This is a genomic window from Chitinophaga sp. 22308 (genome assembly GCF_052045305.1).
Taxonomy (GTDB): domain Bacteria; phylum Bacteroidota; class Bacteroidia; order Chitinophagales; family Chitinophagaceae; genus Chitinophaga; species Chitinophaga varians_A.
On the sequence record NZ_JBQEOP010000003.1, the window covers coordinates 235,514 to 293,184 of the forward strand.

The 57,671-nt window shown below is 50.0% G+C and carries 42 protein-coding genes (1 of these 42 cut by a window edge); 16 read left to right on the forward strand and 26 right to left on the reverse strand.

The window, feature by feature from the left end:
- Window positions 1-196 precede the first annotated feature (196 nt).
- The 8 genes from aspS to ACTJJS_RS12700 all read right to left on the reverse strand — a co-directional run bounded on the left by aspS (window position 197) and on the right by ACTJJS_RS12700 (window position 15,510).
- Window positions 197-1,945 carry an aspartate--tRNA ligase gene (gene aspS / locus ACTJJS_RS12665; RefSeq protein ID WP_440663936.1) on the reverse strand — a complete coding sequence of 583 codons (1,749 nt, stop codon included), beginning with the start codon at window positions 1,943-1,945 and terminating at the stop codon, window positions 197-199.
- Between the two features lie 129 nt (window positions 1,946-2,074).
- Window positions 2,075-3,124 carry an NAD(P)/FAD-dependent oxidoreductase gene (locus ACTJJS_RS12670; protein ID WP_440663937.1) on the reverse strand — a complete coding sequence of 350 codons (1,050 nt, stop codon included), beginning with the start codon at window positions 3,122-3,124 and terminating at the stop codon, window positions 2,075-2,077.
- Between the two features lie 94 nt (window positions 3,125-3,218).
- Entirely contained in the window at window positions 3,219-9,191 is a 5,973-nt protein-coding gene (locus ACTJJS_RS12675; RefSeq protein ID WP_440663938.1) for an alpha-2-macroglobulin family protein, read from the reverse strand.
- Window positions 9,192-9,388: 197 nt separating this feature from the next.
- Window positions 9,389-10,276 carry a succinate--CoA ligase subunit alpha gene (gene sucD / locus ACTJJS_RS12680; protein WP_168871299.1) on the reverse strand — a complete coding sequence of 296 codons (888 nt, stop codon included), beginning with the start codon at window positions 10,274-10,276 and terminating at the stop codon, window positions 9,389-9,391.
- A gap of 122 nt (window positions 10,277-10,398) precedes the next feature.
- Complete coding sequence (locus ACTJJS_RS12685) at window positions 10,399-11,223, reverse strand: ABC transporter ATP-binding protein (RefSeq protein WP_440663939.1); 825 nt, start codon at window positions 11,221-11,223, stop codon at window positions 10,399-10,401.
- Window positions 11,224-11,225: 2 nt separating this feature from the next.
- Entirely contained in the window at window positions 11,226-11,969 is a 744-nt protein-coding gene (locus ACTJJS_RS12690; protein WP_168871297.1) for an MlaE family ABC transporter permease, read from the reverse strand.
- Window positions 11,970-12,031: 62 nt separating this feature from the next.
- Window positions 12,032-13,063, reverse strand: coding sequence for a hypothetical protein (locus ACTJJS_RS12695; protein WP_440663940.1), 1,032 nt, complete (start codon window positions 13,061-13,063; stop codon window positions 12,032-12,034).
- A gap of 122 nt (window positions 13,064-13,185) precedes the next feature.
- Window positions 13,186-15,510, reverse strand: a complete 2,325-nt coding sequence (locus ACTJJS_RS12700; protein ID WP_440663941.1) for an NADP-dependent malic enzyme — start codon at window positions 15,508-15,510, stop codon at window positions 13,186-13,188.
- 147 nt (window positions 15,511-15,657) lie between these two features.
- On the opposite strand from ACTJJS_RS12700, the gene ACTJJS_RS12705 reads away from it, so the two are divergent.
- The gene (locus ACTJJS_RS12705; RefSeq protein ID WP_168871294.1) at window positions 15,658-16,098 is read left to right on the forward strand and encodes a DUF4293 domain-containing protein; all 441 of its coding nucleotides are present in this window, start codon (window positions 15,658-15,660) and stop codon (window positions 16,096-16,098) included.
- 84 nt (window positions 16,099-16,182) lie between these two features.
- On the opposite strand, the gene uvrA is transcribed toward ACTJJS_RS12705, so the two are convergent.
- Window positions 16,183-18,999, reverse strand: a complete 2,817-nt coding sequence (gene uvrA, locus ACTJJS_RS12710) for an excinuclease ABC subunit UvrA (RefSeq protein ID WP_247654883.1) — start codon at window positions 18,997-18,999, stop codon at window positions 16,183-16,185.
- A 315-nt stretch (window positions 19,000-19,314) separates the two neighbouring features.
- On the opposite strand from uvrA, the gene ACTJJS_RS12715 reads away from it, so the two are divergent.
- Window positions 19,315-19,896: an RNA polymerase sigma factor gene (locus tag ACTJJS_RS12715; protein WP_410493898.1), complete on the forward strand. Its 582-nt coding sequence runs from the start codon at window positions 19,315-19,317 to the stop codon at window positions 19,894-19,896.
- A 75-nt stretch (window positions 19,897-19,971) separates the two neighbouring features.
- Here ACTJJS_RS12715 and ACTJJS_RS12720 read toward each other — a convergent pair whose 3' ends face one another.
- On the reverse strand, window positions 19,972-21,168 hold the full coding sequence (locus ACTJJS_RS12720) for a thiolase family protein (protein WP_440663942.1): 1,197 nt from the start codon (window positions 21,166-21,168) through the stop codon (window positions 19,972-19,974).
- A gap of 304 nt (window positions 21,169-21,472) precedes the next feature.
- Here ACTJJS_RS12720 and rlmN point away from each other — a divergent pair, with 304 nt between their 5' ends.
- The 3 genes from rlmN to ACTJJS_RS12735 are packed head-to-tail and all read left to right on the forward strand — an operon-like array spanning window position 21,473 to window position 24,893.
- The gene (gene rlmN, locus ACTJJS_RS12725; protein ID WP_168871292.1) at window positions 21,473-22,516 is read left to right on the forward strand and encodes a 23S rRNA (adenine(2503)-C(2))-methyltransferase RlmN; all 1,044 of its coding nucleotides are present in this window, start codon (window positions 21,473-21,475) and stop codon (window positions 22,514-22,516) included.
- 58 nt (window positions 22,517-22,574) lie between these two features.
- A complete protein-coding gene (locus ACTJJS_RS12730) occupies window positions 22,575-24,170 on the forward strand; it encodes a pseudouridine synthase (protein WP_440663943.1) in 1,596 nt (531 codons plus the stop codon).
- 3 nt (window positions 24,171-24,173) lie between these two features.
- Window positions 24,174-24,893, forward strand: coding sequence for an RluA family pseudouridine synthase (locus tag ACTJJS_RS12735; RefSeq protein ID WP_440663944.1), 720 nt, complete (start codon window positions 24,174-24,176; stop codon window positions 24,891-24,893).
- A gap of 338 nt (window positions 24,894-25,231) precedes the next feature.
- Here ACTJJS_RS12735 and ACTJJS_RS12740 read toward each other — a convergent pair whose 3' ends face one another.
- A complete protein-coding gene (locus tag ACTJJS_RS12740) occupies window positions 25,232-25,867 on the reverse strand; it encodes a peroxiredoxin (RefSeq protein WP_168871290.1) in 636 nt (211 codons plus the stop codon).
- A 462-nt stretch (window positions 25,868-26,329) separates the two neighbouring features.
- Window positions 26,330-26,932, reverse strand: a complete 603-nt coding sequence (locus ACTJJS_RS12745; RefSeq protein WP_440663945.1) for a hypothetical protein — start codon at window positions 26,930-26,932, stop codon at window positions 26,330-26,332.
- A gap of 142 nt (window positions 26,933-27,074) precedes the next feature.
- Between ACTJJS_RS12745 and ACTJJS_RS12750 the strand changes: the two genes are divergently transcribed.
- Window positions 27,075-28,079, forward strand: a complete 1,005-nt coding sequence (locus ACTJJS_RS12750; RefSeq protein WP_168871288.1) for a helix-turn-helix transcriptional regulator — start codon at window positions 27,075-27,077, stop codon at window positions 28,077-28,079.
- Between the two features lie 44 nt (window positions 28,080-28,123).
- Here ACTJJS_RS12750 and ACTJJS_RS12755 read toward each other — a convergent pair whose 3' ends face one another.
- Window positions 28,124-28,861 carry a LolA family protein gene (locus ACTJJS_RS12755; protein WP_440663946.1) on the reverse strand — a complete coding sequence of 246 codons (738 nt, stop codon included), beginning with the start codon at window positions 28,859-28,861 and terminating at the stop codon, window positions 28,124-28,126.
- 108 nt (window positions 28,862-28,969) lie between these two features.
- Here ACTJJS_RS12755 and ade point away from each other — a divergent pair, with 108 nt between their 5' ends.
- The gene (gene ade, locus ACTJJS_RS12760) at window positions 28,970-30,604 is read left to right on the forward strand and encodes an adenine deaminase (RefSeq protein WP_440663947.1); all 1,635 of its coding nucleotides are present in this window, start codon (window positions 28,970-28,972) and stop codon (window positions 30,602-30,604) included.
- Window positions 30,605-30,875: 271 nt separating this feature from the next.
- Here the strand turns inward: ade and ACTJJS_RS12765 are convergent, their stop codons facing one another.
- Window positions 30,876-31,967: an anhydro-N-acetylmuramic acid kinase gene (locus tag ACTJJS_RS12765; protein WP_168871285.1), complete on the reverse strand. Its 1,092-nt coding sequence runs from the start codon at window positions 31,965-31,967 to the stop codon at window positions 30,876-30,878.
- Window positions 31,968-32,076: 109 nt separating this feature from the next.
- Here ACTJJS_RS12765 and ACTJJS_RS12770 point away from each other — a divergent pair, with 109 nt between their 5' ends.
- From ACTJJS_RS12770 to ACTJJS_RS12790, 5 genes are all read left to right on the forward strand, one after another.
- Window positions 32,077-33,990, forward strand: coding sequence for a YfbK domain-containing protein (locus ACTJJS_RS12770; protein ID WP_440663948.1), 1,914 nt, complete (start codon window positions 32,077-32,079; stop codon window positions 33,988-33,990).
- Between the two features lie 47 nt (window positions 33,991-34,037).
- The gene (upp, locus tag ACTJJS_RS12775; protein WP_440663949.1) at window positions 34,038-34,691 is read left to right on the forward strand and encodes a uracil phosphoribosyltransferase; all 654 of its coding nucleotides are present in this window, start codon (window positions 34,038-34,040) and stop codon (window positions 34,689-34,691) included.
- 243 nt (window positions 34,692-34,934) lie between these two features.
- Complete coding sequence (locus ACTJJS_RS12780) at window positions 34,935-35,951, forward strand: PorP/SprF family type IX secretion system membrane protein (RefSeq protein WP_168871282.1); 1,017 nt, start codon at window positions 34,935-34,937, stop codon at window positions 35,949-35,951.
- 193 nt (window positions 35,952-36,144) lie between these two features.
- A complete protein-coding gene (locus ACTJJS_RS12785) occupies window positions 36,145-36,909 on the forward strand; it encodes an EI24 domain-containing protein (protein WP_168871547.1) in 765 nt (254 codons plus the stop codon).
- A gap of 1 nt (window position 36,910) precedes the next feature.
- Window positions 36,911-37,624, forward strand: coding sequence for an SAM-dependent methyltransferase (locus ACTJJS_RS12790; protein WP_440663950.1), 714 nt, complete (start codon window positions 36,911-36,913; stop codon window positions 37,622-37,624).
- Between the two features lie 97 nt (window positions 37,625-37,721).
- Here ACTJJS_RS12790 and ACTJJS_RS12795 read toward each other — a convergent pair whose 3' ends face one another.
- Together ACTJJS_RS12795 and ACTJJS_RS12800 are read right to left on the reverse strand one after the other, a co-directional pair.
- Window positions 37,722-38,111 carry a hypothetical protein gene (locus tag ACTJJS_RS12795; protein ID WP_440663951.1) on the reverse strand — a complete coding sequence of 130 codons (390 nt, stop codon included), beginning with the start codon at window positions 38,109-38,111 and terminating at the stop codon, window positions 37,722-37,724.
- 25 nt (window positions 38,112-38,136) lie between these two features.
- On the reverse strand, window positions 38,137-39,510 hold the full coding sequence (locus ACTJJS_RS12800; RefSeq protein ID WP_440663952.1) for a M20/M25/M40 family metallo-hydrolase: 1,374 nt from the start codon (window positions 39,508-39,510) through the stop codon (window positions 38,137-38,139).
- A gap of 188 nt (window positions 39,511-39,698) precedes the next feature.
- Between ACTJJS_RS12800 and bshA the strand changes: the two genes are divergently transcribed.
- A complete protein-coding gene (bshA, locus tag ACTJJS_RS12805; protein WP_168871278.1) occupies window positions 39,699-40,838 on the forward strand; it encodes an N-acetyl-alpha-D-glucosaminyl L-malate synthase BshA in 1,140 nt (379 codons plus the stop codon).
- Here the strand turns inward: bshA and ACTJJS_RS12810 are convergent.
- From ACTJJS_RS12810 to porU, 8 genes are all read right to left on the reverse strand, one after another.
- Window positions 40,835-42,217 carry a murein hydrolase activator EnvC family protein gene (locus tag ACTJJS_RS12810; RefSeq protein WP_440663953.1) on the reverse strand — a complete coding sequence of 461 codons (1,383 nt, stop codon included), beginning with the start codon at window positions 42,215-42,217 and terminating at the stop codon, window positions 40,835-40,837. The two genes, bshA and ACTJJS_RS12810, sit on opposite strands and share 4 nt — an antisense overlap.
- A gap of 116 nt (window positions 42,218-42,333) precedes the next feature.
- Window positions 42,334-43,785 (reverse strand): murein hydrolase activator EnvC family protein, encoded by a 1,452-nt coding sequence (locus ACTJJS_RS12815; protein ID WP_440663954.1) that lies wholly within the window; start codon window positions 43,783-43,785, stop codon window positions 42,334-42,336.
- 106 nt (window positions 43,786-43,891) lie between these two features.
- Window positions 43,892-44,722 carry a DUF4292 domain-containing protein gene (locus ACTJJS_RS12820; protein WP_168871275.1) on the reverse strand — a complete coding sequence of 277 codons (831 nt, stop codon included), beginning with the start codon at window positions 44,720-44,722 and terminating at the stop codon, window positions 43,892-43,894.
- A 65-nt stretch (window positions 44,723-44,787) separates the two neighbouring features.
- Window positions 44,788-46,518 (reverse strand): tetratricopeptide repeat protein, encoded by a 1,731-nt coding sequence (locus ACTJJS_RS12825; protein ID WP_440663956.1) that lies wholly within the window; start codon window positions 46,516-46,518, stop codon window positions 44,788-44,790.
- 3 nt (window positions 46,519-46,521) lie between these two features.
- Window positions 46,522-46,965: a dUTP diphosphatase gene (gene dut / locus ACTJJS_RS12830; protein WP_168807657.1), complete on the reverse strand. Its 444-nt coding sequence runs from the start codon at window positions 46,963-46,965 to the stop codon at window positions 46,522-46,524.
- 20 nt (window positions 46,966-46,985) lie between these two features.
- A complete protein-coding gene (ispF, locus tag ACTJJS_RS12835; RefSeq protein ID WP_168871273.1) occupies window positions 46,986-47,474 on the reverse strand; it encodes a 2-C-methyl-D-erythritol 2,4-cyclodiphosphate synthase in 489 nt (162 codons plus the stop codon).
- A 132-nt stretch (window positions 47,475-47,606) separates the two neighbouring features.
- The gene (porV, locus tag ACTJJS_RS12840) at window positions 47,607-48,782 is read right to left on the reverse strand and encodes a type IX secretion system outer membrane channel protein PorV (protein WP_168871272.1); all 1,176 of its coding nucleotides are present in this window, start codon (window positions 48,780-48,782) and stop codon (window positions 47,607-47,609) included.
- Window positions 48,783-48,893: 111 nt separating this feature from the next.
- Window positions 48,894-52,292, reverse strand: coding sequence for a type IX secretion system sortase PorU (porU, locus tag ACTJJS_RS12845; protein WP_440663957.1), 3,399 nt, complete (start codon window positions 52,290-52,292; stop codon window positions 48,894-48,896).
- 226 nt (window positions 52,293-52,518) lie between these two features.
- Between porU and ACTJJS_RS12850 the strand changes: the two genes are divergently transcribed.
- Entirely contained in the window at window positions 52,519-54,069 is a 1,551-nt protein-coding gene (locus ACTJJS_RS12850) for an SUMF1/EgtB/PvdO family nonheme iron enzyme (protein ID WP_168871270.1), read from the forward strand.
- 64 nt (window positions 54,070-54,133) lie between these two features.
- Here ACTJJS_RS12850 and bcp read toward each other — a convergent pair whose 3' ends face one another.
- Together bcp and ACTJJS_RS12860 are read right to left on the reverse strand one after the other, a co-directional pair.
- On the reverse strand, window positions 54,134-54,595 hold the full coding sequence (bcp, locus tag ACTJJS_RS12855; RefSeq protein ID WP_440663958.1) for a thioredoxin-dependent thiol peroxidase: 462 nt from the start codon (window positions 54,593-54,595) through the stop codon (window positions 54,134-54,136).
- Between the two features lie 25 nt (window positions 54,596-54,620).
- Window positions 54,621-56,315, reverse strand: a complete 1,695-nt coding sequence (locus tag ACTJJS_RS12860) for a peptidoglycan DD-metalloendopeptidase family protein (protein WP_440663959.1) — start codon at window positions 56,313-56,315, stop codon at window positions 54,621-54,623.
- Window positions 56,316-56,399: 84 nt separating this feature from the next.
- Between ACTJJS_RS12860 and gldA the strand changes: the two genes are divergently transcribed.
- Entirely contained in the window at window positions 56,400-57,347 is a 948-nt protein-coding gene (gene gldA, locus ACTJJS_RS12865) for a gliding motility-associated ABC transporter ATP-binding subunit GldA (RefSeq protein ID WP_440663960.1), read from the forward strand.
- Between the two features lie 26 nt (window positions 57,348-57,373).
- Window positions 57,374-57,671, forward strand: partial view of a phosphopyruvate hydratase gene (eno, locus tag ACTJJS_RS12870; RefSeq protein ID WP_168871266.1) — the start only. Its footprint extends 992 nt past the window's final position; 298 of the gene's 1,290 nt are visible here — the first part of the coding sequence; the start codon lies at window positions 57,374-57,376; its stop codon lies off the right edge, out of view.

Sequence of the window (57,671 nt, forward strand, 5' to 3'; positions counted from 1 at the left end):
ATCACACCGCAATATTACTTTAAAAAATTAAATAATACGTTCTTTCTTCTACTAACCTTATCTTCGTCGTTAATTTCTTGTTAAAAAAATGTTCCTCTATATTAGCATCAATCCCCTTTGATGCGGCAAAAGCGCCATATCAAAGGGGATTTTTTCGCTTGAAGTTCCCTATTGTGCAAAGATTGTGCCGGCAATCCTATTTTACCAGGCTGATCTTTAATTCATCAAGCTGGGCTTGACTTATCTCGGCCGGAGCGTCCATCATGACATCACGTCCGTGATTGTTTTTCGGGAAGGCGATGAAGTCACGGATGCTTTCACTGCCGCCCAAAAGCGAGCACAAGCGATCAAATCCGAAAGCGATACCACCATGGGGCGGCGCGCCATATTCAAAAGCTCCCAGCAGGAAGCCAAATTTGCGTTCTGCTTCTTCAGGTGACATTCCCAGCGCAGCGAACATCTTCTGTTGCAGATCGCGCTGGAAAATACGGATAGAGCCTCCTCCTACTTCAGTGCCATTCAATACAATGTCATATGCGTTTGCCTTGATGTTAGCATATTGTGACATATCGTCCATCAGGGCAATCTGTTCCGGTTTCGGAGCGGTGAACGGATGGTGACGGGCCACCCAGCGATTTTCTTCTTCCGCGTATTCAAACAGCGGGAAGTCTATCACCCACAACGGTTTATATACGTTTTTATTGCGGAAGCCCAGGCGCTCGCCCATTTCCAGGCGCAGCTCGCTCATTGCCTTGCGGGTACGCTCTTCCCTGCCGGCCAGCACCAGGATAAGGTCTCCGGGTTTTGCCTGACATTTTTGCGCCCACAGTTGCAGTTGCTGTTCATCGAAAAACTTGTCAACCGAGCTCTTCAGGGTACCGTCTGTATTATATTTAACATAGATGAGGCCGCTCATGCCGATCTGAGGTCTTTTCACCCATTCTGTCAGTTCATCGAGCTGTTTACGGGTATATTCGGAGCAACCAGGCGCTGCAATAGCCACCACCAGTTCTGCTTCATCGAATACTTTAAAGCCCTTCTGTTTTACGGTATCGTTGAGGTTAGCCAGCTTCATCTCGAAGCGGATATCTGGTTTATCATTGCCATAATATTCCATGGCGTCGTCCCATGTCATACGGGGAAAATCACCTTCCAGTTCAATGCCTTTCACTTCTTTGAAGATATATTTGGTCATACCTTCAAAAATGTTCAGCACATCTTCCTGTTCTACAAAGCTCATTTCACAGTCGATCTGGGTAAATTCCGGCTGGCGGTCTGCCCGGAGGTCTTCATCGCGGAAACATTTTACGATCTGGTAGTACCGATCATAACCACTCACCATCAACAATTGTTTAAAAGTCTGCGGTGATTGAGGCAAACCGTAGAACTGGTTAGGGTTCATACGGCTGGGCACCACGAAGTCGCGGGCGCCTTCCGGTGTGGAATTAATCAGGAAAGGCGTTTCGATATCGATGAAGTTCCTGGTATGCAGATAGTTGCGCGCAGCACGGCCTACTGCATAACGCAGTTCGAGATTTTGTTTTACCGCATTGCGGCGGAGATCGAGATAGCGGAATTTCATACGCAGCTCATCTCCCCCGTCAGTATCGTCAGTGATCGTGAAAGGCGGTGTTTTGGCCGCATTCAGGATTTTATATTCGCTCACCGTGATTTCGATATCGCCGGTGGGGATATTTTTATTTTTGCTGGTACGCTCTGTCACTGTACCAGTGATCTGTACAACGAACTCACGGCCCAATGGCTGTGCATCCAGTTTATCATTCAGGCTTTCGTTGAATAACAGCTGAGTGATACCATAACGGTCCCGCAGATCAAAAAAGTTGATGCTGCCAAATTTTCTGACTGTTTGTATCCATCCGGCCAGCGTCACCTCCTGGCCTACCTGCTCCATTCTTAACTCCCCGCAAGTGTGCGTCCTGTACATGCGTAAAAAATTGATTTTAAATGTTTTATGGTTGAACCTCCGGATGTGCTGCCAGCTGTTCCGAGACCACTGTCCAGTTGCTCAGCCATTCCTGTAAGGGGGGCAAAGATACGGCATGATACGGGCATTTCACCCCCTGCCGGTGTTAAAATATCTGTTTATGTCTACTTCCGGCATCAGCAGGGCATTTCCAGCCAATACTTCCGCGAAATGCGCCGCCATAAAGGGTGCCAGCGAACAACCCTTGGTACCCAGGCCGTTAAAGACGCCTACAGCGGGCATCTCCGGATGCAGCCCTATCATAGGCCGGCGGTCATTGCCGGAAGGGCGTACCGCCGCCTGTTGATACTCTATGCTATAAGGCACTTTCAGCAGTTGCTGCAGGCTCCTTTCCAGCACCTCGCGCTGTTTGCCGGTAGGCAGATCATCCACATAATCCCACACAAAGGAAGATCCCGCCCAGAACAATTCCGGCCCGTACGGGACCAATGTGATGCTTTTTTTGATGATATCTTCTGTATGCAGACCGGGAATCCGCACCCACAGCACTTCTCCCTTGTTGGGCAGAAATGTCAGCCGGTCAAACCACGGATTCCGGGCCGTTGCCACGCCATCACAGAAAATGATTTTCTGCGCGGCGATATCCCCGTAACGTACGCCCGTTGGCGTTACCTCCAGCTCAGACAGGTCCAGGTGCGCTTCCTGCAAAGCACCCATATTGTTCAGAAACTGCCGCCAGGCAGGCAGCAACACCCGCAGGTTCACGGTCGCCCCTTTCACAATGGCCGCTCCGTAAGGCTGGTCCAGTATATCTTCATACTCCGGCTTACCAGGCAACGCTGTATAGGGGCCGCCGGCAGCCTTCTTCATAAAGGCATCATATAACTGCTGCGATGGAAACACATTCCAGAGACGGCGCTCTGTCAACACCTGCACCTGCAACAGTTCCGACATCTTATGGTAACTGTCGCGGGCAAACGGGTAAATGGTGTCATACATCCATGCCGGCTCAAACCTCCGTCCCGACACCGGGTTAATAATACCCGCCGCCACCCGTGACGCGCTGTTGGATTTTGCATCATCGACCACCAGCACCTTTTTGCCGGCCTGCCATAAAGACCAGCTCAACATGGTACCGGCAATCCCCTGTCCTACTATAATATAATCTACGCTTGTCATACTGTTCCTCTAAACGCCTAAAAGTAACGATAAAAGCGAAAAGCCCGTCCGGTATGATACCAGACGGGCTTTTCAACCATATGTGCCTTTATGGCTATTCGGTGACTTTTACATTGATGCCTTCGCTGTGAGCGCTGAACTCCGGCGCATACATGCACTGTGCCGTGCTGATGCCATTGGAGAACTTACCCTGGTGTGTTACAAACAATGCATACTCAAACACGTAAGTACCTTTTGGCAGATAACTAAAGAAGAAATCCGTAGAAGCGTCTTTTGTGCTTTCGTAGTAGCTGAGGCCACCCTGCCATTTGGCGCCGCTTAACACGTTCTGTGGCTCAAAGCAGGCTGCACGCATGTCTTTCAGGTGAATGTATTGCATAGACCTGTCAGCACGCAGCACAATCCGCACTTTTACCTTGTCACCCACTTTCAATTCATTGCCATCGGTAATTTTAGTCAGCACGGGGCCTTTATCGGAATTCACTTCTTTATACAGTTCCTTTTCCAGTACCAGCGGTGTTTTAGCGGCGGTAATTTTATCCAGCTCTTCAAAATACTGCCAGTAGATGGCTCCCCAGGTAGGTTGGCCCTTGCTGTCTTTCACCGTTACCTTGATATTGCCCATATCTGCTTTTACATCTTTCGCCTCGATCTTCTGTTTGAAGTAACCAGTGCCTGCTTCAGCAGCCTGTTGTTTGCTGCTGATGGTTTCCTGGCCCAACTGTATATCCACCTCAGGGCTGGCAGTTAACCAGTTGCTGCCTTGCAGCAGCATAGCGTAACAGGCGTCAGCGGTGGATTTGGTGGTGCTCCAGTTGTTGGTCTGTTTGTTTTTCAGCAGCCACGTTTTCATATCTGCCACGGCAGCGGCGTCTTTACCGGCCACCTGGAATGTTTCTATCAACAGCGCCTGCGTTTCTATCGGCGCCTGATGCCAGCCATAACCGGCCACTACATCTTTCCAGTACATGCCCATTTCCGGGTTGTTGACAGCATTTTCCTTCAGTGATTTCAGGATGGCAGCAGGAGTGGCTTTGTCACCTTTTTTGAACTGGCTCAGCGCAATCATGCCTTGTGCATAACGACCCATTTTAGTCCAGTATTGCTGCTGTTGGGCAGCGTAAAAATCGAAGGCCGGCTCCATGCCTTTAGGTACCGCACGTTTAAAGAAACTGCGGGCATACAGGTATTGCACCTGTATTTCATCAATCTGCTGTTTTTTCAGATCAGCCTTGTTTTTGATCAGCGCATTGTAATCCTTGTCCAGCTGCCTGTCCAGGTACGTCATGGCTTTATCGGCGATACTGGCGGCTACCGGGTCATCAGCACCGGTCAGCTGTTGCAGGTGACCGATACCAGCCAGTATGTACTGGGTGATGTAACGATCGGCCCACATACCGTTGAACCAGGCGAAGGAGCCGTCAGGTTGCTGCCTGGCAGCCAGTTGGTTCAATGCTGTTTTTCTTTCTTTCTGCATGCGTTGCAGGTCAAACAGCAACGCGATATTTTTCTTCTGCTGCGCTTCGTTCTTCGCTTCCAGCACCCATGGCGTTTGTTGCAGCAGAACGGATTTCAGTTCTTCATTTTTTTGCAGGTTGCTCAGCAGCGCCGCAGTGTCAGTGGTTTTCCATCTGTCAAAAACCTGCTGAATACCGGGAACTGTTTTGGTAATATGTGTAGCCAGTGCATTGGCGTAGTAGCGGTTAAACACCTGTTCGGAACAATCGTACGGGTACTCCATCAGGTACGGTAACGCCTGTACGGCATACCATGCCGGATTACTGGTATATTCCACGGTAATGCCCTGCTGGCGTAATGTGGAAGAAGCGCCTGATTGCAGCAGTTTGTCAAACTTAAAGGTATGTTTACCGTCACCACGTACCGGCAGCGGCATTGTTTCGGTCACCAGCATGGAGTTGGTCAGCACTGGCAGTGCGCTTTCTTCGCCATCGCTGAAGTTGTTTGCTTTGGCTGTCACGCGGTACAGCAGCGCGCTGGTAAAGTTATGCGGCACCTGCAACTGGAAGGTCACTACTGTACTTTGACCGGCTTTAGCGGTAAAGTGTTGTACCGGGAAAACATTCTGGAACCAGCCGTCTACGGGCTGCATGGTAGCAGCGTCCAGCAGTTCCAGCTGTGCCTGCCCGATCAGCTGTGCGTCGGTTAGGTTGCTTACTTTAGCAGTGAAGTCAATTTTATCACCGGCCCTTACAAAGCGTGGCGCGTTAGGCATCACCATCAGTTGTTTCTGGGTAACGATGCTGGCGCTGATGCTGCCCAGCGCAGCTTCTTTGGTATGGGCCAGGCCCTGGAAGTTCCATTTGGTGAGGGCTTCCGGTATGGTGAATTCAAAAGAGAGTTTACCGTCTTTATCCGTACGCAGTTCCGGCAGGAAGAAAGCTGTTTCCTGGAAGTTTTTGCGGACAGGTACATTGGTTTGCGGCGCTTCCGGAACTAACGCTGCCTCTACCGCATTGGTATCTGCTTCTTTAGCAGTGTCGTAAGCCTGTTCCTTCATGACCGCTCTCTCGCGGGAAGCGGGAGCTGGCGCGGCCATTGCCATTACAGCGCCCGCGGCGCCCGGCACACTGCGTTTGTACATTACTCTGTTCTCATACCCTCCCATTGCCCAGGAGAAGAAGTTGAGCACATCATAACTTTTGTCTTTGGCGACAGCTCCCTGTTTATCTGTCTCAAAATAGTACTGGGAATTCACCATGCCGAAGTTGTCGTGCGCGGAATATACCGGCCGTCCGTTGGACATGATATCAGGATAGATGTCCGGTTTAGTCCAGTAGTGCGGAACAAATGCGTCGAGCGAAGCATCGTACATAGAGGCCAGCATTTCCGCTGCTGCTTTTTCACCTTTGTAGCCGGTTATTTCCACGCTCCATTTTTCCTTTTCTCCCGGCTGCAGTTTATCACGGTGGGTACCGATTTTGATGTTGAGATCTTTGTTATCCCACGGCACCTGGATAGTATGCTGCGTGGCGAATACACGGTTATCTTTCACGAAGACGTAGTACAGTGACATACCGCCTCTTTCTTCTTCGGTGATATTATAGTCGAGCTGTTTAACCCCGTCCAGCGTGATGTTTGACAGTTGCTGCGACTGGCCTACCCGGCCCACGGTTTGTAATATGTTCAGGTCTTTGGCGGAAGTGCCCAGCACAACAGCACCTTTTTTCCCTGGTTCGGTACGTTCTTCCGGCTGATAGCTCCACAGGTAAGCTGGAACTGCCAGTGTTTTGGCGTTTACGTCCACGAGTTCAAAAACTGATTTTTGCACTACCGGCTGACCATTTTTATCATTGGCGCTTACTACCAGTTCATAGTAGCCAGGGGCCAGCTTTTTGCCGTCTATAGCAATGTCGCCGGCAGCGGTGCTGGTGAATTGCTGTTCCCATATGGCGGATTTACGGGGCCATTTGGCCTTTTCATCTTCATCATGGTAGATATCCAGGGGGAAGTCTTTGATGTAGGCGGCTTCGGTCATCACAAACTGGTCCGCCTGTTCCCAGTAACGGGGACGTAAAAGGCGTTTGGTCGGCTCCAGCGGCTGAACTGCAACTTTAACGGAAGCCTGTTCAAAAGCACCGTTCAGGTTGCGGGTGAAGACGTGTACGTTTTTCAGGGCAGACGCCTCTAAGCGTTCTGGAACCTGTATATTGATTTCCAGCGCCTGATAACCCGCATTGACAGATTGCATGGCACTGCGTGTTTCTCCGTTCAGGTCGGTCACATCAGCAGACACCACATACGTGAAGATGGGTTTCTGATCGGCAGGCACGGTCTTGTCCGGCAATGCAGGGAAGCTCACCTTAAAGTGCCCGTTTTCATCGGTGGTCGTTACGCCATGGGCTATTTCGCGGGACGCGCCCATTGGCATATATCCGCGGAAGAGCCATGGATAAGGGAAGCGGGTCCTTCTTTCCACGCGGTATTTTACCGTAGCGCCGTTGATGTTATTACCGGCATATGCCAGCGCCTTACCTTCCGTGGTAACGGTTTCGCCTAAACGATAACTGGATTTAATGGTATCAAATTCTACATAGAATTTAGGACGTTTATATTCCTCTACGCGGAAAGATTGTCCGCCATAGTTCTTGTTGTCACGCATGGAGTAGACGCCATTCAGGCGTCCTTCCGGCAGCACAAACTTACCGGAGAAAGAGCCAAACTCATTGGTGGTCACCACAATTGAATCTACTTTCTCGTTATTGGCATCATATAAAGTAAAGGTGCTTTTCAGGCCTTTCACCACATTGCTGGTGTTTTTACCGGCTTCCTGTTCCAAAGCGATCCCTTTAAAATAAAGCGTTTGTCCCGGGCGGTAGATGCTTCTGTCGGTAAACAGGAAGATCCTCGGTTTGGTGGCGGTATTCTTTTCCTGCCCGTAGTTGTACAGGTATTTGTAGTCGTCCAGGAACAGGACATCGCCCTGCCGCTCCCATTTAAGCCGTACAGAGCTGTTATTGGTGCTTTTCAGGTTCAGTTCAGCAGAACCATTGTTACCGGTAACGGTGGACGCCAACTGCACCCACTTCGCTTTTCCTTCATTGTATTGTTCACCGAAGGCGGTCAGTTTGGTTCCCGGCAGCGGTTTACCGGTGGCGCGGTCCAGGGCTATAAACTGAGTGTTTTTCTCCAGGTAGCTGATATTGGACACCCAGGTAAATTGCAGTGCCATTGGGTTTTCCTTCAGATCGAAACCGGGTTTGATGCTGGCGAGGATGATGTAGTGTCCCAGCGGCAGTGCATCGATTTTTATTTCCGCAGCGTGACGGTTGTAGTCTTTCGGATCTGGCAGCGATTGTTCCCAGGCTTTTACCGGTTTTCTGTCGAGCAACAGTTTCCAGTATCTGTTCTGTCGGTCACGATAGTCGTTCTGCGCCAGCTGGAGGGAAGCAGTAAAAGCTTCATCCACCGCCAGTACGCGCAGGTATATCTTATCCGTGTTTTTATATTTCACCAGGGTACGGAAAGGCAGGGACGGGATGTTTACTTTCTCTGTAACCAGGTCGAGGGCCTGTGCTTTGATTTCAGTGAGCAGGTTAGAGCAGTCGGCCGCACCGCGGGTGCCGGGGCCTTTTTCTATGGCCTGTTCACATATTTCTTTGGCTTTTTTCAGGTTGGCGGTGCTGTCGGCTTTGCCATACAGGGCATTGCCGATATAGGTATTGGCCAGGAGCGCCAGTACGCCGGTCACTTCCTTTTCGCTGCTGTAAGCCGATGTCATCTGTTCCAGCGCTTTGCGGTATTGCTGCGCCTTGTCTTCCGTCACGGCGATCTGCTGCATGTACTGAATCCTTTCGAGGTCTACATCAAGCAGGGCGGCCTTTTCATTTTCGTGCAGGCGTACCAGTTGTTGCAACAGCAGGATGGCCTGGTATTGCAGGGAGGCTTTGTCTGTCGTTACAAAATCATGCCGGGCGAAGGTGGCGGCAGGTGCAAAGGCAGCCGGATCGTCCAGTTCGAACTGATCCACAGGTTTGGTGAGGGTGTTTTCGCCTGATTTGAAGTAATCCAGGGCGCGGTGTGCCAGCAGGTCGAATAATACCGGACGGAGCTGGCGGGTGTCGGTGCCTTTGACCAGGATGGGATCGAAGTCCCCGACAGGTGTTTTTTGCAGGGTGGCTTTGTCGGCCACGGAGGCCAGGTAGGCCGCTGTAATCTGGCTGTGGAGGTAGTCCTGGCTCCAGGAGGCAATGTCCTTGCCGCCAGTCTCTTCTGCAATGGCGGTGCGGTTATAGAGCCGGTACCGGTTATTGCGGAGATAGTTCAGCAATACTTCGCCTTTGATACTTTGCAGGATGGCCTGCTGGGCGCCTTTGGCAGCAGCAATTTTCTGGTTGAGTTTTTCCAAGTTCTGCTGGATACTGCTGTCGCTCAGCTGGTCCGTATATTTCATCTGATAGATGAGGGCTTTGATCTGCTGGGCGGGCAGGTTGTCTTTCACAGCCCGGGCATAGATCTGGTCTACTTCTCCCAGTGCGGATTTAGGCAGGTTCTTCTCGTCGAGGGCAGTCACTTTCTTCCAGGAATTGTCATAATAGGTCTGAGCCATCACGCAGTTGGTTAAGAATAAAACAATGAATAATGAGAGGCATAAACGCATATATATCGCTATTTACGGTAAGTTATACTTTTTGTACAGGATGCAGGTGTTGTATGGGTTTCCATAAGGGGGTCAAAAAAAAGGTGAAAAGTGATTGGGAAACCCGCTTCACTTTTCACCTTTTCAAATATATCAGGGTAAACTGATTAGGCCAGTGCTGGTTTTTTGCTCAGTACTTCAGCCATCGTTTTACCGATGTTAGCAGGGCTTTCCACTACGGTAACACCGCATTCAGCCATGATCTTCATTTTAGCGGCAGCAGTATCTTCCGCACCACCGATGATAGCACCGGCGTGGCCCATACGGCGGCCCGGAGGCGCTGTCTGGCCGGCGATGAAGCCTACAACAGGTTTAGTGCCGTATTCTTTGATCCAGCGGGCAGCTTCTGCTTCCATGCTACCACCGATTTCACCGATCATGATGATACCGTCAGTTTCAGGGTCGTTCATCAGCAGTTCCACTGCGTCTTTGGTGGGGGTGCCGATGATCGGGTCGCCACCGATGCCGATAGCGGTAGAAACGCCCAGACCTGCTTTAACTACCTGGTCAGCAGCTTCATAAGTCAGGGTACCGGATTTGGATACGATACCGATTCTGCCTTTTTTGAAGATAAAGCCCGGCATGATACCTACTTTAGCTTCTTCCGCGGTGATTACACCCGGGCAGTTGGGCCCGATGAGGCGGGTATTGGAACCTTGCAGGAAGTTTTTGGCCTTGATCATGTCCTGAACAGGGATACCTTCCGTGATACATACTACCAGGGCAATACCAGCTTCGGTAGCTTCCATGATTGCGTCTGCAGCAAATGCCGGAGGTACAAAAATGATAGATACATTGGCACCGGTAGCTTTTACCGCGTCGGCCACGGTATTGAACACCGGGCGCTCCAGGTGGGTTGTACCGCCTTTACCGGGCGTAACGCCGCCTACAACCTGGGTACCGTACTCGATCATCTGTGTAGCATGGAAAGTACCTTCTGTACCGGTAAATCCCTGCACAATCACTTTGCTATCCTTATTAACTAAAACACTCATCGCGCTTGTTTTATTGGTTTATTATGTTATATGTTTCTTCTATCGGTGCGGCAAAAATAAGCCGATTTCCATAATTCTGCAATTTAGTGCCTTTAAGATAAAGCTACCAATTAGCAGGGAAATTACTTTTTGCTGTCACGTTTCAGCTGTTCAGCCAGCTGATCTTTCCACTTATTGTCCTTGAACATGTCCAGCTGGCGCATTTCTTTGGCTTCCCGGAGGAATTCGGAGGCAAAAATGAAGTCGTTGAGCTTCTGGTCCTTACTGAACACGATCTCCTTATTGCTGCCTTCCCACTGCTTCTGCCCCTGGTACATATATACAATATGGTCACCGCTTTCCATTACGGTGTTCATATCGTGGGTATTGATAACGGTGGTGATATTATATTCCTGGGTCAGTTCCTTGATCAGCTGGTCTATCAGCAGGGAGGTCTGTGGATCAAGGCCGGAGTTAGGCTCGTCGCAGAACAGGTATTTGGGATTTAATACGATGGCACGGGCAATCCCCACCCTCTTTTTCATACCACCGCTGATTTCGGCGGGGAATTTTTTGGCGGCATCTTTCAGTTGCACCCTCTCCAGACATTCTTCCACCCGCTTTTTCCGCTCTTTTAAGGAATCTTTGCTGAACATTTCCAGCGGGAACATCACATTTTGTTCTACCGTCATACTGTCAAACAGGGCCGAGCCCTGGAACAGCATCCCTATCTGCTGGCGGACTTCTTTCTTGGCGTGGTGGTCCATGGCGGTGAAGTCCTGGTTATCGTACAGGATAGTACCGGTATCGACGGCCATCAGGCCTACGATACATTTCATCATGACGGTTTTACCGCTACCGCTGGCGCCAATAATCAGGTTTACCTTACCAGACTCCATAACGGCCGAAACGCCTTTCAGTATCTCCTTATCTCCAAAGCCCTTGGTTATATCTTTCAGTTCAATCATGATTACAGTAATATAGCCGTTAACGCGTAGTCCATAAATAATATCAGTACGCAGCTCACCACCACCGCAGTGGTGCTGGCCTTACCGATCTCCAGGGCGCCGCCCTGCACGTTGTAGCCATAGTAGGCCGACACGCTGGCGATGATAAACCCGAACGTGTAGGATTTGGCCATGGCGAAAAATACGTTATAAGCCTTAAACTCCTGCCGCAGCCCCATCATGAACTGTTCCCCGGAGAGCGCACCGGACAACACGCCCGCCTCTTTACCGCCCCAGATACCCAGGAAACCGGCAATGGCCACCAGGACCGGGATCATCAGCGTAGCGGCCAGGATTTTAGGCAGGATCAGGTAACCTTTGGTATTGATACCCATGATCTCCAATGCGTCTATCTGTTCAGAAATACGCATATTGCCCAGCTCAGAGGCTATTTTAGAGCCAATCACCCCGGCCAGTACAATACTGGTGAGGGTAGGCGCAAATTCAAGGATGATGGTGTCGCGCACTACCTGTGCGATGGTGCTTTTGGGAATAATAGGGCTTACCAGCTGGTAAGCGGTTTGCAGGGTGGTAACCCCTCCCATGAAAAGGGAGATAATAAATACTATCCCGAACGACCCTACGCCAATATCTACGCACTGCTGCATGAACTGTTTCCAGTATAACTTCATGTTTTCCGGACGGGAAAACATGCCTTTCAGCATCAGCAGAAAATTTCCAAAATGATAAAAGAATCTGAATTCCATAGCTGGTCAAAGATATGAAGGATTTTGCCAATCCGACCCGAATTTAAGATTTTATGGTACGGTTAACGTAAACTGCTTACCAGTAAGCGTTTCAAACTACGCTCGATAATTTCGCCCATCGTCTTGCAACGCGAAAAAACAGCATCGTGATAATACTCTGCCAGCTCATCTCCCAGCTGCTGCACCTTCTCCGGGAAAGACACTTTATCGGTCATGATCACGTCCCGCAGGTCTTTGATCCGGTGACGCTGCACCTTGAGACGGCGTGCGATCAATGCCCGCTCTTCCTGCTGGTACTGCTTTACCACTTCAGCATTGAGGTGCTTCATCGCCAGCTCCACAAACACACGGTTCTCCTTAAAAAACTGCGGCATATACAGGGTACGGCGACCTTCGTAAAACTGCTGGTCAAAGTCAATAGCGCGGATACGGAACTGCACATCATCAAAATCAGGAGTGATATCAATGATAAAATTATAAGAGCGCATATCCCCCAGCAACCGCACAAAACAACGCTCATTGAATTTCACAAACTCCTTGGCGATACGTTTGGGATTAAAATCCAACCTGTCGAGATAATGCAGGATAAACTGATCCCCGGGCACACCGGCAATATGTTCCTCCACCAAAGTATTACCATCAATCAGAAAGTTCATCCAGTAGGGTGACAGGATATGTTCCAGCTCCAGCCCATAGATACGGGAAGCATCGGCCACCTTGATATAGAAGTAGTCATATACTTCGTTGTAGTTATTGACGATCTTGATGCGGAAAGGATGGGAATTACCAAAGGTGCAGTAATCAATGCGTTCTATATGCAGATGCTCTTCCGCGGTCTGGTCACCCCCGGCCTTGAGGATGGAATAAATCCGTTTCAGGCCGGCATGAATGGAATCCATCGTGCTTTGCGGATAAAATACTGTTTCCCAGAGGGTATCCTTGCCTTCTTTGTCATATACGGAAATGGAATGCTCATAATAGCGCAGTTCCTGATATGTCAGTGGCAGCTTCACCTCCCGCTCGTACAGTTTAAGGTAGTTACGGAAAGCCTCATTGATCGGAAAGAATATCTTCTTTTTGGAGATTGTCTGCATAAGACAAATTTAATCAAATCCGGACAAGCGAAGGCGCAGCGGGGCATAATAAACGCAGAGAGCGAAGGCCGCCAGACGGGTGATGTCTGATAGCCTTCGCTCTCTGTATAAATTGAAGTTCTTTATTTTTTCTTCTTCTTGTCCGCTTTCGCTTTCTCCTCTTTACATTCAGCTTTGCGGCACTTTTCCTGCGCGTCTACCACAGCGATGTTCACCATGTTAACGATCTGCCTTACCGTGCTGCCCAATTGAAGGATATGCACTGGTTTTTTCATGCCCAGCAGTACCGGACCGATGGCATCGAAGCCGGCTACTTCCTGCAGCAGGTTATACGCTACGTTACCGGCGGTGAGGTTCGGGAAAATGAGGGTGTTCACTTCCTCGTTCATCAATTCGGTAAACGGATAGTTGTCTTTCAGAATTTCCTTGTTGAAAGCCATCGCAGCCTGGATTTCACCGTCCACTACCAGCTGAGGGTCACGTTGTTTCACGATTTCACGGGCTTTAGCCACCAGCTGGGCTTCCGGCGTTTGGCTGGAGCCGAAGTTGGAGTAGGACAGCATCGCGATACGTGGCGTGATGTTGAAGTGTTTCACCTCTTTGGCCACCATCAGGGTGATATCTGCCAGTTCTTCCGCAGTGGGATTAAAGTTCACCGTGGTATCCGCCAGGAACAGCGGACCGCGTTTGGTATTGATGATATACATACCGGCTACGCGTTTCACGCCTTCTTCCATGCCGATTACCTGCAGTGCCGGACGGATGGTGTCAGGATATTTACGGGTAAGGCCTGAAATCAGGGCATCTGCTTCTCCTGTTTCCACCATCATGCAGCCGAAATAGTTACGTTCGCGCATGATTTTGCGGGCTTCGTAGTGGTTAAAGCCTTTACGCTTGCGTTTTTCGAAGAACAGGTCTCCGAAGGCGTGACGTTTTTCCTGCATCTCATCGCTTTTCGGGTCGATGATCACGACATCATCTATCTCGATGGAGTTCTCATGCATCAATTGACGGATGCGGGCTTCATTGCCCAGCAGGATCGGGAAGGCGATACCTTCGTCGTTCACTACCTGGGCGGCCTTCAGGATTTTTACGTTGTCGGCCTCCGCGAATACCACCTTGCGCGGATCGCGGCGGGCTTTGGTGCCAATCACCCTGAACAGCTGGTTGTCCAGTCCCAGGCGGTTGTTGAGCTCTTGTTTGTAAGCTTCCCAATCGGTAATAGGGCTGTGTGCCACACCGCTTTCCATAGCTGCTTTTGCAACAGCGGGCGCCACGGTGCTTAACAGGCGTGGGTCCAGCGGTTTGGGAATGATATATTTAGGTCCGAAAACGATGTTTCTTTCGTTGTAAGCCAGGTTCACGATATCCGGCACAGGGGATTTGGCCAGTTCGGCGAGTGCCCTTACAGCAGCCAGTTTCATGGCCTCATTGATCTGGGTGGCCCTTACGTCCAGTGCGCCACGGAAAATGTAAGGGAATCCGAGTACGTTGTTAACCTGGTTAGGATAGTCAGAGCGACCGGTAGCCATAATCACGTCCGGTCTGGAAGCGATGGCAGTATCATAGGCAATTTCCGGATCAGGATTGGCCATAGCGAACACGATCGGATTTTTAGCCATGCTTTTCACCATTTCCGGTGTCACCACATTACCGACAGACAAACCGAGGAAAACGTCGGCGCCTTTCATGGCTTCTGTCAGCGTGGTTATTTTGGAACTGGTGGCAAACTGCATATGCCTTTCTGTAAGGTCTGTACGGGATTTATTCAATACTCCGTCCTTATCGAACATGATGAAGTTTTCCGGTTTGGCGCCCAGTGCCACGTACAGCTTCACGCAAGCCATGGCAGCGGCGCCTGCGCCATTCACCACTATTTTTACTTTGTCGACTTTTTTCTTTACCAGGTCCAGCGCGTTGAGCAGCGCAGCAGCGGAGATAATGGCGGTACCGTGCTGGTCATCGTGCATGACCGGTATTTTCAGTTCTTTGCGCAGCCTGTCTTCGATTTCAAAGCACTCGGGGCTTTTAATGTCTTCCAGGTTGATGCCGCCGAAAGTAGGTTCGAGGGCTTTCACTGCGGCCACGAAACTATCGGGGTCTTTGGTATTCAACTCAATATCAAATACATCGATATCGGCAAATATCTTGAACAGTACGGCCTTTCCTTCCATCACTGGTTTACCGGCTTCCGGGCCGATATCCCCCAGGCCCAGTACGGCGGTACCATTGCTGATAACCCCTACCAGGTTGCCTTTGGCAGTATATTTATAAACATTTTCTACGTCTTTGTGAATCTCCTTGCAAGGTTCAGCAACGCCCGGAGAATAGGCCAGGGAGAGGTCCCATTGTGTTTTAGTATCTTTCGTAGGTATTACTTCGATCTTGCCCGGCCTTCCCTTTGCATGATAGTCCAACGCATCCTGCTTATTCAGTTTTCTTGCCATATAAGTATAAAAAGATTGTTATTGGGCGTGCAATATACGAAGTATTACACTATACGGACTATCAAAATCCGCAGTCCGCTATCAGATATTGCGCTTTTCAACCACTAAATTTGCTTACTTTTACGCCGTTAAACATTCACAAATATCATGATACAACGCATTCAGAGTCTTTACCTGCTGTTGGCTGCCGGAGCCGGAGCCGCTACCCTGTCTTTTGATCTGTGGAAAGCCAAGCTGAGCAATGGAACAGCCATCGCTGTCAATGCCTCCAGCAACTACCTGTTATTCGTGCTGTATGTGATCATCATCCTGTTAGCACTTTTCTGCATTTTCCTGTTTAAAAAGAGAAAACTGCAGTTCCGCCTTACCATTTTCAATATTCTCTTTGCCATTGCCGCATTGGGTTACACCTATTACACCGTAAAGGAAACCGGCAATAAATTTGCCGCCAGTGGAACACCAGTGGCATCAGGCTCTTTCCAGTTTCCGGCATTTCTTCCGGTACTGGTGATCATACTGCTTTTCATGGCTGCCAGAGGCATCTATAAAGATGAGAAGCTGATCAAATCACTGGACAGGCTTCGATAAGCACCAATCATTATACACCTTGCCCAACAAAAAGAGGACTGATCATCACTGACCAGCCCTCTTTTTATTGGGTATTTTTTCTTTTTAGAGAAATTTCCCGGTATAACTTTCTTTCACTTTCTTCAACCCTTCCGGCACGCCTGTATATAACAGGTTTCCGCCACCGGCACCACCTTCAGGCCCCAGGTCAATTGCCCAGTCGGCACTGCGGATCACGTCCAGGTTGTGCTCAATTACCAGTACGGTATGTCCCTGATCGATGAGCGCATTGAAAGAGTTCAGTAACTTCTTGATATCATGGAAGTGAAGACCCGTAGTGGGTTCGTCGAAGATAAACAGGATTTTTCCCTGTGCTTTTCCCTTTCCAAGGAAAGACGCCAGCTTCACGCGTTGCGCCTCGCCACCACTGAGGGTATCGCTGCTTTGTCCCAGTTTAACGTAACCTAAGCCCACATCACTCAGTGGCCGGATTTTATTGCATACGTCCTTTTCATCTTTAAAGAATTCCAACGCCTCGTCTACGCCCAGTTCCAGCACTTCATAAATATTCTTGCCCTTATAGGTCACTTCCAGCACTTCATCTTTAAACCTTTTACCGCCGCAGCTTTCGCAAGTCAGGTGTACATCCGCGAGGAACTGCATTTCCACGATCACTTCCCCTTCTCCCTTACAGGCGTCGCAACGGCCGCCGTCCACGTTGAAAGAGAAATGTTTGGGCTGGAAACCACGCATCTTGCTGAGTGGTTGTTTTGCATAGAGGTCACGGATTTCGTCGTATGCTTTGATATAGGTGACCGGGTTTGAACGGGAAGATTTGCCGATCGGGTTCTGGTCTACCATTTCAATCTGGGTGATCTCATCCACGGCGCCTTTCAGGGCTTTATGATAGCCTACCCTTTCCGCAAATTCACCTTTCAGCTTCATCAGCGCGGGATAGAGGATTTGCTTTACCAGCGTGGTTTTACCGGAACCGCTCACACCTGTCACCACGGTAAAGACTTCCAGTGGAAAATCTACTGTGATATCTTTCAGATTATGCTGGCGGCAGCCTTCGAGGGTGATGGCTTTTTTCCATTTACGCAGTTTGGCCGGAGGATCTATGCGATAGTTACCGCTCAGGTATTTGCCGGTCAGGCTTTTGCCATCCTCCAGAATTTCCGGGTAGGTGCCTGCGAAGATCACTTCACCTCCGAGATGACTTGCCAACGGTCCCATATCAATGATGTAATCGGCCTCTTCCATCATTTGTTCATCGTGTTCTACGATCACCACGGTATTGCCGAGGTCGCGCAGTTCTTTCAGCACATTGATAAGACGGTGGGTATCACGGGCATGCAGACCGATACTCGGTTCATCGAGGATGTACATGGAGTTGGTAAGGTTACTGCCCAGTGTACGGGTAAGCTGTATACGCTGACTTTCGCCACCACTGAGGGTATTAGCCACCCTGTTGAGTGTCAGGTATCCTAACCCTACGTCCAGCAAGGTTTTCAGCCGGTGATTAATTTCAAACAGGATACGTTTGGCCACCTGTTGATCATATTCGTTCAGTTGCAATTGATCGAACCAGTTTTTCAGGTCCGATACCGGCATATCCACCAGGCGGGCGATATTACTGTCGGCCACGCGGATATAGAGCGCTTCCTTGCGCAAACGGCCACCGCCACATTCGGGACATATGGTACGTCCGCGGTAGCGTGCCTGCAACACACGGTATTGTACTTTGTAGAGGTTCTGCTCTACCATTTTGAAAAATTCGTTCAGGCCGTAGAAGTGTTCGTTGCCGGTCCACAGCAATTGTACCTGTTCGTCTGTCAGGTCTGCTATGGGTTTATGTACCGGGAATCCGAATTTACGGGCCACTTTGATCAGCGCTTCCTTGTATTCGCCCATTTTCTCTCCTCTCCAGGGAGCGATGGCGCCTTCAAAAACACTCAGGCGTTTGTCGGGGATCACGAGGTCCGCATCAATACCGAGCACCTGTCCGAAGCCTTCACACGTAGGGCAGGCGCCGTAAGGGTTGTTGAACGAGAAGAGGTTGGGCACCGGTTCTTCAAACTGTATCCCGTCCAGTTCAAAGCGGTTGGCAAAGTGGGTGATGCTTTTACCGTCTACTTCCACGTGGCAGTCGCCTTCGCTTTCGTAGAAAGCTGTCTGCACGCTGTCGGCTATACGGTGTTTATCATCTTCCTCAAAATCTTTGACGACCAGCCTGTCTATCAGCACCCAGGCATCTGCGGGCACAGCTGGTTTCTTTTGTTCCATCAGTTCTTCGATGCGCAACAAGCCGTTGCCACCGGCGGAGGGAGCATATAAACGAGAGAAGCCTTTCTGCAGCAGGATGTTCAGTTCTTCTTTGGCGTCTCTTTTGGCGTGCCTGCGGAAAGGTACCAGTAGTAAGACTTTGCTGCCGTGTTCGAGATGGGAGATATAGTCCACCACATCACTCACCTCGTGTTTTTTCACGAGCTGGCCCGACACGGGGGAATATGTTTTACCGATGCGGCCAAAGAGCAGGCGGAGATAATCATAGATCTCCGTCATCGAGCCAACGGTTGAACGGGGCGTACGGGTGATCACTTTTTGCTCGATCGCGATAGCCGGGCAGATGCCTTTGATGTAGTCCACGTCCGGTTTGTTCATTCTCATCAGGAACTGGCGGGCGTAAGAGCTAAGGCTTTCCGCATAGCGGCGTTGTCCTTCAGCATACAGGGTGTCCATGGTCAGGGAGGATTTTCCCGAACCGGAAACGCCGGTCACCACCACCATCTTGTTACGGGGAATGGAGACGCTCACATTCTTCAGATTGTGGACCCTGGCGCCTTTTATGAAGATATTGTCCTGCGGGTTAACCGGCTGAGGATCAATGACGGTTTCTTTTTTCTTAGTTTTCATTGCCATGACAGAACAAATTTACGGGAAAAGATGTTAGTTGAATAGTAATTGATCCGGCAATCCGTTTACAGAAAATTAACCAGAACGAAGTACCCCAAAATGGCTAAAAGCTAATCTCCAAGGGCAGGAAAGCTATTTTTATTATTTGTTTTATTGAAGTATTCTTTTATATTTGCATAGAACCTTTTCTATACCTTGGAATAGTAACAAAATCTTTAACGCTTAAAACTGCTCATTATCGCCTAAACTCTACTCAATTAAACAACCAACAGGCTGTAAAATCCGTATTTATTTACTAACCCGTTCTAGTTGTAGAAGTTTATGCAAATAATGTACAAATTGTGCGACGAGCAGTTGATTACCCTTTTTAAGAAAGGCCATACTTCAGCATTGGAGGAATTGGTTCACCGTCATAAAGACAAGGTGTTCACTTCCATATTGTTGCTTGTTAAGGATTCCTTTCTGGCGGAAGATATTTTCCAGGATACATTCATCAAAATCATCGACACGATCAGGGCTGAACGTTATACAGAGAAGGGGAAGTTTTTACCCTGGGCGATGCGTATTGCACACAACCTGTGCGTGGACCACTTTAGAAAGATCAAGCGCACCCCGATGATAAAAACCGGCGATGACAAAGACATCTTCGATGTACTGGGCTTCAGCGACAGCTGCGTGGAAGACAAGATCATCACCCGCCAAAGCCACGACCGCGTCCGGATCATGCTGGACATGCTCCCTGAAGAGCAGCGGGAAGTAATTATCCTACGACATTATGCAGAACTGAGTTTCAAAGAAATTGCAGACCTCACGCAAGTGAGTATCAATACCGCCTTGGGTCGTATGAGATATGGCCTGATCAATCTCCGGAAGATGATGACGGAGAAGCAAATTTGTCTATGAACGACCCTTTTTTTGCTTGCCAGCAGCGGGCGGCCGGATGTAATGTCCGACCGCTCGTTATTTTTAGGCAAGTCCTTAACACTTTTCAAAGATCATTGCAGCTCCCTGACCTACGCCCACACACATGGTAGCGAGGCCGTAGCGGGCTTCCGGCCGCCGTTTCATTTCATGTAACAGTGTAGTGGTAATGCGGGCACCGCTGCATCCCAGCGGGTGGCCTATCGCGATGGCGCCTCCATTCACATTCACCATATCGGGGTTGATCCCCAGGTCGCGCATACAGGCCAGCACCTGTACCGCAAAGGCTTCATTAAATTCGGCCAGCTGCAGCTGGTCTATGGTAAGGCCGGCACGCTGCAAAGCCTTTTGGGTAGCCGGCACCGGCCCGATGCCCATAATGGCAGGATCTACGCCCGCCACGGCCATGGCGCGTACCATCGCCAGCGGCTTCAGGTTAAAACGCTGCAGGGCCTTCTCCGAGACGACCATCACTGCGGCGGCGCCGTCGTTGATGCCGGAAGAATTACCGGCTGTCACCGAACCGTCTTTCGCGAATGCCGGACGCAGGCTGGCCAGTTTCTCCAGCGTTGTTTCCCGGGGATGTTCGTCCCGTGAAACCAGCACCTGCTCCTTGCCGGACGCAGCGATAATTGGTATCAGTTCATCCTTCCACCGGCCGGCTTTCTCCGCTTCGGCATACAACTGCTGGCTGCGCAGGGCAAAACGGTCCTGCTCTTCCCGTCTTATCTGCCACTGGCGCGCCACATTTTCGGCGGTTTCTCCCATGGAATAGGGATGATGCATGGCCGCCAGCTGCGGATTGGTAAAACGCCATCCAATGGTCGTATCAAAGATTTCTGCTTTGCGGCTGAAGGGACCGTCGGCCTTGCTCATGACAAAAGGAGCGCGGGTCATGCTTTCCACGCCGCCTGCCAGATATATTTCACCGTCGCCGCACATGATGGCACGGGAAGCGTCCATAATGGCCTGCAGGCCGGAAGAACAGAGGCGGTTCACCGTATTGCCGCCCACCGTTACCGGTAAACCGGCCAGCAGTGCGGCCATCCTGGCCACGTCGCGGTTGTCTTCACCAGCCTGGTTGGCAGCGCCGGCAATTACATCTTCAATGGCTGCCGGGTCTATGGAAGGGTTCCTGTCTATCAGGGCTTTCAGTACATGGGCCAGCATATCGTCCGGGCGGACGGTACTCAGCAGGCCACCATAGCGGCCTATGGGCGTACGTACTGCGTCTACAATGTAAGCGACTTGCATGTTGATTTTGTTGATTTTGTTGTTATCTGCAATATAAAACTCTTTTTTCCCGCCGCCACTTTTTCCCCTGTTCCATTGCCGGCGACCGGCTTTTTCCTGTTTTCCGGCAGTCCAGCGCCCCTACCATAAATTCATCCACATATTTAAAATAATGATTATCAAAATATTGTAAGACAAATAATTTCTTTTGAATTGATTATCAAGCTAAAAGATGATAACTGCGGGGCCAACTGCTATTTTACCTATCTTTGCAGATGCTTTCCGACTGCCGTAAGGCAGCCATTTGCTCATATAACGGTCAATAATGAAGTCTGACAAGAAAAATATCCGGCACTTAAGTCTGCCAGCATTACAAGAATATTTTGGGTCTATCGATGAAAAGGCCTTCCGTGCGAAACAGGTGTATGAATGGCTCTGGTTGCGCCATGCTACCAGCTTTGAAGCAATGACAAACCTGTCTAAAGACCTCCGTCACAAACTGGAGGAAAATTTTGTGTTGCCAGCCGTAAAGGTGGACGCCACACAGCACAGCAACGACGGCACTATCAAAAGCCGTTTCCGTTTACACGACAATCACCTGGTAGAAGGGGTGCTTATCCCCACTGATACCCGTCAAACTGCCTGTGTATCTTCACAGGTAGGCTGCAGCCTCAGCTGTAAGTTCTGCGCTACCGGTTACATGGACCGCAAGCGTAACCTGGATTTCGACGAAATATACGATGAAGTGGCGCTGATCAATCAGCAGGCCCTGGAGCACAACGGAAAGAAACTGACCAACATCGTATTCATGGGCATGGGCGAACCTTTGCTCAACTACAAAAATGTGTTGCAGTCCATCGAGCGGATCACTGCTCCTGACGGCCTGGGCATGTCCCCTAAACGGGTCACCGTATCTACTGCCGGCGTTGCTAAAATGATCCGCCAGCTGGGAGATGACCAGGTGCGCTTTAACCTCGCCCTGTCTTTACACGCCGCCAACGACAAAAAACGCAGCGAAATCATGCCTATCAACGATTCCAACAACCTGAAGGAATTGATCGCGGCATTGAATCACTTCTATAAAGCCACCGGCAACGAGATCTCATTTGAATATATCCTCTTCCGGGATTTCAATGACTCCAAACAGGACGCCGACGAACTGATAAAAATCTATCGTCAGGTACCTGCCGACCTGGTGAACATTATCGAATACAACCCGATTGACAATGCCCGTTTCCAGAAGCCTGATGCTGAAACCGCTGAGGACTTCATGGACTATCTCGCTAAAAACCGTGTGAATGCAAGGTTACGCCGGAGCCGTGGTAAAGACATCGATGCCGCCTGCGGACAACTGGCCAATAAAGGTTAATCAGCACAATAAAAACACTATGGGTCATGCACGCATGACCATCAATTAATAATAATTTATGAAGAAGAAACAACCTGCTAAGAAGGGCCCGGCTCCTTTTAAAGGAAGAAAAACGGACAACACAGACAAACCGGCAGCAGGCAACCGCAACCGCTCCTCCTTTGATGGTGAAAGGCCTGGAAGAGCATCTGCAAAAGACAACGCAGGAGAAGCACCTGTTCAACGCAAACGTACCTACAGCAATGACGGCACCGCCGGCTTCCGCAAAGGCACGTCCGATAACAGCGAACAGCCTTTCCGCAAGCGCAGCTTTGGTGATAAGGATTTCTCCAAAGACGATAAAACTCCCCGTAAACGCAGCTTTGGCGATAAAGATTTTTCCAAAGAAGATAAACCTGCTTTCCGTAAGCGCAGCTTTGGTGATAAAGATTTTTCCAAAGAAGATAAACCCGCTTTCCGTAAACGCAGCTTCGGTGATAAAGATTCCTCCAAAGAAGATAAACCTGCTTTCCGTAAGCGCAGCTTTGGTGATAAAGATTCCTCCAAAGAAGAAAATACTCCCCGCAAGCGCGCCTTCGGTGATGGCAAACAGCCCGTACGCAAAGGATTTGCCAGCGACGACCGTAACAACGACGAAAAACCGGCCTCCCGTAAACGCACTTACGGCGACAAAAAACCTTTCGGCAAAAAAACGGACAACTACGCCCGCAAAGATGAGAGCTCCTTCCACGGAGATTTCAATGATTCAAAAGGTGGTCCCAAAAAGGAAACACCCAGCGGCTTTAACCGTAAAAAATTCTTTGACCGCACCAACGACCGGTTTACCGAAAAACAGGAAAGACGCATGGCTTCCAGGGCCTCTGGCACTGGTAACCAGAGTGCTTCCGGCCATAAAAAAGAAGCCAGGGAAAGCAAGGAAAGCGCTTTCGCTCCGGGCGAAATGCCGCTGAACAAATACATTGCTCACTGTGGACTGTGCTCCCGCCGCAAGGCAGTCGACTTTATCAAAGAAGGTAAAGTGACCGTCAACGGTACAGTAGTGACAGAACCTGCTACTAAAGTCACTGGTGCAGACACCGTTACACTGGCCGATAAAAAAATCAACCTGACTAAAAACCTGCTGTATATCCTGCTCAACAAGCCCAAGGGTTTTATCACCACCACTGATGACCCCGAAGGCCGCAAAACCGTGATGGACCTGATCAAAGACGCCACTGGTGAAGAAAGGGTATATCCTGTAGGCCGTCTTGACCGCAACACCTCCGGATTGCTGTTGCTCACCAACGATGGTGAACTGGCGCAGACATTGGCACATCCTAAACACAACATCAAAAAAATATACCAGGTAGAGCTCGACAAACCGCTTACCAAAAATGATTTTGAACAGATCATTGCCGGTCTTACCCTGGAAGATGGCGTAGCCTTCGTAGATGCGTTAGGTTATGTAGATCCCAAGGACAAAAAGCAGATTGGTATTGAGATCCATAGCGGCAAAAACCGTATCGTGCGCCGTATTTTTGAGCACCTTTCCTACAATGTGGAAAAGCTGGACCGCGTGATGTATGCCGGCCTCACCAAGAAGACGCTCAACCGTGGCCAATGGCGTTATCTCAATGAAAAAGAAGTGATCCTGCTGAAACATTTTAAAAAATAACCGGTGCGATTAGAAGAGCATATTTTACTGGAGACTCCTGATTTTGTTGTTGTCAATAAGCCTTCCGGCATGCTTACGCTGCCGGACCGGCACGATAACGAGCTGACGTCCCTGATAGCTGTCATGAAGAAGGCTTACGGGGAAATATTTACCGTTCACCGCCTGGACCGCGACACTAGTGGCATCATTTTGTTTGCCCGCAATGAAGCGGCCCATAAGTATTTCTCCCAGCTGTTTGAAAGCCGCGATGTGGAGAAATATTACCTCGGCCTGGTACATGGCGTGCCCATGCCGGAAAAAGGTACTATCAACGAAGGCATTATGGAGCATCCGGTGCAGAAAGGCAAGATGGTGACCAACCGTAAGGGCAAAGCTTCCCTCACTGACTATGAAGTGTTGGAATCCTTTGGCCTCTACAGTTTGGTAAGATGGCGGATACATACTGGTCGTACTCACCAGATCAGGGTGCATATGAAACATCTCGGTCACCCGATTGCGGTAGATGAATTGTATGGCAGTCCTCAGCCGGTGTTATTGTCTTCCATCAAGAAAAAATTCAAGCTGGGCAAACATACCGAAGAAGAAAGACCGCTGCTGTCCAGACTGGCCTTGCATGCGGCCATGCTGGTTTTTAAGGACCCTTCCGGTAAAACGTACACCATAGAGGCGCCGTTGCCCAAAGATATCCATGCTGTGGTGAACCAACTCAGGAAACACCGGTAACCTTTTAGTATTTAGATATTTTGATATTAAAGGAGACAACTGAGGATGTTGTTACAGAAGAAGAAGATATAAATAGTTTTGGTTTAATACTGGCCCGTTGGCATTATGCCGGCGGGCTTTTTATTTGTGCAGGTGTTATGAGATGTCTTTTTCCTTTGCCAACCTTTAGCTTGTAGGCAGTCAAACAAACAACAGAATTTCGAAATATAAAAGTAGGAAAATAAAAAAACGGGGAAAAATCCCCGCTTCGTAAAAATCAAAAACCAACCATTAAAAACTCTTATAATGAAAAGCCGGTACCTGGTTGTGTGATAGTTCGGCTTCCTTGTGTTCGTTTTTTATTTGTTAGGCTGTGGTGTTGTTCTCAGATAAGGCTTAATGATTTTATGGCCTTTCGGAAAACGTTCCGGAATTTCTGCGGTGGGCACTGCCGCCGTAACAATAACATCTTCTCCATCTTTCCAGTCGGCTGGTGTAGCTACGCTGTATTTAGCGGTCAGCTGCAGGGAGTCGATTACGCGTAAAACTTCGTTGAAGTTCCTGCCGGTAGAGGCCGGGTAGGTGATCGTCAGTTTTACTTTTTTATCGGGACCAATGATAAACAGAGATCTTACGGTAAATGTTTCTGAAGCGTTCGGGTGGATCATACCGTAAAGGTTGGCCACTGTTTTATCTTCATCTGCAATAATAGGAAAAGTTACGTCACAATGTTGCGTTTCGTTAATATCTCCTATCCAGCTCAGGTGTTTATCAAGCGGATCTACACTGAGTGCCAGCACTTTAACGTTCCTTTTGGCGAATTCGCCATTCAGGAGTGCGGTTTTACCGAGCTCAGTTGTACAAACGGGGGTAAAATCAGCAGGATGAGAGAACAGAACGCCCCAGCTGTCGCCGAGATATTCGTAGAAATCTATTTCTCCTATTGTGGTCTTAGCTTTGAAATTGGGAGCAGTATCGCCCAGTCTTAAACTCATAGTTTCACAATTTACTTGACCAAAAATAGCATTTTCCTACAAAAATTATAGACTTTAAAGGAACTTTTTCTCTTTTTACCTGCTTTTTTTTGAGAACCGGATAAAGCCGGCCCGATTACAGGGAATTTTTAATACGATTCTAATACAGTTACCACCGACCGGGCACCCTCCTGGCGTGAAAACCAGGAAGGCAGCTAATAGGGAACCGGCAGGGTAGTTTTTGTGGCAGGCTGCGCAGGCAGCCTGCCACTTCAGGGTCACAACAGATGAACCAGGGGTTAAGCTCAACAATGATGGCTAGGTCATAAATAGGGTTTTGAGGCTAACAAACAGGGGCAAACAAACTGGATTCAATCAACGGGATTTGTAAAAAAATGGAACTAACAAACAAGGATACTTCACGGGTTAAGGGACAATGGACGACGGGGTTACAAACATCCGGACGAAAAACAGGGTTTTCAATCAAGATGGATTTGAAAGATGTAGCTGCCAGGCATAATAGGCGGTACTGAAACTGAGATCGTCGGTCAGGCCGGCTTTTACGCGGGCAGCTTCGTCTTCCAGGTCTATTTCAATAAATCCAAGGTACAGGTCATACTTGTTGCGCAGTGTCTGCAGGCATTCCTCCATTTTTTCCGTCAACGCAGCCCGCGCTGGCGGTATGGGAGGCGTTACCGGCATTGCCACCACTTTCTGAATAAAATAACAGGCATCGTCCGCACAGATCTCCCATTCATGGTGTTCCGGCCTGCTCAGGTAAAAAACCATGTTATCAAAAACCACTGCGCCACCCATTTCTTCTTCCAGATCAATCAGTTCAGGCACATGGTGCATCGCTTCCAACTTCCTTACAATGGTCATTTGTACCGCATCATTTTTTTCGTGGCTGTACCTTAACATTGTATTCATTACTTCATAAGTAGTTACAAGATCACAAGGATACCACACGCCATCCTGCTGCACATGGCCCCATAATGTCAGATAGTTGGAATCGTCCATAATGATCTGGCCAACTGAAATGGCCTGCATTTGCATAGTTGCTGTCGTTGTATGTGCTTTACTCATAACTATCAGCTTTTGATAACAATACAAAGCTACCTCCTCCGCACGCAAGGGATTTGCGTAGTGACAACAACGTGTGAAATTTTTTTTGTCGTTTTCCCCTAAAGCCCGGAAATGCGTATTTTTAAGCCTAAATTTTACGCTTGTGCCAAAAAACAAGGACGCAGTTTCGCGCTATCGCTGGATAGACGAGCGTTTGCGCAATAAAAGGCTGCCAAAACCTACCCTGGAAAACCTGATTGAATATGTATCGGAAAAAATGGACGCGGCCATCTCTACCCGCACCATTCAGAAAGATATTCAGGACATGCGCCAGGACCCGGAGCTCAATTACATGGCGCCTATCGTGTATGACCGCAGCAGCCGTACCTACCGCTATGCGGACGATTCCTTCTCCATCAGCAATATTCCCATTGAGGAAGCTGACTTACAGGGACTGGAAATTGCTATCGGCATACTCGAACAATTCCGCAGCCTGCCGGTTGTGCAGCAGTTTGAAGACGCTATCCTCAAAATAGCCGCGAGCCTCAAAATGAACCGGGAAGCCCTGCAACATAAAGGGCTGATCAAATTCACCCGCACTACGCAATACAAGGGCGCCCAGTTTATCCCTGATATCGTGGACGCCATCAAAAACCTGGAAGTGGTCCGCATCGCCTACCAGAGCTTTGACCGCAACGAACCCAAGGAACACTGGGTGGAACCATACCATTTGCGGGAATACCAGCACCGCTTTTACCTGATCGGCAAAAGCCAGCAAACCAGAGGCGGCGCAGTCATCACCTTTGCCCTCGACAGGGTGGTGAACCTATGGCCTACCATGAAACATTTTGATGAAAAGAATTTTGATGATGCCAGCTACTTCCAGCATGCTATCGGAATCACCGTACATGAAGGCGAGCCGGAGAAAGTAGTGCTGTCCTTCTCCCCGAGACAGGGAAATTATATCAAATCGCAGCCGATCCATTCCTCCCAGCAGGTGCTGGCAGACAACAGTAAGGAATGCCGTATAGCCCTGCAGGTAGTCATCAACCCCGAACTGACCATGCTGCTGCTGAGTTATGGCGCACAGGTGAAGGTACTGGAACCACAGCACCTGGCAGATAAACTGGCCACTGAAGCCAAAGAAATGATCAAACTGTATAAATAGCGCAGCGCCGGGGCATAACGCCCCGGCGTTTTGCAAGCCTTCATTTATTTAGCCACCGGTTTTTCAAACAGGGAATCCGCCATCGGCTGGTTCACTTCCACTTTATTCACACGGATCCTGACATTCGTATCCCCGGTGGTTTGTTCCACCTGAGCGGGATAAGCATATCCGTCCACTGTCTTCCGGTAATCAGACAAGCGCGTTACCAGTTCTGTTTTGTACCCCTTGATTTCCACCTCATTGGTGGCCTTCACCAGATAAAAGGTGTTGGCATCGAGATACGCAAAACCATTGACTCCTTCAGCCGTGGTCACTTTCAGTTTATATACCTTTTCACCGTTCAGCGTGTCCTGGCCCGCCAGCTCCACTTTCTTGCCTTTGCCGGCCAAATCAAACAATTCGCCGGTAACATCCAGCTGTGGCTGCATGAGCTTCCTGACCAAAGGATCTATCTCCTCCACGTTCATATTGGTGGTAACCGGCATGTACTGCCAGGCTGCATCTTTACGCACCACCTGTATGTTTTTCATGTTCTGAACGTCAAACTCCATCCGCATCGCTTCGTTCTGCTTCACCCATTTCTTTATGGGCACTTTCATTCCCTGTTGCGCATCAAATGTCATTTCCCCTTCCGTATACTGGGTCTTGATCGCCTTCAGTTTGTCAGCGCCGCCCAGCGCAGCGGTGTACTTATCTAATATTTCAGGCAGCGTCTGGGCCTGCAGGCTGATGCCGCCCATTACCAATCCTGCTGCCAGTGAAAAAGCTCTTGCATATCTCATAAACTCCCGTTGATTTTTTTGAATGGACAAAGGTACCAAAAAACGTACCCTCCTTTAGCATTCGCAGATGTGATCGTGAAAATGCCGGCTATTGCTTAGCTTTACGGCATGAATAGCTATCAGATCTCAGGCAATCTTGTAGACATCCTGCAACAGGAAATTTACCCGGCCACTCTGCATATTGAGGACGGCCGCATCCGGCAGATCGTTCGTAACAGCAACGACTACCCGCATTTTATCCTGCCGGGGTTTACAGACACCCACGTACATATAGAAAGCTCCATGCTGGTGCCTTCTGAATTCGCCCGCCTGGCTGTCGTACACGGCACCGTATCTACCGTTAGCGATCCTCACGAAATAGCCAACGTCATGGGCGTGGAAGGTGTACAATTTATGCTGGACAACGGTAAAACAGTCCCTTTTAAATTCAACTTCGGCGCACCATCCTGTGTGCCCGCCACCGTTTTCGAAACAGCCGGCGCCACAGTTACAGTGGCCGACATCGAACAACTGCTGCAACGCGATGATATCAAATACCTCACGGAAATGATGAACTTCCCCGGCGTACTGCATCAGGACCCGGACGTTATGGCCAAAATAGCTGCCGCCCAAAAACATAACAAGCCGGTCGACGGCCATGCACCGGGGCTTCGCGGCGAAGCAGCCCGGGCATATATTGCAGCCGGCATCAGCACCGACCATGAGTGTTTTACGCTGGAAGAAGCGCAGGAAAAACTGGATTACGGCATGCACATCCTCATCCGCGAAGGCAGCGCCGCCAAAAACTTTGAAGCCCTGATACCCCTGCTGCACCATCACCCGGAGAAAATCATGTTCTGCAGTGACGACAAACATCCGGACAACCTCGTGGAAGGACATATCAATCAACTGGTGAAACGTGCGCTGGCCCATGGCATCGACCTCTTCAAAGTGCTGCGCGCAGCCTGCGTAAACCCTGTACTGCACTATGGCCTGAACACCGGACTGCTGCGGGAAAATGATCCCGCCGATTTTATCATCACCAATGATCTCAAAGATTTTAATATCCTCGCCACCTATATCGATGGTATCAAAGTGGCAGAAAACGGCGAAACGCTCATCCAACCGGTAACTACGCCGGCAGTGAACAATTTCGTGTGCCAGCCCTCTTCCCCGGTGGATTTCAGCGTACCTGCCAACGGCAACACCATCACGGTTAAAGTAATGGAAGCCATGGACGGCCAACTGATCACCAACGCGCTACAGGCCACCCTGCCCGTACAGGACGGCCACATCGCCTGCGATACACAACAGGATGTAATTAAACTGGTAGTCGTAAACCGCTACCGCCAGGCGCCCCCCGCTATCGCCTTCATCCGCGGCTTTGGCCTGCAACGTGGCGCCATCGCCTCTTCTGTGGCACATGACAGCCACAATATCATCGCCGCCGGCATCGATGATGCCAGCATTTGCACCGCTATCAACGGTATCATCGCGCACCGTGGCGGTATCAGCGTAGCAGAAAATGAAGCCGTGCAAGTACTGCCCCTGCCCGTGGCCGGACTGATGAGCAACCTTGACGGCTATACGGTGGCACAGCAATACAGCCATTTCGACCAGGCAGCCAAGCAACTGGGCTCTACGCTTGCTTCTCCGTATATGACATTGTCTTTCATGGCACTGCTGGTGATCCCTCACCTGAAACTCAGCGACCTGGGTTTGTTTGACGGGGACAAATTTGCATTCACTGCTATAGAGGCATAAAATCGACAAATTCCCAGGGCTTCTGCCCTGGGCTACGATTTGTTCAGGTTCTTGCGGATACATGGCTTTCTGATTAAAAGCGTAACCCCGCAACAAATCAGGTGTGTTAATATAAATATTCGCGGGCTACAAGGTAAAACACCATCTATGGAACCACGATTGCCTTGGATTTAAAACACATTGTAGCCCAGGGCTTCAGCCCTGGGACCATTAATAAAAAAGCAACGGCTGCCCCCAATGAGCAGCCGTTGCTTTTTTATATTAAGATTCATTAGTGGCTGATCCAGAGCGCACCATTGATAGAATCATGTTCCGCACCTGTTACAGAAGAAAGTACGTTCACCTCCTGTCTCCATCTCAAAGCACCTATCAGGGCCATTATCAGCGCTTCTTTAAAGCTTACGGTGAGCGCATCGGGCACTTCCACTTCGATGTTCAGCGGTGCCAGCTGCTGCCGGAGGGTGTCTATGAGGAAAGTATTGAAGGCGCCGCCACCTGTTACCAGTAATTTAGCGGGACCTTCCGGCATGGCTGTTTTCAGCTGACCGGCAGCTTGCGCGATCTGCGCGGCAATGTGTTCGGTGTATGTGCGCAGTTTACCCTGTACGGATATACGCAACGCATTGACCATAGGCAGTACGGTATCTGTGCCAAAATCATTGGCCAGTGATTTGGGCCATGGCTGTTGGTAGTAAGGCAGTGCATTCAGTTGCGCCAGCAGTCCGGCATCGGCAACACCGCCGGCAGCCAGCTTGCCGCCATCATCATAGGGCTTGTTGAGTTGCAGGGCCAGCTCATTGAGCACCCGGTTGGCCGGGCAGATATCGAATGCCACAAAGCCTTGCGGCAGTTCGGCGGAGATATTGGCGATGCCGCCCAGATTGAGCCAGAACTGGTAACCTCCCAGCAGATATTTCTCTCCTATAGGAACAATGGGAGCGCCTTGTCCACCCAGCGCTACGTCTACCGAGCGCAGGTCGGTGATCACCGGCAGTTTGGTCACTGCCGCCATGGCCGCGCCATCGCCCAGCTGGGCCGTCATTTTCTGGCCTGGCAGATGAAAGGTGGTATGCCCGTGGGAAGCGATGAAGTGTACTTTATGGTCCAGTTCATTTTTTTCGATGAAAGACAGGATACGCTGTCCGGTGTAATGACCGTATGCTGTATGCAGCAGCAGGTATTCCTTTGCAGGCAGTGTAGTGGCGGCGGCCAGTTTCTCTACCCACTCCGGTTCATAAGGCAGACTTTCAGAAGCCTTGATGACATAAGTCCATTGTCCCCTGATTTCCGTTAGCTCAGCAAAAACGATATCCAGTCCGTCCAACGAGCTGCCGGACATGGTACCTATTACGTTGTATACCATTCAACTAAAATTTTGGCAAAGGTAGGATTTCCCTTCGGGTAATTTTTTTTAACCCGTTTATGGAATCTCTCAACATCCTCGCATCATGCCGGCAGAAAACACCCATATTATGCAGAAATACTTCTCCCTACTATTGCTGAGCTGCCTGATGGTTATCCAGGCAACTGCGCAATTACGCGTTATTACAGGGCGTGTGCAGGAAAAAGGCTCTCATGACGCCATCCGCTCTGCGGTGGTCCGTGTAAAAGGCACCGACTATATGGCCGCCAGCGACAAAAACGGCCGGTTTACCCTGAAAGCCCCATCCGGCACACTAACCCTTGAAGCCATTGCCACCGGTTACCATAATGTGGAAATGCAAATTACAGCCGGCCGATCATCCGTTGTTTTTAACATGAGCCCCCTCCCAGTACCTGTGGCGATCACCGACGACCGGGCACTTCAGGAAGTAGTCGTCAATGCTTATGTGCCGTCACCGGTATCAACACCGCCGGCAACACAGATCTTAACCGGCAAAGCCGCCGGAGTGGTGGCCAACGGCAGTGTTAAACGCCGCAGCCACATCCTCTCCTCTCCCGCGCCTGCGGGCCGTTTTGACACGGAAGACTACAGCCCTGTCAATGAAAACATTTTCCATGCTGCCACCGAGCAACCGCTCAGCACCTTCAGCATCGATGTGGACAGGGCCTCCTACAGCAACGTGCGCCGGTACCTGAACCAGGGCGTGCTGCCGCCACAGGACGCAGTACGCGTGGAGGAGATGATCAATTATTTTGATTACAACTATAAAGCACCTGCCGGTAAAGACCCGGTATCTATTTATACTGATATGGCGGTTTGTCCCTGGAATACCAGCCACCAGCTGGTACGCATTGCCCTTAAAGGCAAAGAGGTGGATGCCCGTGACCTGCCGCCTTCCAACCTGGTGTTTTTGGTAGATGTTTCCGGTTCCATGGAAGCAGAAAACAAACTGCCACTGGTGAAACGCGCCTTCGCGGCACTGGTGCAGCAATTGCGCCCACAGGACCGCGTAGCCGTGGTGGTGTATGCCGGTGCTGCCGGTGTGGTATTACCATCTACCAGCGGTAATGAGAAAAAGAAAATACTGGAGGCCATGGAATCTTTGCAGGCAGGCGGTTCCACTGCGGGTGGCGAAGGCATTAAGCTGGCTTATAAGATCGCCACGGAAAACCGCAGCGCAAAAAGCAACAACCGCGTTATCCTGGCCACAGACGGTGACTTCAACGTAGGCGCTTCCAGCGACGGCGAGCTGCAACGGATCATCGAAAAAGAAAGGCAGCAGGGCGTCTTTCTCTCTGTACTGGGCTTTGGCATGGGCAATTATAAAGACAACAAGCTGGAACTGCTGGCCGATAAAGGCAATGGCAACTATGCGTACATCGATAATTTTGAAGAGGCCCGCCGCACCTTTGTGACCGAATTTGGCGGCACGTTGTTCACCATTGCGAAAGATGTGAAACTCCAGGTGGAATTTAATCCCTCCTTCGTGCAGTCGTACCGGTTAGTAGGCTATGAAAACCGGATGCTGGAGAATGAAGATTTCAATAACGATAAAAAAGATGCCGGGGACATGGGCGTAGGTCATACCGTGACTGCCCTGTATGAGATTATTTCAGCCACAGACAAGGCGGGCAAAGATGTTAGCTGGGTAGACCCGCTGAAGTACCAACAAACCACCGTGGTGGGCCATCTGCCGGAAGTGCTGACCGTTAAGCTGCGGTACAAACTGCCGGATGAAGACAAAAGCCGGCTGATGCAACAGGTATTGCCGTATAACAGGCAGCAGATCACAGAGGCGTCGGAAGATTTCCGCATGGCCACGGCTGCTGCGGCTTTCGGGCAACTGTTGCGTAATTCCGCTTTTAAAGGCGATATTACCTATAAGGATGTGCTGCAGCTGGCGTCTTCCGCCAAAGGCGAAGACAAGGAAGGATACCGGGCAGAATTCATCCAGCTGGTGAAAAAAGCCCAGCTGGTCAATAAGGACACCGATCAGGAATAGGTTACATATATTTTCGGTAATTTGCCGCTTCAAAGCGAAGCAGATATATGATAATCAATTTAAGTGAAACAAATTCGCTGGTAGGTGAATGGCTGAGCGAGATCCGGAATGTGGATATACAGCAGGACCGTATGCGTTTCCGGCGTAATATGGAAAGGCTGGGCGAAGTGGCCGCCTATGAGATCAGCAAAACGCTGGAGTATGTGGAGAAAGAGGTGACTACCCCCATGGGCATCGCCAATTGCCGGGTGCTGAAAGCACAGCCGGTGCTGGCCACTATCCTGCGGGCGGGACTGGCACTCCATCAGGGTTTGCTGCATTATTTTGATAAGGCGGACCATGCGTTCATCTCCGCTTACCGCAAGCATAATCACGACGGTTCTTTCGATATCAGCCTGGAATATGTGAGCAGTCCTTCCATTGAAGGACAGGTATTGATCCTCTCAGATCCCATGCTGGCCACCGGGTCTTCACTGGTGAAAACCATCGAGCACCTGGAAGAAATCGGAAAGCCCAGTCATATTCATCTGGTGGTGGCCATCGCCTGCACCGTGGGAATTGAATATGTGCTGCGTAATACCAAAGCCAATATTACCGTCTGGGCAGGAGATATTGATGATGAACTGACAGCCAAAGGTTATATTGTACCGGGCCTCGGCGACGCCGGAGACCTGGCTTTCGGAAATAAACTACAACAATAATCCGGGTCCGGCGTTTAATACAAGGAATTTTCGGAATACAGCTTACGGATTTAGCGATTTATATTATGCGGGTATATCACACGATTTTACACCATAATTTAAATTGTTAAATCCGTAAATTTATTATGGCGATAGTCACTTCGTTCCGTATTAATCTTTTTACACATGGATTTAATTTGAAATATAACATATTTGGTGTACCTTCACCCTTACTGCATAAACCCTATGCTTTAAGCTTATCTTATGAAAAGAGCTTTACTATTCTTGACCATATTCTTATGTTTTAATTCATTGCGGGCGCAGGACCCGCACTTTTCGCAGTTTTTCGCCTCGCCGCTCACGCTTAACCCGGCCTTTACTGGTTTATTTTCAGGCGATTACCGTATATCAGGCAACTACCGTTCTCAATGGCGCAGCATCTCTACGCCTTTCGTGACGGGCACGGCGGCTATTGATTTCGGGATACTGAAAAATGTCATCTCCTATACCGACATCTGGGGAGTGGGTCTGATGGCCATGTACGACAGAAGCGGAGGCGGAGCGCTTACCGCTACCTATCTTTCCGCCAGTACTGCCTATCATAAAGGCCTGGACCCGGAAGGCAACCATACCATCGCCATCGGCCTGCAGGGCACACTGGTGCAGAAGCGGATAGACAATACCAAGCTGCAGTTTGAAAACCAGATGGACAACAACGGCTACAACCCGCTGATACCCAGCAACGAAACGCTGGTTAATCCGAAAATTTCCTACTTCGATCCCAACATTGGTGTCCTGTATAATGGCCTGATCGGCGAATCGTCGAACATCTATCTGGGCGCCTCCTATTATCATATTACCCAACCCATAGAATCCTTTATGGACCAGACCCAGAACCGCCTCAGCTACCGCTGGACCATACATGGCGGCGGCTCTGTGCCGGTAAACGGGAAGGACCGTTTTCATACCAGCATTCTGTACATGAAACAGAGCACCGCTTCTGAATTCACGTTTGGCGGCGCTTATGGCTTCACGCTCAGCGAAGTGGAAGAAAACAATCCCACCGTTCTTTTCCTGGGCAGCTGGTACCGTCTGAAAGATGCGGTCATTCCCTATGTAGGTATGCAGTTCAAAGGGTTCCAGGTAGGCATGACTTACGACACCAACGTATCCAGCCTGCGCCCTGCATCCAACGCCCGTGGCGGCCTGGAGATATCATTGATTTACATCCACACCCGGAACGAGAACAACAAATACAAGACTTTGTGTCCCCGTTTCTAACAACAGCGTCTGTCACCCTGATTATATATCGAACCGTGTAGCTGAGGCTTCACGGTTTTTTTTTATCATGACCCACACAAAATCAGTGATTTCAGCAAATACGGGCCGGATTTGAAATATTTTTGCCTTAGTTTCGTTCATCATCAAATTATTCAGGTAAAATTTTCTGTCACCAAAAAAATCTCAGGCGTTGTTGTTTTCATTCAGAGAGGTACTGTCGGCCATTCAATCATATGGAAAAGCCCATCAGTTCATTATGCAACATAAGTTGTGGAAGTGGATACTGATACCCGGCATCATTTATTGTCTACTCTTTTTTACCGGCTTTTATTTTGTCTGGGGCTATTCAGGAGATTTTGTGGAATACCTTACCCGCCTGCTGCATATTACCGAATGGGTACAGGACCTGGAAAGCAGCTGGGTGAGCTTTCTGTTTATCCTGGTGGCTTTTTCCGTCAGGATTGTTTTTGTGTTCTGGTATTTTTCCTATTTCAAATATTTGTTCCTTATTGTTGCCTCCCCTGTTTTCTCCTACCTCTCGGAGAAAACCGAAGCCATTCTGGAATACCGTGAGTTCCCCTTCAGCTGGGCACAACTGGGTCAGGACATCTGGCGCGGCATCCGGATGTCTTTCCGTAACATCGTTTATCAGACCGGCGCCATCCTCATATTACTGGTGGTTTCCTTTATTCCTGTTGTGGGATGGATCACCCCGATGATCGGCTTTTTTATTGAGTCCTATTTCTATGGTTTCTCCATGATGGACTACAGCTGCGAACGTCACCGCCTCACCATGGCACAGAGCATACAGTTTATCCGCCAGCACCGGGGCATGGCTCTGGGCAATGGCATGGTATTCTATGTGTTTATGCTGGTACCGGTAGCCGGCTGGATGCTGGCGCCCTCCTACGCCGTGATTGCCGCCACCATCGATTTACAACATAAAAAACTGATATAACATGAGTGCAACAGGCAAAGTGTACCTGATCCCTACTGTGTTGAGCGCTGACGCCCTGTTCAGCATTCCCGCCTACATTACGACGATTGCACAACAATTGCGGGTATTTTATGTAGAAAATGAGCGGACCGCCCGCCGTTATCTGAAAGCATTGGACAGAAACATCAACATCGATGATCTGCAACTGCTGCCCATGCACGAAAACCAGCCACCAGACACTACTTTAGCAAAAAAGCTGTTGCAGGCCGGTACCGACATCGGTGTGCTGAGCGAAGCAGGATGCCCTGCCATTGCGGACCCTGGCCACCTGGTAGTACAGGCCGCACACAGCATCGATGCGCGCGTGATACCCATGATAGGCCCTAACTCCATGCTGCTGGCCTTGATGGCCTCCGGCATGAACGGCCAGAACTTTCAGTTTACCGGCTATCTTCCCATCAAAGCACCGGAAAGAGGCAAGGCATTACGCCAGCTGGAAGAAGAATCTGAACGGAAAAAACAGACGCAGTTGTTCATAGAAACACCTTACCGCAACAATCAACTGCTGAAGGACATACTGGACCACTGTAAAGACCATACCCGGCTATGCATAGCCGCTGATATCACCGGTCCGGAAGAATATATCAAAACAAAAACTATCAGGGAATGGCGGAAAGCCTTACCAGATCTGCATAAGCGGCCGGCGATATTTCTGCTTTATGCCGCACCGCAATAAAAATTACGAATTACATATTACATATTACAAATTGAGGGCTATCATATAGGATAAAAATCCTTTCATGATAGCCCTCAATACGTCATGTCGTCACCACCTAAGGAAGGTCCCTGCCGGAGGCGTCTCTGACGCTGATCACACTGTCCACAATAAACGGACTGTAACCACGCCAGGGCAATGCGCCGAGGTATTCCCTGTAGTGCAGTTCCACGGTTTTACCGCTGGCAGTCATCAGCTGTTGCGCGATGCGCTCGTCGGCCACGGAGAACTGGAATTCGTTGGACTGAATGGTACCGGCCGTACGGCCTTTATAGCCGGACTGGATTAATTTTCCTTCATAGGTTTTGAAGACATAGCCTTTTTCCACGAAGTAGTTGAGCTCCCCTGCCTTTACCCCTCTGCCGAAGACAAAGTAAAACTTATACAGGAAGAAGCCGCCCAATACCAGGACAATGATAGTAACAACAATAAAAATAAACCGGCCCATGTGAATAGTTTAGTAAACGTTATGATCAAAAGTAAAGATCCACCAGATAGATAAAACCGGCCATGGAAAAAGCGCCCAGCTCCAGTTCGCGCTTATTCACCGCTTCAAACACATCGTTGACCGCGTGATGAATATCAAAATAACGCTGACTGTCCGGAGAAAGTTCAGCCATAGGCGTGCCCAGTGCCTGATGCAGTGGCCCGATGTCGGTACCTCCGCCTTCTTCGTTAAAGTCATACAGGCCATAGGGTTCCAACAGCGGTCTCCAGCTCTTTATGAGAGCTTTCTTCTCAGGGTCCACGGTAGAAGTGAAGCCTCTTGGGGTAAAGCCACCAGCGTCACTTTCCAGTGCGAGGATATGTTTTTCATTGCGTTGTTTTGCCAGTTCCGCATATTTTTTACCGCCGCGTGTACCATTTTCCTCGTTGGCAAACAGTACCACCCGCAGGGTACGGGCGGGCTTAACGCCTGCCGCTTTGAAAGCGCGCAGCACTTCGATGGACTGCACACAGCCTGCGCCGTCATCATGAGCTCCTTCTGCTACGTCCCATGAATCGAGATGGCCGCCAACCGTAATGAACTGATCAGGGTGTTTACTGCCGCGTATTTCGCCTACCACGTTGTGCCCAATAGTGTCTGGCAACATCTCGCAGTTGGTGCGGAGGAATATTTTCGCGGAATTGTCTTTTTTCAGACGGGCGCTCAGGCGGTCAGCATCCTGCAAACCGATAGCCACTGCGGGAATTTTCGGGTAAGCAGGGTCATAAGCCATGGCGCCGGTATGCGGGAAGTTAAAGGCCCCGTGGGACATGGAACGCACGATTACCGCTACAGCGCCATATCTGGCAGCCTTGCTGGCGCCCTGGCCCCTGTATTTCACCGCATCTCCGTAAGAATAAAAGGTCTTGACGAATTCCGGTTTAAAATGATAATTATAAAAGACGATCTTACCTTTTACCTGGTCTTTTTTCGCTTCCAGGTCTTCAAAAGAGGCTACTTCCAGTACCGGGGCAGTGATGCCGGGATTACCGGTGCCCACAGAGTTGCCGAGGGCCAGTACATTCAGCGGCGGTACAAAATCCCGCAGTTTTGAAACGATGCGGGCTTCTTCCTTTGCGCCACGCACCCAATGCGGCACCATACATTCCTGGAGGTAAACGGTGTCTGCGCCGGCAGCTTTCAGCGCATTTACGCCCCACTGCTCGGCCTTGGGCATCTGAGGAGATCCTGCCAGCCTTCCGCCGATGGTTTTGGTCAGTACGCGGAGGTTTTCATAAGCGGTGCTGTTTCTCAGCACTTCATCGGCCAACTGTCTTAAAACGAGGGAATCTGACTGCTGCGCCCTGGTTACTGCCGGTAAAAGGCAGGTCAGCAGCATTGGCAAAAGGCGTTTTCTCATATAAGCGGCTAAATTTTGCAATAAAACTAATTAATTGGCAGGGTTCTTACAAATAACAAATAAATGGTTTTAGAGTTTCCACTAATTGAAAATTCAGCGTTACCTTCGTTTCACGAAGTAATCTTGTCGCTGGCACTCATTTACAGGGCTTTATTACTTGTCGCTTTCCGTTCGTTAAATTAAAGATCATGCGCATAGGAATAGTATGTTATCCGACATACGGGGGTAGTGGCGTATTGGCCACAGAGCTGGGCAAAGCTCTGGCAGACAAAGGCCATATGGTGCATTTCATTACCTACCAACAGCCAGTGAGGCTCAATGCTTTTCACGCAAATATATATTACCACGAGGTACAGGTACCGACCTACCCTCTTTTCGATTTTCCACCTTATGAGTCTGCCCTCAGCAGCACCATGGTGGATGTGATCCTAAACCAGAAACTGGACCTGCTCCACGTACACTATGCCATTCCGCACGCTTCTACAGCGTACCTGGCCAAACAGATCGTGAGCAAGCAGGGCCGGGTAGTACCTTTCATCACTACCCTCCATGGTACCGACATCACCCTCGTGGGCAAAGACAAGACCTACGCACCGGTGGTGACCTTCTCCATCAACGAATCAGATGCCATTACAGCGGTATCGGAGAACCTTCGTGATGAGACCTACAAGTATTTCCAGATAGAAAAAGATATCTCGGTGATCTACAACTTTGTGGACACACAACGGTTCAGTCGCCGCGAGATGCCACACTTCCGCAATGCTATCGCACCTAACGGCGAGAAGATATTACTGCATGTGTCCAACTTCCGTAAGGTAAAGAGGGTGCCTGATGTCGTCAATGTATTTGCGAAAGTAAGGCAGGAGGTGCCATCCAAGCTATTGCTGGTGGGTGACGGCCCTGACAGGCCTACCATCGAGTGCCTGTGCCGTGAGCTGGGCATCTGTGAAGATGTACGGTTTGTGGGTAAACAGGAACAACTGGAAGACGTGATGTCTATCAGCGATCTTTTCCTGCTGCCTTCTGATTATGAAAGCTTTGGTCTGGCCGCGCTGGAAGCCATGGCCGCACAGGTCCCGGTAATTTCCTCCAATGCAGGTGGTTTACCGGAAATCAATATTCCTGGTCAAACCGGCTATATGAGCGATGTGGGAGATGTGGACGGTATGGCTGCCCATGCTATTAAATTACTGCAGGACGATGCGTTGCTGGCCAAACTGCGCAAAGGAGCGCTGGCGCAGGCGCAACGTTTCCATATCGACAATATCATTCCGAAATACGAAGCGTTGTACGAGCAGGTGTTGCAACAGCAGGCGCAGTTACTCTAACGCCCGCGTATCCACCTTTCAGGGTTCTGTTGTACCATGTTGCGGTAGATCTGTAATTCTATTTCTCCATTGCTGGCCACCGCGCTGGCAGCAGCAGCGCCCAGTACATGGCCGCGTTTTACGGACATGCCTTTTTTGACGCGTATATCCACCAGTCTTACATAGTTGGTAAAATATCTTCCATGGCGCAGGGTAACCATATATCCTGCGCCTGGAACGCTGAATACCATTATCACTTCTCCATCAAAGATCGCTTTTACCGCGGCGCCTTTGGGTGTAGCGATTACGATACCATTGTGTTCCACTTCCACTTTTCCGACTTTGCCGGTACCAAAGCGGCCGGTGATCCTTCCTGCGTCAACCGGCCATGGGAGCCTGCCCCGGTTGGCTTCAAAATCGCGGGACAGTGATAAGGCTTCCGGTGTTGCCGCCAGCACGTCTTCTTTGGATGCCGGAGCTGGGCTGTCATCCTCTTCATCATCAGCTACCGGTTTCGGTGGCGGCGGTGGTTTTTTACCGGCTTTTTTAGCTGCGGCGATGGCACGTTTGCGAGCTGCCTCCTGTTCCGCTTTCCGTTTTGCCGCTTTGGCCGCAGCTGCACGTTTACGGGCCGCTGCAGCAGCCAGCTCTCTTTTGCGGGCGGCTTCTATTTCACGGCGGATCGCATCCTGGATCGCGCGGTCTACCTGTCTGGCTTCTGCCCTGCTTTTTTCAATATTTTGCTGAAGTTGTTTTTCCTGTTCCTGTAACTGTACGATCGTATTGTCTGTCTCCTTTTTATCCGCGATCAGTGCTCCTCTTTGTTTCTGTTCCGTGTACAGGGCACCTGCTTTTTGTGCACGTTCCTGCTCGAGGTTTTCCAGTTTCTGAGCCAGCAGCACTTTGGTAGACAGCAGGCTTTCTGCCTGCCGACGCCTGTTTTCCCGATATTGCCGCAGATATTGGTACCGGCGCAGGGCGTCGTTGAAGCTGGTGGCGGAAAACAGGAAGTTGAGCACATCATAGTCTGTTTTTGTCTTGTAGGCATACACCACCAGCTGCGCGTAACGGGCGCGCAGGGAGTCTACTTCTTTCTCCAGCGTTTGTACGTTATCGTTAGTGCTGCTGATAGCGCCGTCTATCTGGCCGATCTCTATGTTGATGCTTCTGATCTGGGCGTTGCGGCTGTCAATTTTCTGTTGCAGTTCCCGTTGCAGTCCGAGGTTTTGTTTGGTGGATTTACGGGTATTTTGCAGGGAGCGGGTAGCCTCCTGTATTTCCTTCAATAGTTCCTGTTTACGGCTTTCCAGCGCCGCGCGCGATGTTTTGTTACCACGCTGTGCATACAGCATTCCCGGTAACAGCCAGCAAGCTATCAAAAATGGGATCAGCTTTTTCAAAAAGGAACGGTTTTAGCAATTTGGGTATCTGTTCATCTGATCATGAAGTCATTTAGTTATTTGCTTATTGATGGATGCCTGCAATAAGCCAATAACTAAATGATCAAATAATCAAATTATCTGCGTCTTATCCACTGTTCGGGATTTTGTTTGGTAACACCCTTCCAGATCTGCAGTTCCACCTCACCGGTATTTTCGAGGTCATTAACACTGGCAGTACCGATCACCTGACCGGTTTTCACCATATCTCCTTTCTTCACGCGGGTAGTCTGCAAACGAACATAGGTAGTAAAGTATTGTCCGTGGCGGATAATAATCACATAGCCGGAGCCGGGCATCACCACTACGGATTTCACTTCTCCCTCGAAGATGGATTTCACGGCGCCGCCTTTGGTGGTAGCGATCACGATACCATCAGAAGGTACGGTGATATGTTCCATTACGGCGTGTTGGTGTATCCCGAAATGTTCAATGATATTGCCTGCATCCACTGGCCATGGCAGTTTACCGCGGTTGGCTTCGAAGCTTTCAGACAGAGCCAGTGCTTCCGGCGTGGCTTCCAGTACGTTTTCGCTACGTACAGGCGCTGGTTTCGGCGGTTCTGCCGCGGGCTTCGCCGGTTCCGGGGCTGGTGTTGGCTTCGCTGGTGGCGGGTTATTGGCGGCAGCGTTGTTATTGGCGTTATTGGCAGCAGCGGCAGCGGCATCAGCTTTGGCTTTCTCTGCGGCGGCCAGTGCGGCTTTGCGGGCCTCTTCCTCTCTTCTGCGTTTTTCTTCTGCGGCCTTACGGCGGGCAGCTTCTTCCTCCATGGCTTTGCGGCGCGCTTCTTCTATCTCCCGGCGGATTACCGCACGGATAGCAGCCTGCACTTTCTGGGCGTCTTTGTTGCGCTGATTGATATCGGCTACGAGTTCTTTCTCACGGCCTTTCAGCTTGGTGAGCACTTCGTCTTTCTCTTTCTTGTCCTGTTCCAGGGTTGACCGCTGTTCCTGTTCCGTTTTCAATGCATCGGCGCGTTTTACGCGCTGGCTTTCGAGGCTCTGGATTTTCCGGTTCAGCTGGTCCTGTGTACTTACGATGTTATCTGCCTGCCGGCGGCGGTATTCGCGGTATTGTTTGAGATACTGGAAACGTTTTACGGCATCATTAAAACTCTGGGCGGAGAACACAAAGTTCAGCATGTCATAGGAAGAACGGTTCTTGTAAGCATATACGATCAGCTGAGCATACTGTGCTTTCAGGGTGTCCAGATCTTTTTGCAGGGTTTTTACATCACGATAGGCGGTATTGATATCGCCGTTGATGAAATTGATTTCTTCATTGATATTATTGATCAGCCGGGTACGGAGGGTGATTTTGTCCCGCAGTGCGCGCAACTGGCCCAGGCTCTCCCTGGTAGACCGCTTAGTATCTTTCAGCTGAGCGTTGGCTTCCTCGATTTCTTTTTGCAGCTCTTTTTTCCTGCGCTCCAGTTCCTCCCGCGTCGGTTGTTGCTGGCCGGTGTTCTGGGCCACCAGCATAGCCGGTAATAACCATATGATCAATACTAACGGGATAATCTTCTTCAAATACAACATGACTATTTTAAGTAACTGCAATTAAGTACCAGGTATATAAACGATAAATATACAACGTTTATTAGTTTAATGAAGATGACATTTACCAGGAATTTTATTACATGCGTTTATAGCTCGCCGGCGTACTGAACGGGAACGTCAGCGGCACGTCAAAATCATAGCGGGTAAAGTCCAGCGCAACTTTGGTCACGCTTTTTTCTTCCACGAAAATGCGGCGCACGGTAGGAAATTTCCGGTTGGCCACATTGGCATAGTCACCATAGGTCAGTTCACAGGAACGTTTGACAGCGCTGGTACTATCGGCGTCCATCACTTTGCTCTGCTGGAGGCTGTAATCATCTGAGAATACGTTGAACAGGCTCACGAACTTAGCATTTTGACAACTGAAAGAGATCACAGACGGTGTTTTCACCAGGCCAAAGACAGAATCCGTGAGGTATACTGGGTTGCCGATCAGCAGGTCCTGTAAGGTTTTGAAGTCAAACGGCACACCCAGCAGCTCTTCCGCATCGGCCATCCGTTTGAGATAGAGCTGTTTTTCAATTCTGTTGTATAATTTGAGGCTGTCGGGGGTGATCACGGCACGCATCACCTCATCGATAATAGGCGCGCTGACAGATATCCAGATGATACTGTCTTTCTTCATGCGGATAGTGGCCGTGAGGTTATTGTGGCTTTTGTTTTCTGTTTCAATAGCCAGTTTCATCCTACCGGAGAATGTATTAAAATCGATGTTGTTCTTATGAATGCCTTTCAGCATATTGCTGACAAAGGCGTTCCGCTCTTCTGCGGAAGTAGTGTCCCGGTGGGCAGCCACCCTACTGGTGTCTGTGGCTGGGAACGTATTGCGTGACAGTTTTTTCGGGTGACGGCAGGCGGTAAAGGCCAGGCCGGCTATTCCTATTAATAACAGTAGTGTTTTTTTCATGCAGCTATTAGCTTTTAGCGGTATCAGCGCTACCAACGGTGTGAACAGGCATTCCCGGCTGAACGCTATTGAATATATTTTTTCTCGGCGATCTTACGGACAAGGCCTATGGAGTTAGCTCCTTTGTCTTTGGCCTTCTGCCAGTATTCCACCGCTTTTGTGACATCTTTCAGGTTAAACAGTATGTCCCCGTAATGCTCGAGCACATTTGGATTCTGCTGTGCTTCGGGAAATTGCAGGGCTTTCTCGATCCAGTGCCTGGCATCCTCAAACTTGTCCTGCCGGAACAGTATCCAGGCGTAAGTGTCCATGTAGGTAGGACTCTCCGGTTCCAGGTCCAGTGACCGTTTAGACATTTCTGCGGCATGGGCCAGGTTTTCACCGCGCAGTGACAGGTAATAACTGTAGTTGTTGAGTACGAGCGCATCATCGGGCCGCAGCAGGAGTGCTTTTTCATAACTGCTGTCAGACTGCTGGTGCTGTCCTGTAGCGTGATAAGCGTCTCCGAGCAGCGACTGGACGTCGGCCATAAATTTCTTTTCCCCGTTGCCTATTTCCAGGGCCTTGTTCAGGGCGCCGATGGCTGCGGGGTATTGCTGTAACAGGAAACTGGCCACTCCTTTAAAGTAATAGCCCATAAATTCTTTCGGGAACTTGTCTGTTACAGTATTACTGAGTGCCAGCAATGCATTCGGATCTTCCTTACGGGAATAGATCCACATCAGCTGATACCATACCGAAAAGCGGCTGGAGTCGAGGCTCAGCGCCCTCGTATAATTTTGCTGGGCACTGTCCAGCATATCCGCCTGTGAGAACATATCCCCTCTCAGGGCGTATGCTTTGGCTTCTTTCGGATGAGCATTTACAATCAGGGAAGTAAGCTGCAGGCCTTCCTCCACTTTGGTAGAATCCAGCTGCATCATCTGCAGGTAAGGATATACGTAAGCTACTTTTTCATCGATACTGTAGGTCGGGTTGGCGAAGGCGCGGGTCAGGTAAGCCCAGTAGCCGGCCTTGTCATTGCTTTTCTTCGCATAGGTAGCGAGGCCCAGCAATGCCCTCGCATTGTCCGGGTCTTTACGCAACACGTCGTTGTAGATGGCGGTTGCTTCCGCAGTACGATCGTTGGCGTCATACACTTCCGCCAACAGGAAATAGTAGCGCAGTTCCTGTGGATTATTGTCAATGAGCTTGCGGATTTCGGCAGCTGCCGCGTCCACCTGGCTCATTTTAAGCAGTAGTCGTTGTTTTTGGTAGATGACTTCCTCCACCACTCCTATTTTTGCCTCCAGCTGGGTGAACACTGCCAGTGCGGACGCAGGTCTGTTAGCTTTGGCGAGGAACATGGCCTTGTTGTAAAGGTAGTCTTCGCTTTCAGGGTAACGGGTGGTCAGTTTATCAAAAACAGCGGCGGCGCTGTCAAATTGTTCATTGACAGCAAAAGCGTCAGCCAGTGTTATCTGGAACCAGTGGTTGTCGGGGTCCATGGCGGCGGCACGACGGGCAAAGCCCAGCGCGTAACCGGGGTTCTGGACTTCCATGAACAGGCGGGCCAGTTCATAATAGGCGGTGGGGTTGTTCTTGTTTAACCGCAGGTAGTCGGAGTATTGGGTGATGGCCGTGCGGAAATCGCCCAGCATTTTAGAGCGCTGGGCCGCAAAGAAAAGGCTGTCTGCCCGCTGCTCCAGCACAGCAGGGTCTTTGATCACGGTATGGCGCAGCGTTTTTTTAGGCCCGCTGCACGCGCCTGTAATCAATATACCAGCAACACCTATAACGGTTAAGAATACACGCATCTATCAGGATTTACCGGTATGACCGAAGCCACCTTCACCGCGAACGGTTTCGTTCAGCACTTCCACAGGTTGCATAACGGCCTGCACATAGGGAGCGATGATCATTTGGGCTATACGGTCTCCGGGTTGTATCGTTTGTGGTTCGTTGGACAGGTTGATCATAATTACCTTGATCTCTCCTCTGTAATCCGCGTCAATAGTACCAGGCGAATTGGGAATGCTCAGGCCCTGTTTAAAAGCCAGGCCGCTGCGTGGGCGGATCTGCGCCTCGTAGCCTACCGGCAGTTCCATAAAAAGGCCCGTTGGCACCAATACCCTCTCCAATGGCTGGAGCGTCAGCGCTGTTTCCAGGTGTGCACGCAGGTCCATCCCTGCCGCTTGGTCTGTTGCATAAGACGGCAATTCGTTGTCCGACTTATTAATGATTTTCACAATTATATCAGCCATTGAGCAAAGATAATTTATTATTATTTAGCGATTTTCTCCAATAACACAACAGCATGGGCAGTAACGCCTTCCTCACGTCCCACAAAACCCAGTTTTTCCGTTGTGGTGGCTTTTACAGATACATCTTCCAGCCCTATACGCAGTATTTCCGCAATAACGGCCTGCATTTCGGGCACATAAGGCTTGATTTTAGGAGCCTGCAGGCACAGGGTGCTGTCTACGTTCACTACTCCATAACCTTTTTCACCGATCAGCTGAGCGCAGCGGGCCAGCAGTATTTTACTGTCAATATTTTTATAGGTATTGTCCGTATCCGGGAAATGCACACCGATGTCACCCAGCGACAGCGCCCCCAGCATGGCATCACAGATGGCATGCAACAGCACGTCGGCGTCGCTATGCCCCAATGCGCCCTTGTGGTGCGGCACTTTCACACCGCCCAGCCAGAAATCGCGGCCTTCCACCAACTGATGAAAATCTACTCCCAGACCAATACGTATACTACTCATAGCTTATATTTTAAAACATTTATGCCAATCCGCAAGGTAAGGCTTTAAATATAAAAATCCCCCCGTTAAAAAACGGAGGGACAGAATATATTTTAGAAATTTTTTATTTAGAAATTTTTCTGATTTATAACATTACCAGCCGGTCCTGCTTTCCTCATTGCGGGCGCCCAGATCGAACGTCAGCGTGAAGCGCAGGGTGTTGGACAGCGGGTTACGCTGTATGCCGGAACCGGAAGGCACGAGGTAAGAAAAATTCAGACCGAAAATATCATACTTGATACCGACCCCGGCAGTAACATATTTACGGTTGCCTTTTAACTTGTTTTCGTTGAAATACCCGGCCCTTACGGCAAACATATTATTGTACCAGTATTCTGCGCCAACAGAATACATCAGTTCCTGTAACTCTTCCTTAAAGCCGCCGGGCGCATCACCGAAGGAACTGAACATCCCCTGCAATACACCTTTCTCTTTATAGGCCCCGGTGGAATCAGGAGTAGGCACCAGGAGTTTGTTGACGTCCAGCGCGAAAGTCAGCTGATTGGTCTCATCAAGGGCAAACGTATAGGCGGCACCGATACCCAGGTTGGTAGGCAGGAAGTCTTTGTTCTGCGCTGAACTGGTATATGAAATTTTGGTACCGATATTGGAAATAGATGCACCGAGGCTTAAACGGTTGGTAAGTCCGTCGTCCTTTTCATATTCCTTGGTGTAGTAGGCAGAAAGGTCCGCTGCAAAAGCTTTCGCGGCGCGGATGGTGGCGCTGCCGTTGGATTGTCCGCCGGCCAGGTTGGAATAGATATACCGTCCGGTTAACCCCATGGAGAAATTATCGGACAGTTTGCGGGCGTAACCGGCGTCCAGTGCGAATTCACGCGGACGGAAATCGCCCAGGTCCTGGTTAGTGACATCCCGGAAGTTGATAGATCCCAATGAAAAATAACGAAGCGAAGCAGAAATAGCCTGATACTCGTCCAGCTTCGTATAGCCGCTAACGGTCGCCAGGAACACGTCGTTCACCAGTTCTTTCAGCCACGGCGTATAAGTCACCGCCACGCCTGACTTGGACTCTGCAAACGGCAATTTGGACAAGTTCCAGTAAATGGAAGATGCATCAGGAGAAATGGCCAAACCTACGTCGCCCATAGCGCCGCTTCTGGCGTCAGGGGTTATGCGGAGAAAAGGCACCGCAGTATTAATCGTATTGGTACGGCCATCAATCTGACCTGAATTAATCTGGGCTGAGGTTTCAAAACTGCTGAAAGTACCGTATATGAACACAAGGCTCAAAGCTACCTTTCGGATCATGCAACGTTCGTATTTTGATAGGGTGTAAAAATAAGCTTAATTATTAATATTAAAATGAAACGGAGGGGGTTGATAAAGGGATCATGTCAAATCTGCTCTCCCATGCATAGGTCAAAATAATACCATTTTTCCACCCAATGCCCTGGTTTGACCATTACTGCCTATAATCAGCCGGTAGATATAAATTCCGGCGGGTAACCTTGCTCCTGAATCACCTCTACCGTCCCAGGGGATTCCATCAAAACGGCTTGTACCGGAAAATATTGTGCTGCGCATTTTCTTTACCAATTTTCCATCCGTGGCAAATACCTGTAAATCCACCTGCAATTGTTGTCCCTGCTGGTTATGCAAAAAAGAAAACCTCGTTACATCATGAAAAGGATTTGGGTAGTTGACAACTTCGTCTACCGCCAGTGTCCCCGGGGCCGCAACTTTAAAGGCAATCGTTTTTACAGTGCTGTTGTTATAGGTGTCCCAAGCTTTAATGGTAATACGATGTGCTCCTGCTGGCAATCCGCTCAACTGAAAACGCACCTGTCCCTCCCGGTAACTGTCCAAAGATGCGTCAAAATAATCATTTAAAATCAAATATTCTGAACTATCCAATATTGCCACCAGACTATGTGCCGGATTACTACCTGATACATTAATGCCGCTGCTGTCTGTCAGATCTATCATCAACAACGGCGATGGACCGGTCATATCTCCACTGACAAATGCCTTGCTGTCGAGCCATACTTTTACATCAGGGCCGGTGATATCTGCCGGTGCTTCGGGCAACAAGCCACCTGTAAAAAATCCATCAAAGTAACCACCACCGTCTGCAGTGGTATTGCTGGTGTAATAACTGATCTTACTTTTTTCTTTTCCCGGCAACAGGTCCGCAGGCACTGTGAAGGCTACGGTAAACTCGCCCCTGTTCACGGTCTGTGTGCCTTTAAACAAAATATTTTCCTGTACCTGAAAATCTGCCGGCTGGCTGCGGGGATCATTGCCACGGGTGCGGTGTGTGGCCGGCTTATCATATATCACCGTGTTCAGCGTACCGCTATAATCACGCAGCACATTGCCCTGCGCATCGGCGATATGCCCCTTGATAATACAATGTTGCAACCCTTTCAGGGTATCCGTTTCCGTTGTTACCTTCCTACCATTGATGCTGTCCGTTATCACCTGCCACTGTGGAAAAGCCAGTGTCAGCGAAGGATCTCCCAGCAGCTGGAACTTGCGGTTGTTGATCACATCACCGGAAGTAGCATAGGTTTTGTTCTTGCCATCCTGTATGGCTGCGCCCAAACTACGCATGGAACCATCGGCCTGCGGTGTGAATGCAGCTTCGAGATAATTACCGTTCATGATACGATTGGAATTGGCAAAAACAGCCCTCGTAGTGGTCATCAGCGCAATAGCGCCACTTTGTTGTTGCAACAGCAATTGCGCTCCCAGTGAGTTAATGCCAGGATCATCAAATGGCGCAAAGTCACAGGTGGCGGTGATCAACAACGGCAACTGCTGCTCATTTTTCCAGTCCTGCACACTATTTACGTCCATCACCGTTTCCTCTGCAAGACGGTTACTGCTGCCATGACCACTATAGTTCAATACAAGCGCACCGGCGTTAACACTATTGTTGACGGCTTTGGTCACTTCCGGTGAACGGGCCCCGGCACTGGTATTTTCCTGCGGATACGCATCCACATATATTTTACTGATATTAGGGAGATGATTGTTTTTTGCGATGGTGTTGCCCATGATTTCAGCATCCTGCAAATGCAGGTTGTCGTCTTCATCATCAGCCACCAATGTTATCCGGTTGCGCCACGGCCCGAAGGAACGCGGCTGCTGGTAACGGATAATTTTGTCTACCGCTGTTCTGGCCTCGGAAACGTTACGCACAGGCAACCGCCCGATACCCACATCCAGCAGATTCGGGATATCCGTTCTTGTGATATCTTCCGCGTCGTCCAGCAATCCGAAGAAATCATCTGACACATGGGAATGAATGGCATCGAGTGAAGCATCACTTTGCCAGGAAGGCACCAGGTTGGTGTTATTTTTTATCCGCTGGCGATAATCATAGGAGGCCGCCCCGAACAGCAGGAGGTATTTCGGATGTGCGCCCCGGTCATAGTGCATCTTCACATAATCGCGGATGCCAGTAGGATCGGGTGTCCCTGATGCAAACTCATTGAATACCTGGACAGTTGTTACCACGGCCACCCGCAGTCCGTCGCGGGAGCGGCGCCATGCTGCCAGCCGTTCCGCCTCGGCCAGGAAAGTTTCATGGGTCACGATCAGCAGGTCTGCTCCGGGCTGGCCGTGCAGGTCTTGGTTGATCACCGGTCCGCCAGGCAGCGGCCGCATGACTGCCGCCGTATTAAAAGCAATATATTCCCGCAAAGGTCCGGCATCTCCCGTAAAAACCAGGGTGTCAGCCTGCAGCGCCGTGGTCATGGCCAGCGGTTTAAGCGGGTCTGTCACCTGCCACACCTGCGTTTGTGCAGTAGCGTTAGCAAGGAGGTACTGCGTACGGCCGGCACCGGTAGTGCTGCGGAAATCGAGTACGCCGCCGGCAGGCATCCGTAACGGACAAGGGGCTGTCAGCTCCAGGTAGTCAAGCCATCCCCGGGCGTTCAGATCGCCCGGCTGGAAGTCTACGCCTGCTGTGAGCATATCCCCGCCAACGGTGGCGGTACCAGAGGCGTATGCCGCGGTGGCATAAGATTCAAAGACACTGCTGCCTACGGGCAACAAATACGCGCTGGCGGCGGCGGCCTGGTTCAGGCTTACCTTAAAATTGCTGCCAGTGGCGCCGCGTGCGGCGGCCCGGAAAGCGACGGTCACCGGGCCTACTGGCGACCCCGGCAGTGAAAAGCTATAGGAGCGGCTGTTCCCGATCACTTTACCGAATTCCTGCCCCCACCATTGTTTACCACTGCTGAGGAAGTTAAGGCTGTCCCTTTCATAAAAGGTGTGGAAGTCAAAGGCATAAGTTTTATTACCGGCCGGTTGAGTATTGCTGTCCTGCGTTATACGGGCACCGTTGTCCCCGATGGTCAGGAAATAGGTGGCCACGTCGCTGTAAAGGTTGTATTGATGTACAAACCCGGGCTTCAGCGGGTCCCATTGCCAACGGTGAGGGCCGGGCGTATAAAAAAGGAGGTAGTCGTTACCGTCCAGCTGTCCGTCGCCCCCGTCCTGTACCTGAAGCGCTACTTCCGGCAGGTCGTCATAGCGGAGCTGGTTGTTGGGCTCCGGCAGCATACCGCCGCCGGTACCAAAGAGCCGTACACTGCCCGATGGCAGTTGCCGGGTATCTATCCCGAGTTGTTGTAGCAGCGGGAGGTCTATTTTATAAATGCCGGGAGCAGCCACTGACAGTTTATACCAGTGGCCTGATGCCAGTACGCTATGATCTTTATAGGTACGGGGTACGGTCTGTCCGGTAGCGCTGCCGCAGTGATATAGAAAAAATAACAGTAGCGCCGGAAAAATATTCGAAGGTTTCATTATCTTGATAGCCCTTTTCCATCCTTCCTGAAAGGCCGGTGTAATGTAGAGAAAATATAAGATAAAAAATTGAAATATATCTCTTAATTTTCGCTGCTGTCGTGTTCTTGGTTGTTACCGGGGGCGGATCTGGCAAGGGCAAATTACAAATTAATTTTTTTCGCCATAAAATAAAAAAGATTACATTTGCGTTTACTGTAAATATAATCGACTAAAGCTGTATCGCATGCGTAGATTAACCTCTTTATCATTGCTCGTTGGTACCGGCGTAATGCTATCCATGACTGCCTGTCACAAGGACGGTGGAGGACTTTTCGGCAAAAAGAAAGAAGTTTCCTCTGCTACCGGCTGGAACTATAACGACCAGAAAATGGGTGGTTTCAGCGTAGCCAAGAATAAAAACCAGCAAACCGGACCGGGTCTGGTGTTTGTACAGGGCGGTACTTTCGCCATGGGTGCCACAGAGCAGGATGTAATGGGCGACTGGAACAACATTCCACGTCGTATTACAGTTTCCTCTTTCTACATCGATGAATCCGAAGTAGCGAACGTACACTATCGCGAATACCTGTTCTGGCTCGCCCGTGTTTATGGGGAGTCTTTCCCGGACGTATACCGCAACGCATTGCCGGACACCCTGGTATGGCGTAGTGAACTGGCTTATAACGAGCCCCTGGTGGAATACTATTTCCGTCACCCGGCCTATAACGACTATCCGGTGGTAGGTGTGACCTGGAAACAGGCTACTGACTACTGTAAATGGCGTTCCAACCGTGTAAACGAAAAATTGCTGATGGACAAGGGCCTGCTTTCCAAAGCAGATATCACCAACCAGTCAGACGACAATACATTTGATACCAAAGCCTACAGCGCCGGCCTGTATGAAGGTACCCCTGGCAAAATGTCCAAGTCTACCAAAGACCAGTTCAAAAATCCGGACGGCACTCCGCGTACCGCCCAGTTTGAAGATGGTATCATGCTGCCAGCCTACCGCCTGCCTACAGAAGCAGAATGGGAATACGCTGCACTGGGTTATATCGGCCAAAACCCCGGCCCTTCCAAAAAAGAAGGCAAACACGGGGAAGAGCTGATCATGAACAAACAGGTGTACTCCTGGGGCACCAACACCAGCGGCCTGCGTGATATCCGCCGCGGCACCATGCAGGGTCAGTTCCTGGCCAACTTCAAGCGTGGTTCCGGTGATAACATGGGTGTGGCCGGTGGTCTGAACGACCGTGCTTCCATCCCGGGCCCTACCCGCTCCTTCTACCCCAACACTTTCGGCATCTACAATATGTCCGGCAACGTGTCTGAATGGGTACTGGACGTGTACAGGCCACTCAACCCGATTGATGGTGAAGACTTCAACTACTTCCGTGGTAACAAATTCCAGACTGTTTATCAGAACGAAAACAAAGAGTTTGAAAAAGACAGCCTGGGCCACCTGAAAATGCGTGACGTAACGGACGAAGAAAGTGCCAACCGTCTTAACTACCAGAAAGGTGACGTTATCAACTACCTCGATGGTGACTCCCTCTCCCAGGTGGAATACGGTTACGGTGTAACCACCCTGATCAACGACAAATCTCACGTAGTAAAAGGTGGTAGCTGGAACGACCGTGCTTACTGGCTCTCTCCGGGTACCCGTCGTTACATGCAGGAAAACATGGCTACCAACACAGTAGGCTTCCGTTGCGCGATGGACCGCGTGGGCAGCCCTGAGGGTAACAAATTCAAAACAGGTAACCTGTTCAAAAAACAAAGACAGAAGAGATAATCATCTTCATAAAAGACAAAAAGCCGCAAATTACTTTGCGGCTTTTTTTATGCGTTGTACGCTACTACTTCCAGAGTTCCAGAATTTCTTCCGTATGGTTTTTGGTGTCCGGCTTTTTGATAATATGGTCGATCACACCCTTTTCATTGATCAGGAAAGTGGTCCTGTGAATACCGTCGTATGTCCGGCCCATCATCTGCTTCTCGCCCCAAACACCATACTGGTTCACGATCTTGTGATCATCATCTGCCAGCAGGGTAAAAGGCAGTTCATATTTTTCGATGAATTTCAAGTGGCTTTGTTCACTGTCAGTGCTGACGCCAATTACTTCATATCCTTTTTTAGTCAGTGTGCTGTAGTTGTCACGCAGGTTGCAGGCCTGTGCCGTGCAGCCGGGCGTCATATCCTTCGGATAAAAGTAAAGCACTACGCGCTTGCCTTTAAGGTCCGTCAGTGACACGGTTTTTCCGTGCTGATCTTTGCCTTTGAATACCGGCGCTTTATCGCCTTCCTTTAAGTTTGCCATATCGCGATTTTTTAAATTAGATCATTTAGCGTTTGAAAGACAGGTGATAGCTGCCTTCGTTACCGGCAACGTCTGTCACCTTCATGACCAGGGTATGGTTGCCTGGCTGGCAATGTTCATCAAACGTATAGGTGAGCACGTTGCCCTTGCGGGAAAACAGCAACCATTTACCATCCAGTTCCCCGCGGAAGTCTTTGATGCCGCTGGCATCGCTCATCACGAAAGAGAGCCTGGCGGCCTTTGAGAGGTTGGCCCCGGGCTTCACGCCTACCGGTGTTACTTTCGGTGCTTCAGTATCTATCTCCAGATGGAAATTGCCGAAGTCGCGGAAACTGCCTTTATACCAGCCGTCTTCTTTGGTGGTAGCGGAAGTACTGTTGCTGCCCATGCCTTCCCGCACCATCACCACTTTGGGTTGCAGGTATTCCGGCACTGCTTTCGTGGGCTTCAGCCGCACATCGAAGAAATCGTGAACCGGCACCACCGGCGTATGCAGCCGGTAGATATTGGAATAATATTTAGCTGAAGTAGCAGGAACCTCCTGGTAATTAAAGCAGATCTGGTCATACAGTGCCCGTTCATCGAGGTAGAATTCCACCTGGTTGTTTTCAAAGATATTGCGGGAATCCGGGTACATGGGGTTGGCGCAGGTTTTCTCCGGTGTTTCCTCACCACTCTGTTGCAGATTCAGTTTCACGGTGGAAGTATTGCCATAGGCGTCTTTTACCAGCAGCTTTACTTCGTGCACTTGTCCGTCTGACAGGTTGATGGTACCATCGCCTTTGAGGTCGTGGTAGATATCCAGTTCATTGCCCGGTACAGAGAACAACAGTTGCAGGTAGGGCCCGTTGTTTTTTTTCACTTTATAGTCGATGTGCGCGTTGAGGTAGCGGGTTTCATCATATCCGATGTTGTCCAGCTGGAAGTCGATGTCCGGCACATCATTATTGTACATGAACACTTCATAGATGCCGTAGGTATTAGGTGCTGTGTTCATGCGGTCAATAGCGTTGATGCCCAGTCCGGCTTTATGGGCCCGTACCTTCACTACCGGTTGAGCGGTCGTGTAGTGATCTCCCACTTTTTTCACCGGCAGTATCATTGGTTGTTGTTCGTAGACACTGCGGTCCCTATCGTAGATGGCTATACGATAAACGTCCGGTGGCCGGGTATCAGCGATGTTAAACCCGAACAGCAGCGGATTAAGTGGTTTTTCCGTTTGTGTGTTCCTGATTTCGAAGTGCAGGTGCGGGCCGGCAGAGCCACCGGTATTGCCACTCCAGGCAACGAAGTCGCCTTTCTTCACAGGGAACATATTTGCCGGGACAGACAGGTCGCTGGCCCAGCTTTCATTGGAGTATTGTTGTTTTTTCACATAGGCCTGTAAAGCCGGGAAAAAGGCGTTCAGGTGGGCGTATACGGTCGTATATCCATTGGGGTGGGTAATGTACAGCACATTGCCAAAGCCGGTATGTGATACGCCGATACGGCTTACATAACCATCTGCCGCCGCGTGCACCGCCATGTTCTCCCGCTGTTGCGTTTTGATGTCCATGCCGGAGTGGAAGTGATTGGGGCGCAATTCACCGAAGTTACCAGCCAGTTCTATGGGGATTTCCAGGGGATTCCTGAAATAGCCTTTTGGGTAATTCTTTTCGGGAACGGATTGTGCCTGTAATAAATGCGGTAGTAAGCAAAATAAGCCAATGACTCTCTTCATAATATGCAATGGTAGAAAAAAAATAGGAATTGACAGACGTAATTTCTTCCGTACATTAGATGCCGCAAAACAAGTATATCCTACATGTCTATCCTGGTATCACAACTGAGTAAGGTCTATGGCGAACAACGGGCAGTGGACGCTATTTCCTTTGAACTGAAGAAAGGGGAAATAACCGGCTTCCTGGGCCCTAACGGGGCGGGCAAGTCCACCACCATGAAAATGATCACCGGTTTTCTGCCTCCTACCAGCGGCACTGCCAGCGTGTGTGGATATGACATCGTGGGCCAGTCGCTTGAAGTACGCAAACGAGTAGGATACCTTCCGGAATCCAACCCGTTGTATTACGACATGTACGTGAAGGAATTCCTGGAATTCATTGCCGGCGTGCATCAGCTGGGCACGGCAGGTGCCGCGCGCATCCGCCGGGTAATTGATATGACGGGCCTGTTGCCGGAGAGCCGTAAAAAAATCGGGGCGCTGTCCAACGGCTACAAACAGCGTGTAGGGCTGGCACAGGCGCTGCTGCATGATCCCGAAGTGCTGGTCCTGGATGAGCCTACCACCGGGCTGGACCCTAACCAGCTGGCCGATATCCGGCAGCTGATCAGGGATTTGGGGACCGACAAGACGGTAATCCTGTCCACGCACATTATGCAGGAAGTGGAAGCGCTCTGCGGGCGGGTGATCATCATCAACAAAGGAAAGATAGTGGCAGATGACCAGCTGGTCAATCTTCAGCAACAGAACGCCACTGGTGGCTATATTCAGGTGACCTTCGGGGAACCCGCCAGTACCGGCGAGCTTTTGCAGATACCCGGCGTTTCCCGGGCGGCAGCCCAGGATGGCAATACATGGCAATTGTATACCAACGAAGTAGATACCGTGCGAAAAAACCTGTTACAATTTGCTTTGATTAATAACCGGAACATCCTTTCTTTGCAGAGCAATTCACAAAGCCTGGAATCTATTTTCCGGGAGATAACAAAGCGCGTGGAGCCAACAGGTGAAACGCCCGCTGCTAACCGCTAATAGCTAACAATTATAACTTTTGAATTATGAGTACCATTTCAGCAATCCATGCCAGGCAGATCCTCGATAGCCGCGGTAATCCCACAATTGAGGTAGACGTAACCACCGAAGACGGTCACTTTGGCCGCGCTGCCGTGCCTTCCGGCGCTTCTACCGGTAAGCATGAAGCCGTAGAACTGCGTGACAACGATAAAAGCGTTTATGGCGGAAAAGGCGTACTGCAAGCTATTAAGAACGTAAATGAGATCATCGCAGAAGAACTGGTTGGCTGGGAAGTAACAGACCAGGCAGGTATTGACAAATTGCTGATTTCCCTGGACGGAA

Bases quoted from the DNA above. Each gene is read 5' to 3' on its own strand.
- ACTJJS_RS12730 (WP_440663943.1), top strand. From the start codon at position 22,575: ATGAAGAAGAAACAACCTGCTAAGAAGGGCCCGGCTCCTTTTAAAGGA.
- ACTJJS_RS12740 (WP_168871290.1), bottom strand. From the start codon at position 25,867: ATGAGTTTAAGACTGGGCGATACTGCTCCCAATTTCAAAGCTAAGACC.
- porV (WP_168871272.1), bottom strand. From the start codon at position 48,782: ATGATCCGAAAGGTAGCTTTGAGCCTTGTGTTCATATACGGTACTTTC.
- rlmN (WP_168871292.1), top strand. From the start codon at position 21,473: ATGAAGTCTGACAAGAAAAATATCCGGCACTTAAGTCTGCCAGCATTA.
- ade (WP_440663947.1), top strand. From the start codon at position 28,970: ATGAATAGCTATCAGATCTCAGGCAATCTTGTAGACATCCTGCAACAG.
- gldA (WP_440663960.1), top strand. From the start codon at position 56,400: ATGTCTATCCTGGTATCACAACTGAGTAAGGTCTATGGCGAACAACGG.
- ACTJJS_RS12790 (WP_440663950.1), top strand. From the start codon at position 36,911: ATGAGTGCAACAGGCAAAGTGTACCTGATCCCTACTGTGTTGAGCGCT.
- uvrA (WP_247654883.1), bottom strand. From the start codon at position 18,999: ATGGCAATGAAAACTAAGAAAAAAGAAACCGTCATTGATCCTCAGCCG.
- ACTJJS_RS12850 (WP_168871270.1), top strand. From the start codon at position 52,519: ATGCGTAGATTAACCTCTTTATCATTGCTCGTTGGTACCGGCGTAATG.
- upp (WP_440663949.1), top strand. From the start codon at position 34,038: ATGATAATCAATTTAAGTGAAACAAATTCGCTGGTAGGTGAATGGCTG.
- ACTJJS_RS12745 (WP_440663945.1), bottom strand. From the start codon at position 26,932: ATGAGTAAAGCACATACAACGACAGCAACTATGCAAATGCAGGCCATT.
- ACTJJS_RS12715 (WP_410493898.1), top strand. From the start codon at position 19,315: ATGCAAATAATGTACAAATTGTGCGACGAGCAGTTGATTACCCTTTTT.
- aspS (WP_440663936.1), bottom strand. From the start codon at position 1,945: ATGTACAGGACGCACACTTGCGGGGAGTTAAGAATGGAGCAGGTAGGC.
- bshA (WP_168871278.1), top strand. From the start codon at position 39,699: ATGCGCATAGGAATAGTATGTTATCCGACATACGGGGGTAGTGGCGTA.
- ACTJJS_RS12705 (WP_168871294.1), top strand. From the start codon at position 15,658: ATGATACAACGCATTCAGAGTCTTTACCTGCTGTTGGCTGCCGGAGCC.
- ispF (WP_168871273.1), bottom strand. From the start codon at position 47,474: ATGAGTAGTATACGTATTGGTCTGGGAGTAGATTTTCATCAGTTGGTG.
- ACTJJS_RS12700 (WP_440663941.1), bottom strand. From the start codon at position 15,510: ATGGCAAGAAAACTGAATAAGCAGGATGCGTTGGACTATCATGCAAAG.
- ACTJJS_RS12825 (WP_440663956.1), bottom strand. From the start codon at position 46,518: ATGCGTGTATTCTTAACCGTTATAGGTGTTGCTGGTATATTGATTACA.
- ACTJJS_RS12720 (WP_440663942.1), bottom strand. From the start codon at position 21,168: ATGCAAGTCGCTTACATTGTAGACGCAGTACGTACGCCCATAGGCCGC.
- ACTJJS_RS12780 (WP_168871282.1), top strand. From the start codon at position 34,935: ATGAAAAGAGCTTTACTATTCTTGACCATATTCTTATGTTTTAATTCA.
- bcp (WP_440663958.1), bottom strand. From the start codon at position 54,595: ATGGCAAACTTAAAGGAAGGCGATAAAGCGCCGGTATTCAAAGGCAAA.
- ACTJJS_RS12670 (WP_440663937.1), bottom strand. From the start codon at position 3,124: ATGACAAGCGTAGATTATATTATAGTAGGACAGGGGATTGCCGGTACC.
- ACTJJS_RS12770 (WP_440663948.1), top strand. From the start codon at position 32,077: ATGCAGAAATACTTCTCCCTACTATTGCTGAGCTGCCTGATGGTTATC.
- ACTJJS_RS12860 (WP_440663959.1), bottom strand. From the start codon at position 56,315: ATGAAGAGAGTCATTGGCTTATTTTGCTTACTACCGCATTTATTACAG.
- ACTJJS_RS12685 (WP_440663939.1), bottom strand. From the start codon at position 11,223: ATGATTGAACTGAAAGATATAACCAAGGGCTTTGGAGATAAGGAGATA.
- porU (WP_440663957.1), bottom strand. From the start codon at position 52,292: ATGAAACCTTCGAATATTTTTCCGGCGCTACTGTTATTTTTTCTATAT.
- ACTJJS_RS12765 (WP_168871285.1), bottom strand. From the start codon at position 31,967: ATGGTATACAACGTAATAGGTACCATGTCCGGCAGCTCGTTGGACGGA.
- sucD (WP_168871299.1), bottom strand. From the start codon at position 10,276: ATGAGTGTTTTAGTTAATAAGGATAGCAAAGTGATTGTGCAGGGATTT.
- ACTJJS_RS12800 (WP_440663952.1), bottom strand. From the start codon at position 39,510: ATGAGAAAACGCCTTTTGCCAATGCTGCTGACCTGCCTTTTACCGGCA.
- ACTJJS_RS12690 (WP_168871297.1), bottom strand. From the start codon at position 11,969: ATGGAATTCAGATTCTTTTATCATTTTGGAAATTTTCTGCTGATGCTG.
- ACTJJS_RS12695 (WP_440663940.1), bottom strand. From the start codon at position 13,063: ATGCAGACAATCTCCAAAAAGAAGATATTCTTTCCGATCAATGAGGCT.
- ACTJJS_RS12755 (WP_440663946.1), bottom strand. From the start codon at position 28,861: ATGAGATATGCAAGAGCTTTTTCACTGGCAGCAGGATTGGTAATGGGC.
- dut (WP_168807657.1), bottom strand. From the start codon at position 46,965: ATGGCTGATATAATTGTGAAAATCATTAATAAGTCGGACAACGAATTG.
- ACTJJS_RS12820 (WP_168871275.1), bottom strand. From the start codon at position 44,722: ATGAAAAAAACACTACTGTTATTAATAGGAATAGCCGGCCTGGCCTTT.
- ACTJJS_RS12795 (WP_440663951.1), bottom strand. From the start codon at position 38,111: ATGGGCCGGTTTATTTTTATTGTTGTTACTATCATTGTCCTGGTATTG.
- ACTJJS_RS12675 (WP_440663938.1), bottom strand. From the start codon at position 9,191: ATGGCTCAGACCTATTATGACAATTCCTGGAAGAAAGTGACTGCCCTC.